The following is a 57671-nucleotide window of genomic DNA, read 5'->3' on the forward strand; positions in this document are numbered from 1 at the left end:
TGGAATCACTTTATTGAAACCAATAAGGTGAATTCCGATACTCACTCGTTGTTCAGTTTTCAAAGATCAACATTGTTGCGTTCGATCAATTTCTCATCACCAGCAACTCTTATAATATATCATATTCTCTGAATAATTGCAACATCTTTTTTAGAAAGATGTCAGCCATGTATTCAGTTTAATTCACCAGGCTATCCGAAATTTTTGTTTCGGCTGACTGGATTTATAATATATCACGGATTGTTCAAGCCTCACAACCCTTAAAATTTACCATTTTTACAGGACTTTTAGTTCACTCAATTTCTCGGGAGAAGCGTTTGATCGCGAATCAATGAGGGTCCGCCATGATCCGGTAGACCCTCATTGCTTTCAGGCTTTACAAGATTCTTTGGCCTGGATTAATTTGAAATCCATGGATTCTTGCTTTTTCTTGAAGTGCCCTGCTTGGCGTTCCGGCTGCTGCGCGCTTTGGCCGAAGAAGTCTTAACGAGCTTCTCACTGCTCTGGGCTGTTTTGGCCTTCGAAGCAGCTTTAGCCGATGCTATAGCGGTGCTGCCAGCTTTGACCTCTTCAGTAATTTCAGGCGCTGCCGCCACAGCGGACACGGGCGTTTCCTGCAATTGAATGTCCGGGTCCAGAATTGCCGGCACACGGTTATGCACGGCCAGATTCTCCATGCCCGGATAGGCTGGCGTAGCCGGAATGGAGGACAAAGGATTGATTGCAGCATTGGCGCCCATGTATGGCATCGCATTAGGTGCAGTCGCATATGGTGAGACCACTCCCGGCATCGCATTAGGTGCAGTCGTATACGGTGAGACCACCCCCGGCTGCGGCGGCATGTTAGCCGGATAGCCAAACATCGGCTGCTCATAAGAATAAGGCAGGATTGCCGGTTCTCCGCACCCGCAGGGAGGCCAAGGCAGGTTCACCGGTTGAGCGCCGAATTGCGGTACAGTATAAGGATTGTAATCCATAACGGGCGAAACTGCAGAACCGGCCGGCTCCCCGTAAACAGGCGCATTATATGAATACCAGGCTCCAGGATAATCCGGCGGGCATGGATAAACATTGGCCGGATAGGCATATGGTGAGACATACTCGGGAGCATAAGCGGCAGGCTGCATATAACCGGCATTGTTCACACCCATTACTGACATCGGATCATAGACGGGCGGGCAATCATAGGCATACGGATTCACGTTTAAGCCGGGATAGCCGGTAGATTTTTCACAAGGAGCAAGGTTCTCATCCTTCCAGGCCACCGGTTCAACCTTCGACTTCTCGGCTTCCTTCGGTTTCTCATAAACAACCGCTTCCTCTGCAGGAATGGAAATTTGCACGAACAAGCTTTGCGTTTCATGGACAATCTCCTGGACCGGAGCAACCTCAGGCGCTTTATTCGGCAAGCTGACATTGACCGGCGCGGGAACCGGCTCTGGCGAAGCAATGGGAGCAACCTGCTCTGTCTTCTTCTCAATAGGTGCGGTGGAAGCTTTTTCGATTGGAGCCGTCGGTGTTTTGGGTTCCTCAGCCGGCTTTTCAATCGGTCCTGTGTAGGTTTTGCCGCCAACCTGGGTTTTGTCGACTACTGTAGGCAGCGTTGCCTGCGGATTGGCGCCCGTATTTGCTGCAGCTGTGGCTTGAAATATGGGGAGATCCGTCTTTTTGGGAATATTCACGATTTCGCCGGTCAGGAGTGCGTTCGGATTCTTCAGCTGCGGATTGGCGTCGATCATTTCCTTGAGTGTAATTCCCCAAGCCTTGGACAGCTTCCAGAGGGTATCGCCTTGCTTGACTGTATGCTTGTAATATACATCACTGCTATCCGGAACCGTAACCGTCCCCGAGGGAATCTTCACCTTGTCGCCCACAGTCAGTACGTCCGGATTACTGATCTGCGGGTTTGCGTCGATGATTTTTTGCAGCGGCACTCCGTACTTTTGCGACAATGCATACAGCGTATCGCCTTCTTTGACCATGTGTATTTTCACGCCCGTATTACCTCCTAGAGATGTTTTGCGCATACGCTCAGCCTGCTCATGAGACCGGCAAAGAGCCTATGCCAAAGTGTTGTTAGCTGCCTGCAGTATCCTTTATGCGGTACAGCCGCCTCCTTCGCTACTACATCTTATGCAGCCCATAGGCGAATGACATCCCGGAATCAAAAAAAATCCTCCCATGCAGGCATGAGAGGATTGAACTTGATTATTGATGGATATAGGCTTAAGCGTGTTATTCCCATACTTTATAGCCGTCTTTGTCGACTACACTCCGGAATTCCTCCAGCAATTTCAGCGTAATCGGACCGGCATGTCCCGAACCAATGACCCGGCCGTCGATTTCGCGTGCGGCGATGACTTCGGCAGCTGTACCCGTGAAGAAGACTTCATCGGCAATATAAACATCGTGCATCGTGAACGGTTCTTCCTTCAGCGGCAGCCCCAGCTTCTCGCAGAGCTCGATGATTGCCGTGCGGGTGATGCCTTCCAGCGCCCCCAGATAGCAAGGCGGCGTGTAGACAACTCCTCTTTTAACGATAAAAATATTGTCTCCGGAGCCTTCGGTCACATAGCCCTGCGCATTCATCATGATCGCCTCGTCGGCTTCCGCCAGATTGGACTGGATCTTGACGAGAATATTATTCAGGTAGTTCAGCGACTTAATCTTCGGGTTCAGCGCATCCGGAAGGTTGCGGCGCTGAGATACAGACACGGCACGGAGGCCGTTCAGATACGCCTGCTCTGGATAAATGGCCAGCTGCTCCACAATGATGATTACGCTGGCCTTCGGACAGCGGCGCGGGTCTAGCCCCAGGTTGCCAACGCCGCGGGACACCACCAGACGGATGTAGCCGTCGCGCATATTGTTCAGACGGATGGTTTCGGCCATCGCTTCAAGCATCTCGTCATAGGTCAGCGGAATATCCAGCATAATCGACTTGGCCGAATCGTACAGCCTGTCCAGATGCTCTTTGCATTTAAAAATGTTGCCGTTATAAATACGGATGCCTTCGAAAATGCCGTCCCCGTATAAGAAGCCGTGGTCAAACACCGATACCTTTGCATTTTCTTTCGTTACATGTTGTCCATCCAGATAGATCCATTGCTCAGCCATGAACTTACTGCACCTCCGCTTTCTCTTCCTTATAGGTGTATGTGGGGTATGAGCCGAGAATCCGCACCTGGCATCCCAGAGCCTTGATTTCCTCAAGCGCCGCCGGAAGCAGGACCGATTCAATCGGCTCCAGCACATCGATATAGAAATAATAAGTGCCCAGCTTCTTCTTCGTCGGGCGGGATTCAATCCGCGACAGGTTCAGCCGCCGCCAGGCGAAGGCGGACAGCACCTGATGCAGCGCACCCGGAAAATCCTCCGGCAGCGTAACCAGAATGCTGGTCTTGTCCCCGCTGCTCTTGCGGGCAAGCTCCAGCTTTTGCGGGCCGACCAGTACGAAGCGGGTGTAATTGTTATTGTGGTCTGTGATCTGCCGGTCCACAACCTCCAGGCCATGCGTCGCAGCACCCAGCGCTGTACCAATTGCAGCCCAGCCCTTGCTTGGATTGTTCTTGACGATCTCCACCGCTTCCGAAGTACTGCCTACCGACTCCAGTTCCGCCCATGGGGCATGCTCGCGGACGAACTGCAGACACTGGGCCATCGCCACGGGGTGGGAAAGAATCTTAACCATCCGGCTGTAATCCTTATTGCCTTGCCCGTCCATGAATTCTTGCGGGTGGCTAATCAGGTTCTGAATCGACGGAAAAATCCACTCCGCCTGCATCGGCAGATTAACTTCATTGATCAGCCAGTCAATGTGCAGACTCACCGAGCCCTCAATGGTATTCTCAATCGGAATGACGCTGTATTCGGTCTCGCCGTTCGCCGTTGAGAGAAACACATCGGAGATCAGTTTATGATGCTTGATGCTGACAGCTTCATCGCCGAACAGATACAGCAGCGCCTCATGCGATACGGTGCCTTGCGGCAATGCCGCTATCGATTTCATATGCTTGTTTCTCCTTTTATCATATCCAAAAATGACTGGTTTTGCATCCCGTTTCTCGGGGCCAGCTCTGCACGGACGCCGGAGCTGCAGGGCTCCAGCCAGCGGGTGCGGGCAGTGATGCCGTGCTCCTGCATCGTCGCCAGCAGAAACTGCTCCAGCTCCGCCTTGCGGCTCTCCTCCCGGTCGACCATGCACAGCAGCGTCGGCCCGGCTCCGCTCAGCGCGATGCCCAGCGCCCCGTGTGCGGTCGCTTCGGCCAGCAGCTTCTCCATACCCGGCACCAGCGCCGCCCGGTACGGCTGATGCAGGCGGTCCTGCATCGCCCGGCCAATCATCTCCAGCCGCCCGGAGGCCAGAGCAGCCGTAAGCAGCGAAGTACGGCTGATGTTGTGCACCGCATCGCCTATGCCGATCTCAGTCGGCAGCACGCCGCGGGCTTTGGTGGTCGACAGCTCGAACTCCGGAATAACGACGAGCACTTCCAGATTCTCCGGCGGCTCAATCCGGATGTAATCAGCATGCGTACCATCCCAAACGGCGGTGATGATTCCCCCGAACAGCGAGGCTCCGACATTGTCGGGATGCTTCTCCAGAGCGGTCGCCAGATCGAACAGTCTGGCGTCCGAGAGCGGTGATCCTATCATAACATTCGCGGCGGCCAATGCGCCAACGATGGCCGAAGCGCTGCTGCCGAGGCCGCGGGTCAGCGGAATTTCCGAGTACATAGAAATGGATAGCTCGGGAACCTCCACGCCGGCTTCCGCAAATACCAGCTGCGCTACCTGGTAGAGCAGATTGCTCTTATCCTGCGGCAGACCGGCCATTTCGCCGCCGTACAAGTGAAAGACCGTCTCGCTTGCTTCCTCCATTTCGATCCAGGCATACAGCGGCAAGGCCATCCCCAGCGTGTCAAAGCCCGGCCCCAGATTGGCCGTGCTCGCAGGCACCTTTACTCTAGCCTTTTCATAGTTGCTTGTCATGTCGGGTCCTGTCTCCTTCTTCGTTAACCTTCTACGCGGTAATGGCTCTTGATCCGGTGAATCACCGGCAGCTCCTCCAGATGACGCAGCACCTTCTCGAAGCTGGCCTTGCTGGCATTGTGGGTGACGATAATAATCTCGGCATCGGGATTGTTCGGATTCGGCTGCTGCACTACGGAATCGAGACTGACCTCATATTCCGCAAAGACCTGCGTAATTTTGGCGAGCACTCCGGCCTTGTCGTCCACATGCAGATGCAGGAAATTCTTGAAGAAGATATCCTCGTCGCTCTTCAGCTTCTTCTGCTTATAAGGCACAATCTGCTTCAGGCCGTTCACGCCCAGCTTCAAATTCTTGATTACCGCCACCAGGTCGGCCACAATGGAAGTGGCTGTCGGCATGGCACCTGCTCCGGCGCCGTAGAACATCGTCTCGCCCACCGCTTGCCCGAAGACAAACACCGCATTGAAGACACCGTTCACCGAAGCAAGCGGATGGCTGGCACGGATCATCGTCGGCTGTACGCTGATGCTGAATTCCTCGTCCTGGCGCTCGGCAATGCCGAGCAGCTTCATCTCGTAGCCGAGTCTTTTGGCAAAAGCGATGTCCTCCTTGCTCACTCCGGACATTCCGCGGACGCTCACATCGCCCAGCTCAACGTTCGTACGGAAGCCGAGTGTACCTAGAATCGCCATTTTGCGCGCGGCATCTAGCCCTTCTACATCGGAGGTAGGATCGGCCTCGGCATAACCCAGCTCCTGCGCTTCTTTCAGCACATCGGCGTAAGAGGCGCCCTCCCGGCTCATCTTGCTCAGTATGTAATTGGTTGTCCCGTTGACAATCCCCATAATCTTCATAATCTTGTCCGAGGAGAACCCTTCGATTAGCGTACGGATAATCGGGATGCCGCCGGCGACACTCGCTTCATAAAAGACATCGCAGCCCTTCTCCTGCGCCTTGGCCAGAATCTCCGAGCCGTGCAGGGCCATCAAATCCTTGTTGGCTGTTACAATATGCTTGCCGCGTTCGAGGGCTTCCAGAATATATTCCTTCGTTCCCGCGATGCCGCCCATAACCTCAACAATGACGTCGATTTGCGGATCGCGGATGACCTCCCAGGGATCGGCGGTGATCTTGGCGGCGTCCACTTCGATATCGCGCAGCTTGCCCGGTGTTCTTACCGCAATACGCTCAATAAGAATGGGCGAGCCCACCTGGCTGCTCAGATCTTCCTGATTTCCTTCAAGGATGCGGACTACGCCCGCACCTACCGTGCCCAGACCGAGCAACCCAACTTTAACCGGCTTCATTTGAATCCTCCTAAAAGTTTTATGAAGCAATACTACTTTTGAATTTAATCATCGCAATAAAACTTGCTTCGGAAGCATACGCTCAGTTTTATGAAGCAATACTACTTTTGAATTTAATCATCGCAATAAAACTTGCTTCGGAAGCATAACTATCCCTGCCCGATAATCAGCGCACGCTTGACGCCGGAGATGGACTTCAGCCCCTCCATCATATCGCCCGGCTCCAGGTTCAGATGGGATATTTCTACAGAGATGACCACATTGGCCCGCCCCTGCAGCGGAATACTCTGGTTAATGGTCAGCACATTCGCCCCATGCTCGGCTACACAGCCCAGCACTTTGGATAGCATGCCCGACTCATGTTCCAGATCGATGGAAATGGTAATGATCCGCTCCCGTTCCAGCTGATGGATCAGGTGAATACCGTCCTTGTATTTATAAAAAGCGCTGCGGCTCAGCCCTACCAGCTCGACCCCTTCATGCACCGTCTTCGCATCTCCCGCTTCCAGCAGCTGCTTGACCTGCATTGTCTTCAGCACTGCGTCAGGCAGGATGTCCTCCCGGACTAAATAATAGCGTTCTTTCACGAACGTCCTCACCCCAAAGACTTTTGTGTTTACATAGTGGACATTATAAGTCATGCAGCTTGAAAAAAGCAACACATTTTCACGCCCCCTGGTCTTGGAGGCAACGGATACAGGGAGTGACAGGCAGTGCGGAGTTCACCTGTTCCTCCAGTAGATGCAGCACAGCCCCCGGCTGAACCGGGGGCTGTGCGGAAATATTCGGGCGGCTAACAGTACGGGATGGCTGTGCCGCAATAGTCGCAGCTCTTGGTTTGGACGGGCTGGACCAAATTCCGGGCGCCGCAGCCCGGACAGCGTATGGACTTCGGCAATGGCTTCGGAGAAGGCTGAGCCTCGGAAGCAGAATACCGCTGACCTCCGCCTGCCTCTTCACCGGCGGCGGCAGCCGCTGATTCAGGACCTTCGTCCGTCTGTGTCCCGGAGCCCAGCAGCCCGTACTTCCCCAGATAAAGCAAGTCCCTCCGGACATCCCTCTCACTCTGTCCGGTACGTTCAGCCAAATTGCCGGTATAACGGATTCCGTCTTCTGTGATAAGCGCTATATACTGCTTCGCCAGCCGGGCGAAATTGTATCTGGCCTGGGCCGCATACCTGGCAAATAATGAAGCCGGCAGCAAAAAGATCACCGCTAGAAAGCCCAGCATGAACAGCAAATCCCCTCTGCTGGCATCCAGCTCTCCATCCATCAGCTGGGCGCCGAAGGCAACCGTCAGTTCTACAAAGCCACCGACAAAAACATGATACAGCAGGCTGTGGTTCACCGCTTTGCGGTAATTCTTGTAGTGGGTCCCGAAAAACCGCACCAGGGCCAAAATCAACCCCAGCGGGGCAAAGAGATAAGCGAAGAGGATCACCGCATAATCAAACGGGGTCCGCTCATATTTGGGCAACAGGTCTACAAGCTCGCTTGTCCGGCCCGGCTTGAGGCCAAGATTACTTAACACATTCATTCAGCAGGTTCCTCCTATTTCAGCCCCGCCAGCTCCCGGTTGCGTCTGGCAAGCGTAACGGCAATTCTTTGCGTAATCTCAATACTTTCCGCTTCCCAGTCCTGCGGCGGTTCCGGCAAGGCAAGGAGCAGCTTTACATGGTCCTGCAGCAGGGAGATCTGCTGGTCCAAGAGCTCCTCGGTGGCATACAGGCCGGGAACAGATACAGGATCACTGTATTGGAAGGATTCCTGCAGGCCGGCTACAAGCTCCGTTAGCCTGCTCGCCTCCGGACGCTTCCATGTCCGGGCGGCCGCCGCAGCCTCTGCCAGCCCTTCCCGCTGCCGGAGATGAAGCCGTGAAGCATCGGCTGCTCCACCGTTCCGCGCAGCATTCCTGCCATATAGTCCGGCTGCTCCAAGGGCGGCAGCCCCGAGCATCAGCACCAGCAGCTGCCCGAGCGCGTACCACAAGGGAGGCAGCTTCAGCAGCCTGCCAAGCAGCAGAGCCGAAGCAAGAACAGCGATAGCATAGGTCCCCGCGATGAAAGCACCGCTGACCAGCACCGGCTTAAGAACACGGCCGGTGGCAGCAGAGCGCAGCCAGTACAGGCTATAGCCGTAAAGTACCCCTTCTGCTGTAAGCAGCGACAGCATGGTAATAATCAAGCGGGGGAGCGATTCCGTAAAACCTGTCGTAATCAAGGCAAGCACGGTCAGCGCAGCGGCCGCTGCAAAACATCCCGTCAGAACAATGAAGGAAGATTTCCGGCCAGAAATCACACTTCGGCTCATACGGCCTTCGTTCCGCATTCCGCACAAAACTTCTGTCCCGTATGCAATTCATGCCCGCAGCCGGAACATTTCACGCTCACAGCGGTCCCGCAGTGCGGACAGAATTTGGCACCTGGAATCAGCTCCTCCCCGCAGCTCCGGCAGGCGACGCCGCCGGCCGTCTCCGTTCCGGCCGGCGCTTGCTCAAGCTTCAGTCCGCAGCCGCTGCAGAACCGGGCTTCCGGCACATTCATCGTCCCGCAGTCCGAACACGGCTGGGAAGCAGCGCTCGCGGGCGAAGTCATGGTTCCCCCGTTAAACAGAAGGTTTCGCGTCATCCGGCCCATCAGCTCCGCCGCCGGTCCCGCAAAGCCAAGACCCATTCCCAGGCTCAGCCCCGTATTCAGCATGCCCGCCCCGGCGTTGCCGGAATTGTCCGCTGCGTCCTCGAGAATGTCAAAGCTGCGTTCCTGCTGGTAAGTAAAGCCCATAATATCCATCTCCGCTTTTTTGGCCAGAGCTTCCTTCAGCTTCACAGTGACCGGATCATCGTCTGGAATGCTGATGGAATTGATATAGAAATTGGTAAGCTGGATACCATTCTCCAGGAAGACCGGTGCCAGCCGTTCCTCAATATGCTTGGAGATTTCCGTGATATAAGCGTTGATTTCCAGAATCCCGATCTTCTTGTGGACCAGATAGGAAGAGATCAGTGTCGTAATGTTTGACATGAGCAACCCGCGGAAATAATTCAGCAGCGTGCTGTGATCGAACTGCGGCAATGTACCTACCAGCTTCAGCAGAAATTTACGCGGCTCTGCGATCATGACGCCAAATTGCCCGAACGATTGCACCTGCACAATGATCTTGTATTTCGGATCCTGGAGCTGCAGCGGTGAAGGCGTTCCCCATTTGACGTTCATTGAGTTCAGCTTGTTGATATACCATACCTCTGCGGTGAACGGAGACCGTCCCCCGAAAGGCAAATTCATAACGTTTGAAATCACCGGAATATTTGCCGTACTGAGCGTATGCCGCCCGGCCGTAAAGGAATCCAGCGCCTGCCCGCCTTTGAACAGGACCGCCTCCTGCGACTCATTCACAATCAGCTGCGTCCAGGTTCCCAGCTCTTGATTAGGATGCTTCCAGGCCAAGATATCCGGCGGCCCGTCGTATTTAACCACTTCAATAATAGCCATTGTCAGTTCCCTCTTCCTTGCGCATGTATGTAATATATATCGGCAAAATCTGGAGCTTAAGAAGCGGATTCAGCAAATGTTTCGGAAAAAATTGTGACTCTTCCGTCTATGCACGCCAAAAAAGCCGCATCTCCCCTCTCAGGAAAACACGGCCGGTATTTACAGTGCAGTGCTCTAACGCACAGCTGTTCATTAATAGTAGCTGCTGTTCTCGACAAACTCAAATTCAAAATCGCCGATCCGCACAATCGTCCCTTCTACTGCGCCGCGTTTGCGCAGCTCGGCATCCACGCCCATGTGCCGCAGCGTGCGGGCCAGCTTCAGGATTGCGTCATGCGTATGCATCTGCATCCGCTTCAGCATCCGTTCGATCCGTGCGCTGTGTACGATGAACATTTCGTTCTCACGCGAGATGGTGAACGAGTTGTCGTCCTCCGCTTCCAGCTTGTACACCTTGCGCTCTGCGGTCTCCGCCACCTCTTCGACTACCGGGGCTACAGGAATGCTGTCCAGCACATCCGCCGCCCGGTACATCAATTCCTGGACCCCTTTGCGGGTCAGCGAAGAGATGGGCAGGATTTCAATATCCGGCTGCAGTTCACGGACCTGTTCAGAAAAGGCGGCCAGGTTAGCCTCCGAATCCGGCATATCCATCTTGTTCGCCGCTACAATCTGCGGACGCTCCAGCAGGCTGGCATTATACTGTCCAAGCTCCCCGTTGATCAGCTTCCAATCCTCGAACGGATCGCGGCCCTCGGAGCCGGACATATCCACGACATGGACGATAACCCGGGTACGCTCGACATGACGCAGAAATTCATGCCCGAGGCCGACGCCCTCGCTGGCGCCTTCAATCAGCCCCGGCAGGTCCGCCAGCACAAAGCTGCGGCCGTCCCCGACATCAACTACGCCCAGATTCGGCGTAATGGTCGTGAAGTGATAGGCCCCGATCTTCGGCTGGGCCGCCGATACGACGGAGAGCAGTGTCGATTTGCCGACGCTTGGAAAACCGACGAGCCCCACATCCGCCATCACCTTCAATTCCATGGTGATATAACGCTCCTGGCCCTCTTCTCCGTGCTCCGCCAGTTCAGGTGCAGGATTGGCCGGAGTGGCAAACCGGGTATTCCCGCGCCCTCCCCGTCCGCCGCGCGCTACGACCACTTCCTGCCCGTGACGGGTCATGTCGGCGATGACTTCCCTGGTGTCATCGTCGATCAGCACCGTTCCCGGAGGAATACGCACGATCATGTGCTCCGCATTGGCGCCGTGCTGGCTCTTGTTGCGGCCTTTGATCCCGCGCTCGGCCTTGAAGTGCCGCTGATAGCGGAAATCCATCAGCGTCCGCAGTCCCTCGTCCACGCGGAAGATGACATCGCCTCCGCGTCCGCCGTCGCCGCCTGCTGGCCCTCCTTCAGGCACATATTTCTCGCGCCGGAATGCAACCAGACCGTCGCCGCCGTCGCCGCCTTTTACATATATCTTCGCTTTATCTACGAACATGGTTGTTCACCTTCCCTCTGTTGCTTGCCCTGCTTACATTTCGAGCGGCAGACGCAGCATAAATCGGGACCTGCCCGGACCCGGCTGCTCCGCCTTCATAATTTTCCCTTGGACGATATTATAAATTTGTCCCTGCAGCAATTCGGGATTTCCGTGATTGCCTTCGGTTTCGAAGGAGACCAGCACCTCGTCCCCCTCCTGTGCAAAGCCGAGCCGCAGTGTGCAGGTATCGCCCTGCTGAGCGTTCCCGCTGAATTGATAGGCTCTCACCGTCTGCATAATCACTGCGGTCAGCTCCTCGCCGCTGGCGGGACTCAGCTTATCCTGCAGCTGCAGACCTTCCTCCACCTGTACATCCAGCTCCAGATTGGTACGCAGGGTACGGTAAGACTGCAGATAGAACACCAATGACGGAATGCCCAGCTTGGAAATACGGCTGTCCAGCGCGATCCGTTCTTTTATTCTTTCCACAAACTCCAACGATTTATCAGGTTTGCCCAGCCGGATGTAGCCGTAAAGCACCTGCAGATCGTTCATCCAGTCATGCCGGTGATGGTTCAGTGTACGGTTGGCCGCCTGCTGCAGCGTTCTCTCCTGTACACGCAGTTCCTCTTCATAAAGACGCCGGTTGTAATAGAAGCTGAAGGCCAGCACTGCGGCAATCCATACTGCCAGCAGCAGACAAGTGGCAATAGAGGTATGCAGGTACACAAGACCTAAAGGAAGCAAAGCGGATAACATGGCCACCCAGAGAATGCTTTTCCAGGATTTCATTCTTTCTCCCCGTCCCTCAAGTTCGCACTGATGGGTGCGCATTCAAATAATCATCTCAAGTGTAAAGCGTATGCCATTTCCCAGTATAACACAGGCCTTGTACGCAATCACCAGCATTCCGGACCACAGCCGGCCCCCTGTCCATTCCCGGTCATCCTGCAGGCACTGGAAACATCTGCCGCACCCGTACTCCAAAAAAGCCCCCGGCACTCATGCCGGAGGCTTTCATCTGTTGATAGGTTATAAAAGCTTACGCTTCTACTGCCGCTGCTACCGGAGCGACCTCAACCGGGTATACGCTCACTTTCTTGCGATCGCGGCCCAGACGTTCAAACTTCACAACGCCATCGACAAGCGCGAACAGCGTATCATCTTTACCGATGCCTACGTTCGTACCCGGGTGAATTTTGGTTCCACGTTGACGAACCAGAATGTTGCCACCGACAACCGCCTGTCCGTCCGCACGCTTCACGCCAAGACGCTTCGCGTGGGAATCACGGCCGTTCTTTGTGGAACCTACACCTTTCTTCGAAGCGAAAAACTGAAGATCCAATTTCAACATATTGGTCAACCTCCTTCTTCAAATAATGACTTGCTGTATCTTAATATACTTCCCGTATGACTCTGCGATATCACCGAGCATCATGACCATGGATTCCAGCAGCAGCTGGACCTTGGCGGAAACTTCGGGGTCAGCCACCGGAACGAGGGTTCCGCTGAGAAAACCGTCATCGAGCGAAGTCTCCAGAATTACGCCGGTCAGCCTTTCAATCGAGTTCACCGTTCCGAACGTTACCGTCGAAACGCCTGCACATACGATGTCCCAGCCTTTCTTGGCGAATTCCGCATGCCCTTTCACCGTAAAGCCGACAATTGTACCTTGAGCGGAATTCCGCGTAACCCGTACGTTAATCATTAACGCACCTTCTTACGCTTGAATCTTCTCGATGGTTACTTTAGTGTACGGTTGACGATGACCTTGTTTCTTGTGGTAGTTCTTCTTAGGTTTGTATTTGTAAACTACAACCTTCTGGCCTTTACCGTGCTTCTCAACCTTGGCTGTTACAGTAGCGCCGCTAACCAGCGGAGTTCCTGCAGTCAAACCGCCTTCAGTGGAAACAGCCAGGACACGGTCAAACGTTACGCTTGCTCCGTCTTCGGCGTTCAGCTTCTCGATGAACAATACGTCGCCTTCTTGCACTTTGTATTGTTTACCGCCAGTTTCGATAATTGCATACATTGTCGTTGCACCTCCTCATGTCTCAGACTCGCCTAATGCAGGTGGCGAAACCCGGGGTTCCGCACTTGATCTACCCGATCGGAGCGGTTACAGCATGTGCAGGAACAGAAGAACCAAACACATACTTAAAGAGATTAACACATTAATGACCTATCGTCAATGCTTGCTTCAAAAACAAAGATTGCATGTACCGGATGCTATTCCAGCAGAATTCCGACTTTGCCGGTGCCTCCGCAGCATTGGCAGACCACCGGCACAGCCCCGGTCGAATCATGCCTGGCCTTCTTGCGTGTCATTTCCAGAAGGCCGAGCTGGGTCCAGCCGAGAATGTGCGTCTTGGTCCGGTCCCGGCTGACCACGCCGCTGAGACGCTCTGTTACCAGCTTGCGGTGCGCTTCCTGCTCCATGTCAATAAAATCGACAATGATGATGCCCCCGGTATCGCGCAGCCGGATCAGACGGCCGATTTCTTCTGCAGCCAGCAGATTGGTGCGGGTTACCGTCTCTTCCAGTGTAGCCCCGCCGGTGTACTGCGCAGTGTTGACGTCAATCACTGTCAATGCTTCCGTCTCGTCCCAAATCAGCGTCGCCCCGCCTTCCAGCGTGACCTTGCGGTTAAAGCTCCGCTGCAATTGCTCATTTACACCGTAAGCGCTGAAGATCGGTTCTGCGCCCTGGTACAAAATCACGGGCTTGTGACCCTCCGGAGCCATATCGCGCAAAAAGGTCTCCGCCTGTGCAGCCGCTGCGGCCGAGTCGATCAGCAGCTCATCCCGCTGCGGGTTGAAGGCGTCACGGATGAAGCGCTGGACAATGCTGAGGTCGCTGTGCAGAAGAGCAGGGGCTTCCGCCTCCGCTGCCCGCCGCAGAATCATTTCCCACTGGGCCCGCAAAAAAGCGAGGTCCCCTTCCACGGCCTCCAGCGGCTCATCCTCGGACACCGTCCGCATGATGACACCCTCCTCGCTCCGGCGCAATCGCTCGCCGATGCCTTTGAGCCGGTTGCGCTCGGATTCGCGGCCGATCTTCTTGGAGACCCCGACATATTCGGCATAAGGCATGTAGACCACCCAGCGGCCCGGTAGCGTATAATGGGTCGTGACACGGGCGCCTTTGCCGCCTCGCGGTTCCTTGCGTACCTGTACAATTAATTCTTGCCCCGGCGAAAGCAGCGTCTCGATGGACGGTTTCACCGCCGGCTGCTTCTCCAAATGGGGATGAAGCACGTCGTCCACATATAAAAAGGCGTTCTTCTTCTGCCCAATATCGACAAAAGCAGCCTGCATTCCCGGCAAAACGTTCATAACCCGGCCTTTATAATAGCTGCCGACAAGCCCCTGCTCCTGGTCGCGCTCAGCCGCGTATTCTACAAGCCTTCCATGCTCCAGAAGGGCCATCCGGGTAACATGCTGCGTGCAGTGAACGATCATTTGTTTCATGGCTTCACCTCTGGTCTGATTCATCGATTGCCATGCCGCGCCGCATCATCTGCTTGCGGCAGCGGCCTACATTCCGAAGTACGAGGCAATCAGTCGCTGTTCCGGAACAACGGCAACTACATCTTTATTATCGTTCATAACATAAATAAAGTGGTACTGATGTCGTTTAAATAGACGCAATATATCATCCAAAGGTTTCGCGGAAAAAGCGACAATCGGTCTGGCCGGGCTTCCCGACTGCAGATAGCGCTCGTAAGCCCCCTCCCGGTTCATCAGAAAGGCCATGAAACGGTAAAGTAAATTGCGCTGGTCCGTAATATTGGAATACAGCAGAAATGCACCGATCATCAGCAGGTTCAGACGAAGTCCGCCGCCCGTCCCAAGAGGCAGCAGCGCATAGAGGATGACCAGCCCGCTGGCCGCAATACTCACCCTTCCGCACCACAGCAGTGTGAAGTAATAAGGAGCCGCTAGGCTTAGAACTGCCTGTACAATTTTACCGCCGTCCAGAGGCAGAATCGGCAGCAGGTTGAACATGGCAATAATCAGATTGGCCTGAATCAGGTATTCGGGGTATTCTCCGCCGAGGATACCCGCCTGCTGCAGACCGGCCACAAACAGAATCATCATAATATTCTGCAGCGGTCCCGCCAGCGCAATTCCGATCTCCTGCCCGGCGGTCAGCTTGCCGTGATCTTCAATGACGGCCACCCCGCCAAACGGGAGCAGCTGCACCGACTTGACGGTGGCTCCGGCCCACAGCGCCGCACAGACATGTCCCATTTCATGGACGAAGACAATGGCGAACAAGGTGAGCAGCTCAAGGAATTGCCCGGTCAGTACGGAGAGCAGCATAATCAGAACAAACAGCGGGTGCAGCGACAGCTGAATGCCGAATATCCTACTCAAAAGAGACCACTTCGGCGGGATCGACATAGACCTTGTCTTTCATGACGGCAAAAAAGAACAGCGGCAAACTGAGGCCATCACTCTGCTTCAGCCAGCCGACGGCGTCCCCGCTCTCCACCCAGTCGTCCGCCGCCAGCCGGGTCCCGCTTAGGTGGCCGTATTCCGCCGTCAAGGCTCCGCCGTGGCGGATCGTGACGCGGACGCCCCCCTGCGGCTCCTTGGTGACAGACAATACACGCCCTACATCTACACTCTTCACCGTAACATTTTCGTTTGAATCCGCGAGCGGCATAACTTCCACACCCTGGCGGGAATCACCGAACGGACGGACTATGGTTCCGGATAACGGTGTTTCCAGCTCATGTACCGCACTGACCTTCTCCGCCGGCACGCCTTCCTCGTCAAACATAGGGATGAAGGAAGGCGCCCCGTTGAAATGCTCCTCATACCAGACCTGCACCGCTGCAAAATCCATGTCCCGGCTGAGCATATCCGTCACAAACGCCTGGGCCGACAGCGCCCAGGGCTCCCGCAGCGTAAATATTCCCCCTACAGCCGCAAAGACCACGGCACTGGCGATGATCCGCCGCAGGAGGCCTGCCGTGAACCGCGGCCGGTCACCGCCGCCTTCCTGCTCCCATTCCTGACGGCGCTGCTTCCACAACGCCTCGGGATCCGGTTCCGGCGGGGAGTCTGGTCCGGCTCCCCACTCCCGGAAGCTTGCCGGCGGCTCCGGCAGTGCAAACAGCGGCGGCTTCTCCTCCGGCGGCTCCTCATTATGCGTCAGCAGGCTGCGTATCCGTTCTTCACGGCGGCCTTTAATGCCAGACTTCAGTTCCATGTGCATCCCTCCGGCGGGCTTGTTTTACTGCCAGTTTATGAGCCGGGATGTGCACTTTAGAACAAGCCCTGGCGCCTTGTGGCCGCAAGAAAGGCGCGTCCCGTCCGGAACATACGCCGGAAGCAAAATAACCCCACACTGTGAGGCTGACAGGGCCGCCATTTCAAGTGCTTGGCGGACAGTAGAAAGGTGGATTAAAAAAGTTCCGCTGCGGACTCTCCGCCGGCGGAACTTCAGGACCACAGCTCGGGCAATGAACCCGAATCTCAGCCCATGCCGAAAAATTTCTTAAACTTCTGGAATGCACCCGTCTTGCGGTCAAGCTGCATCAGCGGCACGGCATCGCCCAGGATGCGGCGGGCGATATTGCGGTAAGCGATCGCAGCCGAGGAGTCGGGGTTCATCACCGTCGGCTCGCCGTTGTTCGCTGCTTTGATAACAAGCTCATCGTCGGGAACAATGCCGATCAGATCAATGTTAAGCACCTGCAAAATATCTTCAATATCAAGCATGTCGCCGGCCTTCACGAGCCCGGGGCGGATACGGTTGACTACCAGCTTCGGCGATTCGACATGCGACTGTTCCAGGAGTCCGATAATCCGGTCCGCATCGCGCACCGCCGCATGCTCCGGCGTAGTGACGACAATCGCCTTGTCCGCACCGGCGATAGCGTTGCGGAAGCCGTGCTCGATGCCGGCCGGGCAGTCGATCAGAATATATTCGAATTCCTTCTTCAGCTCCAGCACAATATCCTTGACCTGCTCCGGGGTTACCGAGGTCTTGTCCTTGGTCTGGGCCGCCGGCAGCATGTACAGCTCATCGAAGCGCTTGTCCTTGACCAGCGCCTGGTTCAGGCGGCAGCGGCCCTCAGCGACATCCACCAGATCATAAATGATACGGTTCTCCAGCCCCATCACGACATCCAGATTACGCAGTCCGATGTCGGTATCGACCAGACATACTTTTTTGCCCTGCAGGGCAAGCGCGGTGCCAATATTGGCCGTTGTAGTCGTCTTGCCGACTCCGCCTTTGCCTGAGGTTACGACAATCGCTTCTCCCATGGAGGCTACACCCCTTTAAACACATTTAAACCTTGACGCATCTTCACTATATTATGGATTTTGTCGATTTGCATGGCGCCTTCCGTCAGATAGGCGAATTCCATGCTGCTCTCCCGCTTCTCCCATTCGTCGGGCGGCCGGCTGATAACATCGGCGATCCGCAGCTGGGTCGGAGCCAGCAGGGAAGCGGCAATAATCGCCTCCTGATTGCCTCCTGTGCCGGCATGGGCCATCCCTCTGAGCGCACCGAGAATATAAATATCCCCTGAGCAGGTGATCGTTCCACCGGGATTGACATCGCCCATAAACAGCAGATTCCCTTCATGATGCAGCACTTGGCCCGAGCGGACCATTCCGCCCAGCAGCGCAAACGGTGATTTATCCTCCGGCTCCGGCTCCTCCAGCGCTTCAAGCGAACGGATCAGGAGGTTCCCCTGGCCCTTGAGAATATCGAGTACAGCGTCCTTCTGTTCTTCGGTTACCGTGCGGCTGCCCAGTTTAACATCCACATGCACAATGGGGCCGGTCAATATATTCTGGTGGCTGTGCTCCAGCTTATAGCGCAGCTCGCCTAGCAGCTCTTCAAAAGCGCACTTATCGTCCAGCAGGAATACCAGGCCGTCCTTGATGCCCTTAATCCTTACATGATTGGATTTCACTGTCATTTGCCTGTCCCCCCATTCTCTTTCTTTCGTGTTCGCGGCAGAAAAATCCTTCTTTCGCGCGAAAGAAATCCCTCAGGGGAGCTTATGCGTTCTCTTCTTTGCGCGTCTCCTTCTTCAAGAGCTCCAACTGACGCCGAACCGGAATGTACAGGATGAGTCCAATGGCGAAATGGAACAGCATGGTTGGAAGCATATGGTTAAGCAGCGCCCAGTTATAGGGTACCTGTGTCAGGTTGAATACACTGTAAATGGCAAACAGGATGCTGTCCTGCAGCAGGCTTCCGAGCAGCACCACCGACATCATCAGCGGCAGCGGGGCACGCGGAAGCTGAAAGATCAGGCCGATCAAATAAGCGGACAGGCCCATCGCGAACGAATGGGCCCCGAGGATCCGGCCGTAAAAAATGATGTCATGCAGCATGCCGAAGGCAAGCCCCAATACCAGCGCGGTATGCCGGTGATGATAGACGGTGACAAATAAGAGAACTATAAAGACGAGGTTAGGAATAATCCGCATTTGCCAGCTGTCCGGCATAAGCCAGGGAAGGATCGTCCCTTGGAGAATAAATAAAAGAAATAGTACCAGCACCAGAACCGATCTGCGCATCCTCACTACTCTACACGCTCCTCGGTAAAGACAACGAACAGTTCCTTCCAGTCTTGAAAATCTGCCAAAGGATCAATCGTGGCCGTAGAGGTGTACCCGTAATCTCCCACCTTGACATCCACGACTTTCCCGATGGTCAGCCCGCGCGGATACATGCCGCCGATTCCGGACGAGATCACGGTGTCGCCTACGGCGATGGGATCGCCAACCGGAATCTTGTTCATCTGCAGCATTCCGGTCTGTGCATCGTAGCTCTCAATCATTCCGAAACTGTTGTCTTCCTTGTCTTGAACCGTAGCCGCAATGGCCGGCTGCGAGTTAGGGTCCTTCACATCCATCATCGTCATCAGCTTGACGGTGGACGTGAAATTGCTGACCTGGCTGATGACACCGACCAGGCCTTCGGTCGAGATGACGGACATGTTCGGCTTAATCCCATCCTTAGACCCCAGATCTAAGACAATAGAATTGTTGCTCGGCTCCGTCGTCAGGCTGATGACCTGGGCGATATGCAGCTCGAAGTCATATAAGTTTTTCTGGGCTTCCCGGAAATTGAGATCTTTTTGTAGGCTCTCATTCTGGCTTTTAATAAAATTGTATTGCGCCTTCTCTCGGGTATATTGGGCGACCATGAGTTTAAGCCGTTCGTTCTCCTCGGCCAGATCATGCAGATTGGCGATATCTTGGAACAAGCCCGCTACATATCCAGCGGGCTTGTAGAACAGGCTTTGCACAAAGCCGGTGGTGTCGCGGAGAAAGTTCTCCGGCCAGGTCAAGGACTTTCTTGACCCCAGACTGAACCCCATCAGCACGATAAACATCACCAGCGTAATCAGCAGTATAAACAGACGCTTATTGTTAAACAGCTTAAACAAGTTTCAACACCCTTTACCAAGACGTATTTCTCCCATATCGGGGTTGACGTTCGCCGGGCCTCACACATCCTCTATCTCTTGGAACGGCTGCCGGAGCTGCTGCGGCTCTTGAACAGATCGAGCGTTTCCAGCGCTTTGCCCGTTCCGATAACGACGCAATCCAGCGGATTCTCGGCCACAATGACCGGCATTCCCGTCTCACGGGCCAGCAGCTTATCGAGGTTGCGCATCAGTGCGCCGCCTCCGGTCAGCACGATTCCGCGGTCCATAATATCAGCCGCCAGCTCCGGCGGGCATTTCTCAAGCGTGACCTTGACGGCGTCGACAATAGCACTGACTGTATCGCCAAGAGCGTCGCAGATTTCATCCGAAGTAATCGTCAGCGTCTTCGGCAGACCTGTAACGAGGTCGCGGCCGCGGATTTCCATCGTTTCAGCCTTCTCAAGAGGCAGGGCGGAGCCGATGTCCATCTTGAGCTGCTCGGCGGTACGCTCGCCGATCATCAGGTTATACTGGCGCTTGATGTACTGGATGATCGCTTCATCCGCTTCATCGCCAGCCACCCGGACCGAACGGCTGGTCACGATTCCGCCGAGGGAAATAACCGCAACCTCGGTGGTACCGCCGCCGATGTCGACGACCATGCTGCCCGTCGGTTCCCATACCGGGAGATCGGCGCCGATCGCGGCAGCGAATGGCTCCTCAATGATATACGGCTCACGGGCTCCAGCCTGTCTTGTCGCATCTTCCACGGCGCGCTGCTCCACGGCCGTAATGCCGGAAGGCACGCAGACAATGACATTCGGATGGCGCTGGAACAAGCCGCGCTGTTTCTGGGCCTGACGGATGAAATATTTGATCATCGTCGCCGTGGTATCGAAATCGGCGATTACGCCATCCTTCATTGGACGGATTGCACGGATATTTCCCGGCGTGCGGCCGATCATTTTTTTGGCGGATTCGCCTACGGCTTCAATGGCTTTCGTATCGGTATTAATCGCCACGACGGATGGCTCTCTCACTACAATCCCTTTGCCCCGGACGTAAACCAGCGTATTCGCCGTTCCCAGGTCTATGCCTAAATCTTTCGTAAAACCACCCAACATGTTTCTATTCTCCTTTTCCTAGTAAATCTCGAAATAAGTTTACATGTAGCCTTTTTCCTTCAGACTGACAAATGTACTGTCACCGATAATCAGATGATCCAGCACATCAATTCCGACAATCTCGCCGGCCTGAATGAGCCGTGAAGTGATTGCGATATCCTCCGGGCTGGGTGTAGGGTCCCCGCTCGGATGATTATGTGCGCATATGATAGCTGCGCTGCTGCATTTCATCGCCGCCCGGAACACCTCTCGCGGATGCACGATTGAGGCGTTAAGACTGCCGATGGACAATGTCTCCTGCGCAATTACATGATTTTTTGTATTGAGGAACAAGCAGATAAAATGCTCCTTCTGCAAGTAACGCAGCTGCTCGGTGACAATCTCCGCGGCGTCATGGGGACTGCGGATAATGACCGGCAGCGTTAGCCGGGAATTCGCCATGCGTCTTCCAAGCTCAATGCCTGCTTTCAGTTGCACCGCCTTGGCGGGGCCGATGCCCTTAATATTCGTCAGTTCTTCAATGGTGAGATCGGCAAGGCCGCGGATGCCGCCCGCCTCGCCTAATAACCGCTGAGCCACAACAATTGCCGACTCCCGGCGGGTGCCGGTCCGCAGCAGTATAGCCAACAGCTCCGCTTGACTTAAAGCTTCCGCCCCATAATGCATCATGCGCTCTCGTGGTCGTTCTTCATGGGGGAGGTCCCGCAGCATCATCGTTTGCGATTCCATCCCTGATCCCTCTCTCCTCTACATGCCTTGCCGTTTCAGTACATGAATGCCGAATTCGGATAACATGCCGCTGAGCAGCGACAGCGGCAATCCGACCACGTTATAGTAACAGCCGTCAATCCGGTCCACCAGCGTTGCGCCCAACCCCTGAATGCCATAAGAACCGGCTTTGTCCGCTGGTTCTCCGGTTGCTATGTAGGCAGAGATTTCACTGTCGCTTAACGAGCGCATGGTTACCGAGGTGATGCGGTGATCCACGGCGACCTTACCGTCCGGCAGTCCGATACAGGCTACCCCGGTATACACCTGGTGGGTCCGGCCCTGCAGGAGGGCAAGCGTTGCTCTGCTGTCAGCTTCATCCGCCGGCTTGCCCAGCACCCTGCCGTCCAGGACGACAATGGTATCACTGCCGACGATTACGGCATCTTCGCCCGCAGCAGCGGGCAGTACCGCTTCCGCTTTGCGCAGAGCGAGTGTGCGTACGATCATCTCCGGGGTATACCCCTCCGGCGTGCTTTCATCGGCATCGCTGGACAACACCCGGAATGGAACATCAAGAATGGCCAGCAGCTCCCGTCTGCGGGGGGAACCCGAGGCCAGGATGATGGGCCGTGAGTATTCAGTCTCCAATTAAATAACGTCCCTTCTTGAACAAGCGCGGGGATTACAGCCGGCGGTACAGCCAGGCAGCGGCGATGATGCCGGCGAGGCTAAGCAAACACAATTTCAATTGAATGGTAATGTCGTAGGTAATGATGTCCAAATCGGCCTGCGGCGACCACTGGATCATGGTTGAAGCCGTAAGAAAAGACAACGCTTCGACAGGCGCAAGGAGTTTGGCGATCCACGCTCCGGCCAGCCAGCCCAGAATAAGAAATAACAGCAGTGTTCCTACATTTTTCTTCTTCATCAAGGTCTTCCCTCGCCATTTTTTGACACCCTAATTATTATACGGTGAAACGTTGCCCAATACAAACGCTAAATCCCGTTCGGAAATGATTACCACGGGAGCAGCTCCGGGCAAGCGCTTTACTCGTCCGACCGGAAACCGGCAATGCTCCAGCCGCAGCAAAAAGCCCCTGCCCGGATGTCCGGACAAGGACTATATATGGCTTCAGGATAGAGCGGAGATCAGCTGCCGCTGTCCGCCCAGGAAGCTCATCATCGATTCCTGCACTTCCCAGAGCAGGGCCTGGGCTGCATTCTTGTCGTATTCGCTCAAGGCGGCAACTCCCTGGTTCACCGCTTTCTCCAGTGCGGCGCACAAGCCTTGCTCCTGCGGGCCAAGCCCCGCGGCCAGCGCCTTGACGGCTTCGCTCCAGCGCATATGCAGATCGCCGACGGAGGACAGGTCGGCTGGCGTGCCCGCTGCACCCAGCAGGCCGGCCGATACGCCGCTCAACTCGCTCAGCAGCTCTCCGCTCGCGGCGAAATACTCACTCACCGTCTCCGCCTCTCCGGCAAAAGCCGCCTGCTGCACGGAGGGCAGCGCCACTTCCCTTACATACAATTCGATTCCCTGATTCTTTAGTCCGCTGCTCAGCAGCTTGGCCTCCTCCCGGTCCGGGGACAGCCCCGCATAAACGCGATTTCCGCCCTCTGGATCGGTTCCGGCGGCCAGTCCGGCCGCGGCCAGCTCCTGCATCGCCTGCTCAGCGCCCTGCGCCGTGCTGAATACGCCGTATTGCAGCAGATAATAGCTCTGTGCCGGCACATCCACCCGGATCCGGTCCGCCCCCGACTCTTCCGTACCTGCAGGGAGAAGGTTCGTCCCCGCCGTACCAGACTGCTCGGCATTGGCAGTGCTGCTTCTCTCGACCGCAGGATCTGCCGCCCGGATACTTCCGTCTGTGCCGCCGCCGAAGAAGGAGAGCGCCGCATACCCCAGCAGCAGGCCTGTCCCTAAGGCGCCGGCAACGGATAACGCAAACTTCCACCAGTAGGGCGGACGCCGGGAATGATAGGCTCCGCTGTACATCCCCGGTGCCCGGGCAATTCCCCCGCCGCCGGCCGAATCTTCGCCCCAGTCGCCCATGTATTCCCGGTCCTCAAATTCCCCGGCCTCGTAGGAATGCATCCTGTCCTGCCAAAATTCACTATCCTCCGGCGTACCATAAGCTCTTCCGGAAGTTCCGTCCAACACCTGCAGCCTGTCCTCATCAACAATGCGCTGCGGCGCCGGATTGGCGCCGTTCACCGCACGTTCCGGCCCGCCGAAAGGCGACCCCGCCGGCTCAGGTGCCGGCACCGCCTGATCCGGTTCGAACCGGAATGTCATTCTCCCGCTCTTGCTCAAGGAATGTCCACCTCACTGTCATCTTCTCTTGTTAAGAGAGTATATGATAGACAAGAGGACAATATGTCACAGCAGCAGGATTCATGGCGCTATATCAAGCTCAATACTTTGGTTCTGATCTGGTCCGCCTCATAGTGGTTCAGCAGGGTCCGGTAAGCCTGATCGGCAATGATTGACCCCAGTTCAGGCATCTCAAGGAGCTTCACGACATGCTCGGCAATCTCCCCGGTGGTGCCCGCCAGCAGAATATTCCGGCCCGGCTCGCAGTGCAGCGCCTCGGAGCCTTTGCGGCTCGTGATGACCGGGGTCCTGAGCGCCCAGGCCTCCAGAATCTCCGACTGTCCGGCTATTCCCTCCCGCAACAAGGCGATCACCGCCCTCGCCCTGCGTATGTAATGGTCCGCCTCCCGTTTGGACCCGAATACCGCCACCGAGGAATCGTCCTTGACCAATGCCGCCACCTCCGGATGCATCCCGTCGCCAAGAAGATAGCAGCGGCAAGCCGGCACCTTCTCCTTGATTGCCGGATAGATTTTGCGGAAAAACACCAGTGCGGCGTTCTTGCCTTCAACAGAGCGCATATTCCAGTTCAGGACGATAGACTCCTCTTTGACGACGGCCTCGCCGCAGTCATATTCCTCCAAATCGATATATGCCGGAACGGCGTGAACCTTGCCTGCATCCGCAAACGACAGCGACTTTAGATACAGTGCATCCCATTCGGATGACGTAAGCAGCAGGCTGGCCTTGTTCACCAGCTTGCGGGCTTCCCGCCGGTTCAGCGCAGCCTGCAGCGCCTGGTAATGCTTTGTAATTCCCCGGGGGCCGACGCTTCTGCCGGCGGAGGCTTCATTCTTCAGCCGGTATGCATCGGTAACAATGGCCGCATCCGGCAAGAGCGCCGACACCATATCCAGACACTTCCATAACAGCGTATGTGTAATAAACACCCGTTTATAATTGTGTATACGGCCAAGGCCGGCGATTTCCGCACGCAGGTTCTTGTCCGTATCCGCGGCAGAGGCGTTCCCCCGCAGCTTGTTCAGGGGGGCAAACAGCGGGTTGCGGCGGCTGCGGGCCTGACCCAGCGGATGCAGCATCAGCGATGGCCGCGTCTTGAACGGCAGCTCCCGGGGGGCCTGCGAGTATTCCAGCAGATCGATATCATATTTCTCCAGCAATATATCGAGAAAACGCTCTGTCCTCTTGTCTCCCTCAGGGTCCTCGGTATTGTGGGCGGACAAAAACAGCAATCTCTCTCTCATGGCTACTGACTCCTCAATTTCATAAATAAGTTCACAAACAGCATATTCAAGCAGGCCGAACGGGCCTGAAGACCATCCCTCATCTTGCGGAATGAAGCTGCAGATATAGATCAATAGTAGCGCATCTATGAAAATATAACTGTCGATTTATGGGGAAAATGATTTTTTATTTTGGAATTTTGCTGAAATTCAGACCAGACTCAGCAGCTTGCCGCTGACGCTTTCCGACTCGTAATTGGCCAGAAGCGTCTGATACGCCTGCTCCGCCAGCCGTTCGCACTCAACAGGGTGCTCAAGAAGCTGCACGACAACCCGCGCAAATTCCTCCGGCGCGTCAGCAATCATCAGGTTGAAGGAATGCTCGTACTTGAGGCCCTCCGCCCCTTTGGAGGTGGAGACTACCGGGGTCTTGAGCGCCCAGGCTTCGAGGATTTTCAGTCTCGTCCCGCTGCCCTCCAAGAGAGGCGCAATCACCACCCGGGCTTTGCGGATATACTCAGCAACACTGTCGACATACCCGGTAATTACAACCGAAGAATCCTGCTCCGTCAGCGCGGACACATCCGGATGCACATCCCTGCCGACAATGTACCATTTGACGTCCGGTATCCGGGCCTTGATCAGGGGATAGATTTCACGGTAGAAATAAAGTGCGGCGTTCACATTGGGAAAATAGTTCATATTGCCCGGCAGAATGATCCATTTTTCTTTGGAGGGCACGGTTCTGGAGAAGTAGTCGCTGATGCGGATGAAATTGGGAATCACATGGACTTTATGGGCATGGGCTTGCGATAAGGCCTCAAACGACTGCCGGTCCTGCTCAGAGGTTGTCAGCAGCAGGCTGGTCTTCTTCAGCAGCCCGAGTTCATCCCTGCGTGTCCACAGCACATTCAGGGAATAAAACAACTTGGACAGGCCGTTCTTCTTGTGTGCCAGCTGAGCCGACAGGCCGCTTTCAAAATTGTGGGCATCCGTGACGATCACGGCGTCCGGCAGCTGCCCGCGCACGATATTCACGCAGCTGCCTAGCAGGCTATGCGAGATCAGCACCTGATTATAGCCATTCTCTGCACAGAGCCGCTCAATACTAGCACGCATATCCAGATCGACATGACTCATGTATGAGCAGTTCCGCCAGGTGTATAAGGAACGGAGCATCGCCTTGCGGTAAGTGACCGAGCGCTCCACTTCATGCAGGGTCAGCCCCGGGAGAGAGGATTCCGCCGGTTCCTTGCCGCGGTATGTCAGCAGGTCAACGTCATACTTGCCCAGCAGAATGCCCAGGATATTGCCTGTGCGCAACTTGCCCCCGCTGTCCTGCGGAAACGGATTCTCCGCAGAGATGAACAGCATCTTTTCTTTCATGGTTACACTCACTCCATTCCCCGTATTTATCTCTTAGATTCCACATATATTACCCCAAAATAAGCAATAGTGTCTCCGATTTTCCACCAATTTCAAAATTTTGTTTTTTAATTGAATCCATTTGGCTTTCACGCTTCTGCGTACAAAGAGCAAACAGCGCCCCTCCCTTTACAAGGGGGAGCGCTGTGCGGTTCATTCTTACACCTGGGTATTATCTCCGGGAGGAGGAACCTCCCCCCTGACCACACAATTGCGTCCCAAATGCTTGGCCTGATACAAGGCGGCATCGCTTAGCTTATATAGCTCATTCAGAGGAAGCCGCAAGCCGGGAGTCACCGTTACTACACCAATACTCATGGTATAGGAGAGCGGAACGCCCTCAATCTGTGCATTCAGCACACAGCGGCGCAGCCGCTCGGCCATCCTGCCGCTGGCAGCCTCATCGGCCCGGTGCAGCAGAACGGCAAATTCCTCGCCGCCGAAGCGGCTGAACAGGTCTCCGTTGCCGAGCTGCTCGCCGATTCGGCGGGCGAAATCGCGCAGCACCTTATCGCCGGTGTCGTGCCCGTACGTATCGTTCACTTCTTTAAAATGATCCACATCCAGCAGCATAAACGAGTAAGGCTGACTTTCCTTGACTGAGGCGGCAATCAGCGGACGGGCCCGCAGGTTGAAAGCGCGGCGGTTCAGAATCCCTGTCAGTTCGTCGTAAGTGGCCACACGCTCCAGCTCAGCGTAGGATTGTTCGCGGGAGAGCAGCATAACGCCCGCAGTGCCGAGGAACATCAGCAGATAGACGCCAAGATAGCTCAGATCCCGCAATAGCCCTGCGGATTCTTCCGGCAATGGCAAGCCCAGCGCCTCAGGCACCCTTGCCAGCAGCAGCAGCACAACAGCGCCATAAAGAAGACCCATCACTTTTTGCAGCGGCGTTCCCCTGACTCTGATCCCGAGCGCATACCCCGGAACAATCTGCAGCAGCGCTGCAGCGAATGCAGCGTAGGCGATATAAAGCGGACTTAACGGATAAAGCAGCGCCAAGGGCAATAAGATTGCCGCAGCGGTGCCTGCCAAACCGTAATACAATTTCTTCATCCGCTCAGCAAAGATGCCGAGCAATTTCATGATGGCAAACGACTCGGCTGTCATTCCCGCCAGACCCATCAGCGTAATCAGCGGAAGGGTGTAACGGATCGCCACCGCCTCATGAAGCAGCAGCAGAAGTGATATCAGCAGCTGCAGCACTTTGCCCGCAGCAAGCAGTTCGGAGCTTCCATCGCTCGTTACCCTCGTCCGGTAAGCCAGAAGCAGCGCCAGCGTAAACAGATTGCCGAAGAACAGGCACATCACCAGCGTAAGCACATCCAGATTAATGAAACACACCTCCTGCCCCGCTCCGGCAAAATAAATATATACGTGCAGTCGAAATTTGCGTAGTTAATCATCAGGCTGAGCGGACCACGCGGTTTCTGCCGTTCTGTTTGGCCTGATAAAGCGCCCGGTCGCATAGCTTGTACAGCATACTTAAAGAGGTCCATTGGTCCGGCATCACCGTAATAATACCGATGCTGACCGTATATTCACAAGGCGGATTGATCTGCGAGGCGGCCACAACCGCTTCACGCAGCTGCTCTGCCTTAAGCGTACTCGCCTCTTCATCCAACCCGTAAAGCATAACGGCAAACTCTTCACCGCCCACCCTGCCGAACAAATCGCCGTTGCCCAGAATGGCTTCTACGGTCAGCGCAAATCCCTGCAGCACCTTATCGCCCTGATCATGTCCGTAAGTATCGTTCACGTTCTTGAAGTGATCGATATCCATCAGCAGCAGCGTATAGGGTTCGCCCTTCTGTACAGCCAAGGCCAGCTTCACCTCCGCTTCCATAAAAAAAGCTCTGCGGCTTAAGATGGCAGTGAGCGTGTCATAGGTAGCCATCCGCTTCAGTCTTTCATAGGAATGCTCATTGGAGAGCAGCACAAAGGCCGCCGTTCCCATCACCATCATAAAAAACATCCCGATAAGATACGGATACTGCGCAGTATCCGGCGACAGCGCAGCCATATCCGGCTCAAGGAATAGCGCAGCTACAGCCCGGCCCAGCATCGCGGCGGCAATGAGATAGAATACCGTTCCCAGCAGCTTTTGCAGCGGCGAGCCTTCCCGGCGCCGGGTTAACCGGAACGCCGGGTAAATGACAAACAGCATGGCCCAGAACGATGCGGTGGCCACCCGGAAATTCGGCTGGTTAAAGAATACGGCTACAATCAGGTAGCAGAGAATGCTTCCCGCTGCAATGCACAGGAAATACAGCTTATCCTTGCGTCCGAGCATGCCCATCATCAGCAGGAGAGCGGCAATCTCCAGACCGTAGCTGATCAGGACCAAACCGTTGCTGAACGGGATCGCAATCCAACGCGGCAAGACATCCCACAGCAGCATTGAGCACCAATAGGCAACCTGCAGCCATTTGGCGGCGATGAAGGTTCCCGAGGCGATATCTTTTGTAAAATGGTAGCGGTAGAAAGTAATCAGTAAGGCAATAAACAGGTTCCCAAAGATGAACAGGTATAACAGTGTAGGAATGTCTAGCTGAAAATCCATGTATACACCACCATTACCAGCGGAAATCAACCGATCTACTTGTTACTATACTCGTAATACCCGCTTCTCCGAAAGATAAATTATGTAAGTTGAATCATTAGCCCAGAAAAAAATACAACCTGTAAAATCAGCGAATGATTTTACAGGTTGTATTGCAGTTGGCCCGGTCTGTCCGGCTAGCCTTTTAGCCGTTCAGCAAGCGCATATCCCACTTTATAGATATCTCCGGCGCCCATGGTCAGTACCAGATCGCCGGGGGCGATACGGTCCTGCAGATCGGCGAGCACGGCTTCTTTGGTCGGCAGATGCCTTGCACTCGCGTTGCTGTTGCTCCTGATCAGCTCCACCAGCTTCGCGGAGGTTACGCCCTCGATCTGCTTCTCGCCGGCCGGAGAGTAAATGTCGGTAATAATGACCTCATCCGCTTCGCTGAACGCCCGGCTGAACGCATCCAGCAGGAAGAAGGTACGCGTGTAGCGCTGCGGCTGGAACACGGCGATGATGCGTTTGCCGGTCGCTTTGGCCGCGCTGATGGTCGCCTGGATTTCCGTTGGATGATGGGCGTAGTCGTCAATGACCAGAATATCATCACTTTCCCCAAGCACCTGGAAACGCCGTTTGGCCCCGTGGAACTTCACAATCGATACCGCAATGTCCGCAAACGGTATGCCCGCCTTCAGACAGGCGATTACCGCCGCCATGGAATTGTATAAATTGTATTTGCCGGGAATGGACAGCTCAATGGTTCCCAGCGTCTCGCTGCCCTGGTTCATCGTGTAGGAGACCAGACGGTCGCCAAGCACAATGTCCGTAGCTGTGTAATCGGCATACGCCGCATGAATGCCATAAGTGATAATATGACCTTTAACTTCCGGCAGAAGCGAGCGGGCCGTCTCGTCATCGGCGCAGACGATGGCCGTGCCGTCTTCCCGCATCTGATTCATAAATTGGACGTAAGCCGCCTTCAGCTTGCCGAAGTCGCCTCCGTAATTCTCCAGATGGTCCGCTTCAATATTCGTCACGATGCCCAGCCACGGATGGTACTGCAGGAAGGAGCCATCGCTTTCATCCGCTTCGGCCACGACATACTCGCCTTGTCCGGCCTTTGCATTCGTGCCGACGTTCATGATCTCCCCGCCGATAATATAAGTCGGGTCTACGCCGCACTCTTCCATAATCAGTGCGATCATGGAAGAGGTCGTCGTTTTGCCGTGCGCTCCGGCAACCGCCACGCCTTTGCGCTCGTTCAGGAGCCGCGCCAGCATCTGCGAGCGGTGCAGCACCGGAATGTTCAGGCGCTCCGCTTCCTTCCATTCCACATTGTCGCTTGTCAGCGCTGTAGAGTAGACTACGAGGTCCGCTCCTTTAACCTGCTCGGCGGTATGGCCGATGTAGACCTTGGCGCCTTTGGCAATCAGTTTCTCTGTCAGTTCCTGGGCTGCCACATCGGAGCCCGTAACCGTATATCCCATTTCCAGCATGACCCGGGCAATCGCGCTCATTCCGTAGCCGCCGATCCCGATAAAATGCACACGTTCAGTAGTATCCAACAGTTAGTCACCAGCCTTTTTCAGAATCGGGTTGCCGCAAAAGCGTGCTGCGCACGTCGGAAATCAGATACAGCGTACCCGACACGACCGCGAGGTCGTCCTCCGACGTCATGGACTGCAGCAGCTGCAGCGCCTTGCCCCAATTGTGTTCCACGATGATTTGCAAATCTGGTTTGCCGTAGGTCTCCCGCAAGCTTTCCGCAATCGCCCGCAGTTCGTCCGCGTCCATTTTCTTCCGGAAATCCGGTTCGGTCAGAATGAGCGTATCCACTATAGGCAGTATATGCTTGAAGTAGGACTCGTGATGCTTGTTCGAGAGCATTCCCATCAGCAAATTTAATTTATGGTACCGGTAAAAGCGCGGCAGGCTCTTCGCCAGGCTTTCGGCGCCTTCCGGGTTATGGGCTCCGTCCAGCACGATGCGCGGAGAAGTATGGACCTCCTCCAGACGTCCGGCCCAGAACGTGCTACGGAAGCCCGCAAGCACATCCTCATCCTCCAGCATGAAAGCCATATACTGGCGCAGCACTTCCAGCGCCATCATCGCACCGGCCGCATTGCTGACCTGATGCTCGCCTTTCATGGCAATGTCGATGCCGATGGAGCGGAACGGCCCCTTGAAGGTAAAGCTTTGCAGCCCGTCCTTGATCGCACCAGCCTCATAAGTGAAGTCCTCACCCGCCAGATACAGCGTAGAGCGGCTCTCTGCGGCCTTGGCTTTCAGCACCGCTATAGCCTCCGGCTGGCTGACACAGCTGACCGCGGGTACGCCCGGTTTGATGATGCCGGCCTTCTCAAAGGCTATGGCTTGGGTGGTGTCGCCGAGCACATCCGTATGGTCTTGCCCGACATTGGTAATGAGCGAGACGACCGGTGTGACAATATTCGTCACATCCAGCCTTCCCCCCAGACCTGTCTCCCATACGACCACATCGGGGAAGCAGACTTCCGCATAATACAGGATCGCCAGCGCGGTCGAGACCTCGAACATCGTCGGTGAACCCAGTTCTCCCGCGGCAAGCTCGGCGACGAGCGGATGCAGCCGGTTCGCCAGCGCCGTGAGCGTCTCTTCAGGAATATCTTCACCGTTATATTGGAACCGGTTGGTGAATTTCGTGATATAGGGAGAAGTGTAGGTTCCGACACTGTACCCGCTCTTCAGCAGCACACTGGTCAGAAAAGCGCAGGTCGAACCTTTGCCGTTCGTACCTGCGACATGAATGAATTTCAGCCTGCGGTGCGGATGGCCCAGGCGCTGCATCATGGCTTCGATCCGTTCGAGTCCCGGACGGATACCGAAGGGAATCAGCCCGTTGATCCAGTCCACCGCTTCTGTGTATGAACGTAGGGGAGCGGCCGCGCCGCCCCCGAGTCTCTCTTCCATAGTCTTTATCCTCTCAGCTCTGCGATACGGGCCAGCACCTTCTCGCGCTTTGCGGAATAATCCGCCTGCTTCGCCCGTTCCTCTTCGATGACTTTCGCCGGCGCTTTAGCGACAAAACCTTCATTGCTGAGCTTCTTCGCCACGCGTTCCACTTCGCTGTTCAGCGTCTGCACCTCTTTCTCGAGGCGGAGGATTTCCTGCTCGATATCGATCAGCCCTGACAGCGGCAGCAGCAGTTCGGCTCCCGTAACTACGGCGGACATTACCTTGTCCGGCGTCTGCGGATCAAGCCCCGCCTCGAACGCCGAGGTATTGCAGAACCGTGCAATGTAATTGCCGTTGCGTTCGATGATGCGCAGCGTTTCCTCGTCGCTTGCCTTAACAATCAGTTCCACCTTCTTGCTCATCGGCACATTCACTTCGGCGCGGATATTGCGCACCGCGCGGATGGTATCCATCAGAAGGTTCATTTCCTTCACTGCCTGCGGATTCTCCAGCGCCGCATCGTACTTCGGCCATTCCGCCAGCATAATCGTCTTGCCTTCATGCGGCAGATGCTGCCAGATCTCTTCGGTGATGAACGGCATGAACGGATGGATCAGGCGCAGGGTACGGTCCAGCACATAAGCCAGAACGGATTGCGTCTTGGCCTTTGCGGACGCATTTTCGCCGTACAGGGACAGCTTGGCAAATTCGATATACCAGTCGCACAGATCATCCCAAATGAAGTTGTACAGCAGGCGTCCGGTTTCGCCGTACTCGTACGCGTCAATTAGACGCGTAATATCGCGGGAAGTTTCGTTCAGGCGGTGCAGAATCCAGCGGTCGGCTGTACTGAGCTCGCCGGAAATGTCAATATCTGCAAAGCTCACGCCCTCCAGATTCATCAGCGCGAAGCGGGAAGCGTTCCAGATCTTGTTGGCGAAATTGCGCGCCTGCTCGACCTTCTCCAGGCGGAAACGCAGGTCCTGGCCGGCTGTGCTGCCGGTGGAAATCATAAAGCGCATCGCGTCGGCTCCGTAGTTGTCGATGATCTCCAGAGGATCAATGCCGTTGCCGAGCGATTTGGACATTTTGCGTCCTTCCGCATCGCGGACAAGACCGTGCATCAGCACATCGGAGAACGGCTTCTGTCCCGTAAATTCAACCGAAGAGAAGATCATCCGGGCAACCCAGAAGTAAATGATATCGTAACCCGTTACAAGCACATTGTTCGGGAAGTACCGCTGGTAATCGCTGCTGGATTCGTCCGGCCAGCCGAGCGTTGCGAACGGCCACAGGTTCGAGCTGAACCAGGTATCCAGCACGTCCTCGTCCTGCCTCAGATCGTCAAGACCACTGATGCGGCGCGCTTCTTCCTCGTCGCGGGCCACGAATACTTCGCCTGTGGACTCGGAATACCAGGCCGGAATGCGGTGGCCCCACCAGAGCTGGCGGGAAATACACCAGTCGCGGACATTCTCGATCCAGTTCAGATAGGTGCGCTCAAAGCGCTCCGGCACGAAATTGATGCCGTTGCCTTCCTTCTGGGCGCCGATGGCCGCTTCGGCCAGCGGCTGCATCTTAACGAACCACTGTGTGGACAGATAAGGCTCAATCACGGCTCCCGAGCGCTCGCTGTGCCCCACCTGATGCACATGGTCCTCGATGGATACGAGCACCCCTTGTTCCTTCAGGTCGGCGACAATCCGCTTCCGGCACTCGCTCCGGTCCTGCCCTTGGTAAGGACCGGCTTCCTCATTCATCGTGCCGCTCTCGTCCATCACGCTGATCTGCGGCAGGTTGTGGCGCAGCCCAACCTCGAAGTCGTTCGGATCATGCGCCGGCGTAATCTTGACGGCGCCGCTGCCGAATTCCTTCTCGACATATTCGTCGGCGATCACCGGAATTTCGCGGCCGATAATCGGCAGCACCAACGTCTTGCCGATCATGCCGCTGTAACGCTCGTCCCCGGGATGTACCGCAACCGCCGTATCGCCGAGCATCGTTTCCGGACGCGTGGTGGCTACCGTAATATAGCCGCTTCCATCCTTCAGCGGATAGCGCAGGTGGTACAGATGTCCGTTTACTTCTTTATACTCAACCTCGATATCCGACAGCGCCGTTTTGGCGGCCGGATCCCAGTTAATGATCCGTTTGCCGCGGTAGATCAGACCTTTATTGTACAGGCTGACAAAGACTTCGCGGACAGCGCTGGACATGCCCTCATCCAGCGTGAAGCGTTCGCGGGAATAGTCGAGCGACAGGCCCATTTTGGCCCATTGGTCATGGATGGTTTCGGCGTACTGGTCCTTCCAGGCCCATACCTGCTCCAGGAACTTCTCGCGTCCCAGATCATGCCGGGAGATGCCCTGCTGGCGCAGCTTCTGCTCCACCTTCGTCTGGGTGGCGATCCCTGCATGGTCCGTGCCCGGCAGCCAGAGCGTGTCATACCCCTGCATCCGCTTCACGCGAATCAGAATGTCCTGGAGTGTGAAGTCGAGCGCATGCCCGATATGCAGCATCCCCGTTACGTTCGGCGGCGGAATCACGATGGAGTAGGCTTCGGCCTCCGGCCGTACGCCCGCCTTGAAGAATTCATTTTCCAGCCAGTATTGGTACCACTTCTGTTCCGCAGCCTTCGGATCATATGTCGTCGGCATGCCGCTTTGTTTAGACTCAGCTCCGGTCGCCTCTGCGGCGTCCTGCGGCGTCTCTTGCGCCAGGTTGTTCTGGTGTTCAGCCATGTTCATAAACCTCCATTATCATGTGACAGATTAGATGTGACAATCATGCTTAAACAAACAAAAAGGCCTCTCGTCCTCAAAGGACGAAAGACCATTCTTTCGCGGTACCACCTTTGTTTCGCGATAAAGCAAATTTCTGCCAGTCTCCGGAACCTGCTTCCGTCCAGAGGATTGTCGCGACACTCATGCAGATAACGGCTGCTTCCGGCACCAACCTACTCCCGGTGTACAGATAACCGGCTCGGAAGGGCGACTCCGGGGCGACTTCGGGGGCTGCATCCTGCGGAAAATCACAGCAACAACAATTCCGCTCTCTGAAGGGCTGACCGCCTACTCTTCCCGTTCCCAGTCTTTAGCTAATGATTGCATAATCCCATAATACATTCAGAGTTATCCCTAGTCAACCAGCATACGCATAATGGGCCCGTCTTATACCGCTGCCCGGCAGAGAATGGGTTAAACCTTATATACTGCCCTTCATTTACGCAAAAAGCGGCCCCCGGCCATAAACTGGCCCAGAGACCGCCTCCGGCTCTGCATCCCGGTCATTCCCCGGCCGGATGCTTCCATAACCACGCCGCTCCGCTGCATTTCCCCGCACTCAGGGAATATAAAGCACTTGCCCTTCCTCCACATTCTGTCCGGACAACCGGTTATAGCTGGACAGCTCGCGGACACTGAGGTGGTATTTCTCCGCAATTGTATCCAGGGTATCCTCACGCTGGACAATACAGAGCCGGACCTTGCGGAACAGCTCCGCTCCGCCTGCACTGCTGATAAAACGGCTCTTCCAGTCATTGTCGCTTCCCGGCCCTGCAGCGGCCGGCTGGATCGCCTGCGGCGCTTCCTCTGCGGCAGGCGCTTCATAATCCTTGCGGGTACGGCTTGTGCCAAGCAGCGAAGAGAAGGTCAGCGACTCTTTGCTGCCCTGTCCCGCATCCTTCTTGGTGCCTAAAGCGATCTTGAGGTCAGGCTTCTCCTCAGGCAGCTGCGGCTCTTCCGGTATGGAGGCAGGCCCGGCATTCCCGGCTGTATCCTCCGCTGCCGGGACACCGTAATCCGGCGACTGCGTCTCTGCCACCGCTTCCTCTGCTGCGATGACCGCGACCTCCTCAGGGACAGCATCATTCTCTGCAGGATACTGGGCCTGCTCCGGCTGAAGCGTGCCCGCAACCTCATCAGTATGCCCCGGAGCTCCCTCTGGCGCACCGGCTCCGTCCCCCTTGCCGCTGTCGCGGATTCCGGCCGTCTGCCAAGGCGGGCTGTCCAGGCTGTGCGTGCGTATCTTCTTCTCACTGTCCTTCTGCTGAAGAGCGGTAAATGCCGCCGGCTGCGTATAGGCCGGAGCGCTTTCCAGGTGCGGTGCGTCTGCTCCAGCTTCCTGCGCAGAGCCGGCAAAGTCCTTCTCTTCAAGCGCCGTTTCCGCCGTTCCCTCACCGAAGGTCCACACCGAATTCTCATACAGCGCATCCTGATCCGCTTCGCGGGAACCGGCCCCAGCCTGCGCTTCATCGGCAGGCGAATAAGCTACCGTATATTCCTCCTGCTGCCAGGCCGGTTGGCTGTCTCCGGTGCCGATGCCGCGCAGCGAGAGGATGCCCGTAATATTGACCGTGCGCATGGTCAGCAGGTCAATGTCGAAATTCTCGATCTCGACACCGATCTCTTCAAGCGAGCGGACGCGTGTCAGCGGAACAGTAATTTCCACGGGGATGGCATGCTCCAGACGCTCCGTACGGTCATTCTCTCCCCTGTAAAGTCCGGTAAGCAGCAGCTGGCCGTACAGCTCAGCGCGGTCCTCCCGCTGAATTACCTGAATATCCGGAATCAGCTCCACCTCTTCGAGTTCAGCAATTCCGGGCAGCTCCTCCGAAAGGTGAATGCGTTCATAAATATCAAACCGCAAACCGTGGGACGGGTCAAACACGGAAATATCCTCCTTCTTGGCATAATCTAACCCTGAGACAAGCCCAGAGCGTAAGCCCAAAATGTGTCTCCCCTCATGTATATGCCATTTTCAAGGAGGCATGACAACTTTGGTACGGCGGAGGGACGGGCTGCTAGTTCTCTGCTATAGAGGCAATCCGTCCATCCGGTATGGCATAATTCACCGGTAGGCTGCGGTACAGCAGCGGTGCAAGCGGGTCTGCAGGATTCAGGGCATTCAGCAGACCGGCCGGGTGAAAAGCATCCGCAAGCCGCTTCCTGCCTTCCGCGGCACCGCTGACCGCATTTGCCGCACCTTCTGCGTGATAACGCATAGCGTGCGTCCCAAGTGTACGGCGGTACACATTCAGCGTGCTTTCCGTCATCAAGGCCAGGGAGCGGGTATGCAGCGCCCAGACTCTCGCCGCCTGCCCTGTCTTCGCCCGCAGCCCGTCGTCTCCGAGCAGCTGCAGCAGCAGGCCGGCCAAGGCCCCGCTATCCTCCGGAGGCACAATCCAGCCGGTGTTGCCATGCTCCACCATTTCCGGCATGCCCGCCGTTCCGCTCACAATGGGCGCAATGCCGGCCAGTTGGGCTTCCGTCACGGAGTAAGGCTGGGTATCCTGCAGGCTTGGCTGTACATAAATGTCGGCGCCGCTGAGCGCAGCCGGAATATTGTCCACTTTCCCGGCGAACACCACTTGTTCTCCGATCCCGAGCTCGCGGGCCTGGGCCTGCAGCTCTTCCCCCAGGCTGCCCACTCCGGCGATGATGCAGATCCAGTCCCGGCGGCTGCGGAATACTTCGCCCAGAGCGCCAAGCAGGACATGGACGCCCTTAATGTATTCCAGACGGCCGGCGTACATGATCACCTTGGTTCCGCCGGGCGGCCGGAACGGCGAAGGCTGTGCCGCCTTGACATCGTAGTCCCCCAGATTAAGGCCATAGGGTACCGTGTGGATCCGCTCCTCCCGGACGCCGGCGCCGCGCACCAGTTTGCCGATCCACCGTGAGGAGACCAGGATGCTGTCCGCGGCCAGCGCGCCAAGCTCCTCCATCCGCCGGAAATATCTGCAGATCGGCCGCTGCTCATACGCTTCCCAGGTCAGTCCGGGCTCCAGCCCTTTATACTCATAGAACGCCTCTCGGCTTAATGCCCCGTGAATACTAGTTACCAGCGGTACCGGGGCGGTCATAATACGCCGGATGGCATACGACGAGATCGGATCCTGCGCATGGATAATATCATAATTATGCAATCCCAGGACCGCAGCCCCGCCTTCAAATGCATACCGTCCCAGCTCAAAGCTGAAAATGCCGTGCTCCAGATGCAGGTGCGGAAATCTGCCGGGATCCAGATAGGGCAGTAATGCGTTATAATACGCTTTTTTATCAAAGGATTCCGTACGTCCCAGCAAATACAGCTTATTCTCCTCTGCATGGCTTCCCATCAGTGTAACCGAGTGCCCCTGCCTGACAAGCTGGTCCGACAGCTGTTTCATATACGTCCAGATGCCGCCCATATTGGTCAGTCCCCAGTAAGTGACCAGCAGTATTCTCATGAACTCCTCTCCCCCGGCTAGAATTCGGTGCATACTTTCGCAGTTTGGCTGCGTAATAACAAAGTATTATATGAATGCCGGGTGGGAGCGGCGTGGGTAGGTGCATTTTTTCTAGTAAGTTAGTCCTGCCGCCCTGCTAGAAAGCTGTGTAAACAATCAAAAAATCCATTCTATCCCTTTCCATTTTTTCGGGTATAATCGGTATAACTCATGAAAGGATATGTAACGCCTATGTCAAAAGCCCGAATCTTTGACCTGTCGCTGTTCGCCGCTGCCGCAGCCCTCGCCCTGGCATCGCCCCGTGTAATTGAACTGGATTCTACCTATTGGACGGCCCTGCTGGTGTACTGGGCATTCTCGAGTTTCTATTTTCAATTGCGCATCGTTACACGCAGCGGAAATTCAACCATAGATTATGCAATCAGCTATACTTCCTCCTTCGGGGTGTTCGCCGGACCTCTGGGGACTTTTTTGTTTGAGGGGATCTACCGTTTTACCGTATTTCTTTACAAAAAGAAGACCAAAACAGAGGACCCCGGAGAGTTTCTGGATACCTTATACAATATCGGCTCTTTCACTCTGGGCGGGACAGCGGCTTATTATTTGTACACGCTGCTATACCCGTATGCCGCACAGATCCCGCTGGGGTACTGGCTGCTGTTCTGTCTGATTACCGTAGTTATCATGCTGCTGACTTCCGGCTTCCTGGTCATCACCTTTGCGCTGTCCGGCGATATCAAGACCCGCAAGGAGGCGCTGAACCTGCTGCTGCGCAGCCGAAATCTGCTGGATTTCACCAAGGTGATGCTGACCAACGGCCTGCTGCTGCAGCTGCTGCAAATGCGGGAATGGGAAATGCTGCTCGCACTCTTCCTGCTGAATTACGTGGTCAGCCTCTCGTTTTACTCAAAGTCGCAAAGCGCCCAGCACAAATTCGAGCGGGACAAGTTCGAGCAGATGGCCTACCGGGATTTTCTGACCGGGACCTACAACCGCGCCCACATGGATAAAATGATGCAGGAGCTTAACCTTGGCGGGGAAGTCATCGGCATTGCCGTAGCGGACATCGACCGCTTCAAAAAAATCAACGACAGCTACAACCATGCCGTAGGCGACAGGGTAATCGTCCATTTCGCCGATACACTGGCCGCCCACATGCAGGCTGACGATATTCTGTTCCGCAGCGGCGGCGAGGAATTCACCATGTTCCTCCGGCACAAGACCTTCGAGGACTGCCTGGCGCAAATTCAGCGCATTCTGGACAGCGTCAAAGAAAACAGCGTCACTGCAGAATACGAAGAGCAGGATATTACCGTATCGTACTCTGCATCCTTCGGGCTGTACTATTACAAGACCGGCGCCGGACGCAAGATGTCCATGGAACAAGGTTACATATACGCCGACCAGCTGCTTCTCGATTCCAAGAAGCTGGGCCGCAATCGTCTGTCGCACCGCAACGAGCTGGCAGCTGTGCCAGAGACATAACCTTCGGCTGCCCCGGCAGAGAACCGGTCGGACGGTAATTGCCGCAGCAAATGCTGCGTAGTGGTCATATCCGCCGGCAATTAAAAGCACCGCTTCTGCCCGGAAACCGGGGAAGCGGTGCTTTTGGGTGTGCCTGCCCTGGTTAGCCGGCGATGGACTGCGGGTTCTGGGCCCGAGTCGGCGAGGCTCGGCGCTCAGGCCCGAGTCGGCGAGGCTCGGCGCTTCGGCCCGAGCCGGCGAGGCTCGGCGCTCAGGCCCGAGCCGGCGAAGCTCGGCGTTTCGGCCCGAGCCGGCGAGGCTCGGCGCTTCGGCCCGAGTCGGCGAGGCTCGGCGCTCAGGCCCGAGTCGGCGATGCTCGGCGCTTCGGCCCGAGTCGGCGAGGCTCGGCGCTCAGGCCCGAGTCGGCGAGGCTCGGCGCTTCGGCCCGAGTCGGCGTTCCTTGACCGCCTGATCGTTGCGGCATAGCGCCGTTTCATTGGCGGAAAAAGGCGCCTGGAGACGACTACACCTGTGAGAAGTCCCCAGGTGCGCGGCTGGACTGTAGCACTAGATGGATTTTCACCACTTCATTTGCTCATTTGCGAGGGTTATTGTGGATTAGTTCGATAATTGCCACTTAAACGTAGCGAAAGTGATGACCGGAGCTTATTTTCAATCAAATAGATGGCGAAAATCCAACTAGAGCAGGAAAATGGCTTGGTACGCTGAAAATAAGTGGCGGAAATCCAATTAGCAACTTGACTGTGCTCGACCGTGTAAGGCCGGTTGCTGTATAGACCAAACTTTCAGCCCTCCCGCTCACAATTGGGCCGCACTAAACGTATCTCCACCCTCGATGGTGCCGGAGTCAAAGCCTTTATAGAACCAGCGCTTCCGCTGCTCCGAGGTGCCGTGCGTGAAGCTGTCCGGCACGGCATAGCCCTGTGCCTGCTTCTGGATCGTATCGTCGCCGACGGCGCTCGCCGCGGTCAACGCTTCCTCCAGATCGCCCTCCTCCAGCAGGTTCTCGCCCTGCACGTGGTGGGCCCACACACCGGCCAGATAATCGGCCTGCAGCTCAAAGCGCACCGAATATCCGTTATATTCAGTGGCGCTGACGCTACGGCGCAGCTCATCCAGCTTCGCGGTGGTGCCAAGCAGCGTCTGCACATGGTGGCCGACCTCATGGGCGATGACATAGGCCATCGCGAAATCGCCCGGCGCCTGGAAGCGCTGCTGCAGCTCGTCGTAGAAGCTCAAGTCAATATACAGCTTGGCGTCGCCCGGGCAATAGAACGGCCCTACGGCTGAAGTCGCCGTACCGCAGGCGGAGTTCACGCTTCCGCTGTACAGAACCAGCGTCGGGTCCGTGTAAGTCATCCCCCGCTCCGCAAACAGCTCCCCCCACACCTCCTCAGTGTCTGCCAGCACGACCGAAACAAATTGCGTCAGCTCCTCTTCCTGCGCCGAGGGCTGATAAGCGCCGTTGGTGCTGGATGTGCTGGTTGTCGAGGTCGAGCTTAAATTTCCTAAGATGTCTCCTACATTCCCGCCGCTCAGCAGTGTAACAATGACTACAAGGATAATGCCGCCGATACCCCCGCCGACCATTTTCCCGCCGCTGAGCCCTCTGCGGTCTTCTACATTACTGCTGCCTCTTCTGCCCTGCCAACGCATGGCTTCAGCTCCTTCCTGTATGCTAATCGGACCGCCCGGCACTGATGTCGCCACCCGGTCCCGTCAGTTCTATAAGAGATATACCCAAAAATCACGGAGGCGTTCGCGGGACCTCTGTTCTAGATACCGGAAATTAGTGGGAGGCAGATCAGAGTAGTCCAAAGCGATAGGCGCTAACAGCGGTATCGGCCCGGCAAGTTCTCCTGCTGATTGCCACGGCAAGGAATGTAGGTAATGTCGGTAACCCAAACGGTATTGGGAGTAGCTACTTTAAATTTTTGGTTCAGTGTGTTGGGGGCAATGGGATCGCTATGGTTGGAATCGGTGGTCTGTACACGATAGGGCTTGGACACAACAGAGCGCAGCTTCATTTCCCGCATGTAAATGCTCACAGTGCGTTCAGTAACAGTATAGCCTTCCTGATGTAACAGGCGAGTGATTTTCGGACTCCCATAACGCCTTTTATGGTCAAAGAAATGGTATTGAATCCGTTCCATGATCTCAGCCTTGCGGAGTTTTTGTGCACTGGTTTTTGCTGCCCGCCATTTGTAGTAACCGCTCCGTGACACCTGCAAGACCTCGCACATCTTCTCCAAGCGAAACTCGGAGCGATGGTTCTCCATGAACTGGAATCTTAGTTCCTTGGTTTGCTGAAGATGTGCACTGCTTTTTTTTACGATAGCCAATTCCTCTTCGGTATCGGTGAGCTTATGTTCCTTCTCCTGAAGCAGACGACGCAATTCTTTGATCTCTGCTTCAAGATCCCGCACCCGGTCTATGCTGGCTGCCGGTTCGTTCTTGAGCTCACGATATTGGCCCATCCACTGGTGCAGGGTGCTCTTCGGGATGCCCAGCTCCTCCGCCAGTTCCCCCAATGTTTTCAATCTGTTCTTGAATGAACTTTACCGTCTGTCTTTTAAATTCTTCGTTATACCGTTGTCGTTGTTCTCCCATGGGAACACACCTCCGTTGGTCTTATTCGCTTGTCCGTTAACGGGGGGACACTTTAAACTCTACCAACACTGGGTCCTTTAGGCTCTGAAAGCCCAGGGTCATCCCCACAAGGGTGCTCATTGATCGGGCGATAACTTGAGTTCATCTCGAGCACAAACTAAATAGGGGAGGGGCCACATGGCCCCTCCCTTATTTGACATATCTATAGCGCCGCGGCCCTTAGGCCCGGCCCAATACCCGGATGCTGCAGCTCATGGGCGCAGCTCCATTTCTAGCGGGCCGCCCAAGGGCTGCTCAGCTGCTCCCGCAGCGCCAGCATATCCTCCGGCCACGGATCGCTCACTTCGATCAGCTCCCGTGTCCAGGGATGGCTGAAGGCCAGCGACTCGCCGTGCAGCGCCTGGCGGACGTGACCGCCGCCTGAGCCCATGCCGGCGGCACCGGCCTGTCCCGGAGCTGCCAGGCCGCCCGGAGCCGGCCACGGCGGTCCGCCGTACAGCCCGTCGCCGAACAGCGGATGCCCCGCGTGGCTGAGGTGCACGCGGATCTGGTGCGTGCGGCCGGTCTCCAGCCGCAGCTTGACCACGCTGCCGCCCGGCAGCGCTTCGCGCGCGGTCACGTGCGTCACCGCCGCCTGCCCGCCGGGCGAGACCCGGCGGCGCGCGGCATGGTGACGGTCGCGGCCGATCGGCGCGTCGATCCGCTGCAAGGCGGGCGGCACGCTGCCCTGCACGATCGCGGCGTACTGCCGCGAGACGGCTTTGCTGCGCAGCGCCTCATCCAGCACGAGCTGCGCATATTCGTTCTTGGCATACAGCACCGGCCCGGTCGTGTCCTTGTCCAGCCGGTGCACATGCCGGACGGCGACGCCGCCGCCGGCAGCGGCATAATGCGCCGCCACGACATGGTCGAGCGTCACGCCCTGGCCGCTGCCGTCGGGATGGACCGCCATGCCGGCGGGCTTATGGACGACGAGGCAGAAGTCGTCCTCGAACAGCACTTCCGCTGCCTGCCTGACCGGCCCGATTCCGGCCTCACGCGGCGGGAACAGCCGCAGGCGCAGGCGGTCGCCCCGCCACTGGATCTCACCCTCGCGGCGCATCCGGGCGTGCAGCTTCTCCGGCATGCCTGCCGTTCCGAGCAGCCAGCGGTCGACCGCAGCCTCCCTGTCGGCCTCCCGGGTGATGCTGCGCCCGGGCATGGCTTCGAGCCATTCCCCGCGGCGGGTCCAGGCCCCGCCGCCGGAAGGGTGCCCCCCGTGCTCCGCTGTCACAGTGCTTTCAGGGCATTGTAATGCCCCTCAATCGTAGCATCGATATCCGCCTCGCTGTGCACGGCGGACACGAACATGCCTTCGAACTGCGACGGCGGCACGCTGATGCCCTGATCCAGCATCTTGCCGAAATAACGGCGGAACAGGTCCAGGTTGCTGGTCTTGGCCGTTTCAAAGTTGATGACCGGCCCTTCCGTGAAGAACGGGCACACCATTGAACCGACTCGGTTAATGGTCAGCGGGATACCCAGCTCCTCGCTGTTCTTCCTCAGTCCCGCTTCGAGACGCGCGCCGAGATTTTCCAGCCGGTCGTAGACCTCCGGCGTCAGCAGCTTCAATGTGCTGTAGCCCGCTGTCATTGCCAGCGGATTGCCGCTGAGCGTTCCCGCCTGATAGATCGGACCGGAGGGAGCGATTTGCTCCATGATCTCTCTTTTGCCGCCGTAGGCTCCGACCGGAAGACCGCCGCCGATCACCTTGCCGAAGCAGGTCAGATCGGGCTCGATGCCGAATCTGCCCTGCGCGCAGCTGTAGCCCACGCGGAAGCCTGTCATCACTTCGTCAAAAATCAGCAGCGCCCCGTACCCCGTCGTCACCTTCCGCAGTCCCTCCAGGAAGCCCGGCTGCGGCGGCACCACGCCCATGTTGCCGGCCACCGGCTCAACAATGACTGCGGCAATATCATTGCCGTAACGTTCAAAAGCAACCTTCGCGCTCTCCAGATCGTTGTACGGCACAGTGATCGTATTGGAGGCTACGCCCTCAGGCACGCCCGGGCTGTCGGGCAGCCCCAGGGTAGCGACACCGGAGCCGGCCTTGATCAGCAGGCTGTCAGCATGGCCGTGGTAGGAGCCTTCGAACTTGAGGATTTTGCTGCGTCCGGTATAGCCGCGGGCCAGCCGGATGGCGCTCATCGTCGCTTCTGTACCGGAGTTCACCATCCGTACGATATCCACCGAAGGGACCCGCTCCACGACCGTCTTGGCCATCTCCGTCTCCAGCAGCGTCGGCGCCCCGAAGCTTGTTCCTTTAACCGCCGCATCCTGCAGCGCCTTAACGACCTCCGGATGGGCATGTCCCATAATGAGCGGTCCCCAGGAGCAGACATAATCGATAAAGCTGTTGCCGTCGATATCGTAGATCCGCGGGCCGCTGCCGTGGTCCACATATACCGGGGTCAAGCCCACGGATTTGAACGCCCGCACCGGGCTGTTCACCCCGCCGGGAATATACTGCTTGGCTTCGTCAAAAGCCTTCCGGGAAGCCTCTTCCCGGCGCGATAAAGGCACATTGCCCATAACTGAATTCACTCCTGTCCTAATGTTGGCAAAGCTCCGCTTAGCCCTGCAGCCAGCGGGCCGCATCCTTGGCAAAATAAGTGATGATAATGTCCGCGCCGGCCCGCTTCATGCCGGTCAGCATTTCCAGTACCACCGCTTTTTCATCGATCCAGCCCTGCTGCGCCGCAGCCTTGACCATCGAATATTCTCCGCTGACATTGTAGGCAACGAGCGGCAGATCGAACTGGTCGCGGATGGTGCGGATAACGTCCAGATACGCCAGCGCCGGCTTCACCATCAGCATGTCCGCACCCTCCAGGACGTCGGAATCCGCTTCACGGATCGCTTCCCGCAGATTGGCAGGGTCCATCTGGTAGGTTTTGCGGTCGCCGAACTGCGGCGCCGAATCGGCAGCCTCGCGGAACGGGCCGTAGAAGGCCGACGCATATTTTACCGAGTAGGACATAATCGGAATATGCTCAAAGCCGTTCTCGTCCAGCCCCGTACGGATCGCCTGCACGAAGCCGTCCATCATGTTGGAGGGGGCAATGATATCCGCACCGGCCTGCGCCTGGGATACCGCCGTCTTCACCAGCAGCTCCAGCGAAGCGTCGTTGATGACATCCCCGTGCACCTTGCCGTCTAACACATGGGTATGTACCATGCCGCAGTGGCCGTGGTCAGTAAACTCACACAGACAGGTGTCGGCAACCACCAGCAGATCAGGATACCATTCCTTGATCAGCCGAGTCGCTTCCTGCACAATGCCGTCTTCGGCAAAAGCCGAGGAACCCACAGCATCCTTCGTCTCCGGAATCCCGAAGAGCAGCACGGCCGGGATCCCCAGCGCCGCAATCTCGTCGACCTCCGCCTTCAGCGTGTCGAGCGAGAAGTGATACACGCCCGGCATGGAGCCGATCTCATTTTTCACCCCTGTTCCGTAAGTCACAAATATCGGCTGGATGAAATCCAGCTTGTTCAGCACCGTCTCGCGCACCATGCCGCGGATGCCGGCCGTACCGCGCAGACGGCGGTGCCGTATGATAGGAAAACCCATGTTGTATATCCTCCCTAAAGTTGTCTGCAGACAGCTGTTTGGCGTTACATAACGCCTTGCCTGCTTCATATTTGATTGCTTACCGCAAGGGTCAAGCCATAACTGTATTTAGTACAACTAAATCCCTGTAAAAGCCCGCCAACCCCCGCATAGCTGCATTTCATACAACTAATATGAGAGCACAATCCGCCATTTCTCTTCCACCCGGACAAATAACTGTACAAAATACATCTATCGCCCAATATCCTGCCTGCAAGCTCAAAATAGCTGTACCACTTGCAGTTATCTTCAGTAACCGTCAGCTTACTTCAGGCGCGTCGCGGCGTTCCAGTTACACAGCTCCTGCACCAATCCTTCGATCGTCGCTTCTCCGGCAAGCAATCCAGGTGCAAAACCCGCCTCTACTGCCGTCTGTTCAGTCACCGGGCCGATGCAGGCAATCTTGATGTCCCGCAGCAACTCCAGCGGATTCTCCGGCCCCATGCGCTTTAGGATCTCCATAAAATTGCGTACCGTCGAGGAACTGGTAAAAGTAATGGCATGAATCCGCTTCTCCTCGAGCAGCCGCAGCAGCTCTATATCATCCTCGCCGGTAACCACCGTCTCGTAGGTATCGATCTCCGTGACCTCAAGCCCGAGCTCCCGGAGCTTGTCCGGCAGCCATTCGCGCGCCAGATCGCCGCGCGGCAGCAGCACCTTCTGCCCCGGCTGCAGCTCGCTGCCGAAGGTCTCGAGCAGCCCTTCCGCCTGGAAGCGGGCGGGCAGCTCGCCTGCCACCAGCCCGCGCTCCGCCAGCGCCTCGGCTGTGGCCGGGCCCACCGCGCCGATGCGCGCGCGGTGCAGGGACCGGATGTCCACCTTCTGCTCCGCCAGGTGGCGCCAGAAGAACTCCACGCCGTTCACGCTCGTAAAGAACACCCAATCGAAGTCGTGCAGCGCACCGAGCGCTTCGGCAATGGCGGCTTTCTTCCCGGCGTCCTCCGGCATGACCGTCTCGATCACCGGGAACTCGTAAGGCTCCCCGCCGAGCTCCTCGATCAGCTCCACCAGCTCGCTGGCCTGGCTGCGCGCCCGGGTCACCACGATCCGTTTGCCGAACAGCGGCAGCGCCTCCGCCCACATCAACAACTCACGCTGACGCACCACCTCGCCGACCACAATGACGGCAGGCGGCTGGAAATCCGCCGCTTTAACCTTCTCCTCAATATCGGACAACGTACCCGTCAGCGTCTCCTGATCGGCGCGTGTGCCCCAGCGAACCAGCGCCACCGGCGTTTCCGGCGGCCGCCCGTGCTTCATCAGCTGCTCGCTGATGTAACCGATTTTGGCGACGCCCATCAAGAACACCAGTGTGCCTGTCGCATTGGTCACTTTATCCCAATGGATCGAATGATCCAGCTTATCCGGACTTTCATGTCCTGTAATAATCGACAAGGAAGAGGCCAGGTCCCGGTGGGTGACCGGAATGCCGGCATAAGCCGGAACACTGATCGCCGAAGTAATGCCCGGAACAATCTCATATGGGATGCCATGCCGCCGGAGCAGCTCCGCCTCTTCGCCGACACGGCCGAAGATCGTCGGGTCTCCTCCTTTAAGCCGCACCACCGTCTTGCCCTCCAGCGCCAGATCCGCCAGCAGCTGATTGATCTCCTCTTGCTTCATCGTATGGCGGTCGGTCGTTTTGCCGACGTAGATCTTTTGCCCGCCGGGCTTCATCCATTTCAGCAGCCGCGGACTGGCCAGCCGGTCGTAGACCAGCACATCGGCCTTGCGGATGCACTCCATCCCCTTAATAGTAATCAGCTTCGCATCGCCCGGACCTGCACCTACCAGGTATACCTTCCCCTTCATCCCACTCATCCCCTTACATCTGCCAAAATCTTCTCTGCACCCCTGGCAATCAGCTTGCCGGCGACCTCTTGACCGAGCCGCACAGGGTCCCCACCCGTGCAGGTCTCCTTAAGAATCAGCGAGCCGTCAGGCATGCCGACCATGCCGGTCAACGTGATATGTTGAGCCCCGGCATCCCCGTCAGCGTCTCCCTCCAGCACGGCGAACGCACCGATCGGCACCTGGCAGCCGCCGTTCAGCGTGCCCAGGAACGAGCGCTCCGCTGCAACGGTCAGCGCGGTCTGCTCGTCATTGTAGAGCTGCAGCAGCTTGCGCAGCTCGGTATCATCCCCGCGGCATTCAATGCCCAGCGCCCCCTGGCCGACGGCCGGGATGCAGCTCTCCTGCGGCAGATAGGCCGTGATCTTATCCTGCCAGCCCATGCGGGACAGTCCCGCCGCCGCGAGCAGGATGGCGTCGTATTCGCCGTCCTCCAGCTTCCGCAGGCGCGAGTCGATATTCCCGCGCACGGGGCGGATGACAAAATCCGGCCGCAGCGCGGCCAGCTGGCTGGAGCGGCGCAGGCTGCTGGTGCCCACAACGGCACCCTGCGGCAGCTCATCCAGCGGAACGCCGCCGCGGGAGATGAGGCAATCGCGCGGATCCACGCGCTTCGGCACCGCGCCGTTGACCAGCCCCTCGGGAAGCTCGGACGGCATATCCTTCATGCTGTGCACCGCCATGTCGATCTCCTCCGCGAGCATCGCCTGTTCGATCTCCTTGACGAACAGCCCTTTGCCGCCGACCTTGGACAAGGTCACGTCCAGAATGCGGTCGCCTTTGGTGATGATTTTTTGCACCTCGAAGCTAAACCCGAATCCGTGCTCAGCGCTCAGACGCTCCAGATCGGCTATCACCTGCCCGGTCTGGGTAAGGGCCAAGGCACTTTGCCTGCTGCCAACAATAATTTTACGCATGATTATCTCTTCCTCCCGTAACTGCATCTGGTAACGCCATCCGCTCCGCTGACTACCAGCGTAAGCTGTGCCGCCATCTGCGTGGCCCGTCTTATTATGTACATCCTTATTGACGATCGTGCGTGCAACTATAGAGAATACCGCAACTGTCGGCAAGCATATACAACAGCTGCCAGCAAGCATATACAACCTGTTGCGTATATCTTTTGCTTAAGTTTCAGTTTTTGCTCAGTTTCAGTTTAGCTTTAGTTTCAGCTTCAATTTAGCTCAGACTCGCACCCTCGCTCGTACATTGCCTCTTCTAATATTACCCGGTTCTTCCGTTGTCCCACTCCTTATGGTCCAACGTTCCCGGTTCGCATCAATCGAGGCCGCAAACGTCCTCACGGATCGCGGCTCATAACAATCCATGCTGTTAACCCATTGCGGTTCGCGGATCTTGATTCATGGCTCACAATTCATAGCAATCCATGCTGTAATCTCCACACGAATCGTGGATCGCAGCTCACGGTTCACGGTTCGCAGCAATCCATGCTGTAATTTCGGCATCGCTCCACCGGGTAAAGGTACCCTGCCGCATCTCTTCCAGCACATCCAGCCCCGCGAGCCTGCGCAGCAGCTGCCCGCGATGCTCGGGCGAGGGCTCGCGCCGCTTGATCTCGCAGCGCAGCTCATGCAGGAAATCGAGGTAGGGCTCGTATTCCTCGCCCAGCACTCCGGCCAGCCGCTCGGTAATCCTCACGGCGGCTGCCGGTCCCGCGCCGGACGTGGACACGGCGACGGTCAGCCGCCCGCGGCGCAGCACCGCGGGCGTGATAAAGCTGCCCGCGTCCGCGCCGCTGGCCACGTTCACCGGGATGCCACGCTCGCGCGCCTCGCGGGCCACCGCCGCATTGACCGCCGCATCGCTGCTCGCGGCGTACACCAGGGCCGCTCCCTGGATGTCTCCGGGAGCATACCCCCGGCTGACCCAGGCCACGGCGCCGTCTCCGGCCAGCCGTGTGAGCCGCCCCGTCAGCCCGGGGCTGACAACCACCAGCGATGCTCCGCTCTCCAGCAGCCCGTCAACCTTGCGCTCTGCCACCGTCCCGCCGCCGACGACCACAACCCGGCAATGCTCGAGATCGAGCATCACCGGCACTAACTTTTTCATCCGGCTTCACTCCGCTTCAACCGCTAATTACACCTTACTCCTGACGCCGGCAGTGCTGCAAACCTTCGTAGGCCTCGTTGTGCCATTTGCCTGGTACTCGCTACTTCATTCTCTCCCAGTAAACCTTTATGCTCTCAAGCGCCATATTACCAAGTCCCTCATGTTCCTCAAGTTCCCAAGTACCTCATCTTCCCAAGTACTTCAGTCCCACAAGCAACTCTACTCAGCTGCAAAAACCTTTATGCAGCAGGTAGGCGCGGCAAATTAGAGGCAAAAACTACCACTAACTCCTGTTCTCCCCCGGACTCACAGGAATAGAGATAAAAACTGCCTCTAATTTCCCGAAAAAGTCCGTTTTCGGTGAATCCCATCAAATTAGTGGTAGAAAATACCACTAATTCACCGAAATCAGGCCACTGGCTGAAATTAGAGGCAGAAAATGCCTCTATTCCAGCATCAGCCTGTTCCGGTGTTCTTCAGCATAGCATGGAGCAAACAGAAGCACCTATGCATATCTAAGATACACGCTGATGCTGGCATAACGCCTAACGCGATAAATCTCCCCCTCATCCCCAGCCATGGAAGTCCGAGAACGAGTTGAGCAGGAAATTAAGGATCAGGAAGGCGTAGCCCGAGATCGCCCAGCGGGCCATAGCGCTACCGCCGTACCTTCCGAGACGCCTGAGCACCATATAGGTTATGTAGATCCCGAGCGCCACAAGCGTCGTAATAACTTTGGTATCCTGAAAGAGCGGTGTACGTCCTTCCGAGATAATGGAGATACCGGCCAGGACAAGGGAAACAATCAGCAGCGGAACCCCGGTATATACAGCCGTACGCGAATATTTGTCCATCGTCTCCAGACTGGGCAGACGGCGCATCCGGTCATCCCATTTCTTAATCTTCAGCCTGCGGTGCAGGAATAAATACATTATCGCAAATACCGTGGCCAGTGTCAGTGCGCCAAAGCTCAGATTGGCCAAAATCACATGCAGCGCCAGCCAGCCATGCACCGCATTCCAGCTCTGCAGCGTATGATCCTCCGCTGTCAGCCACACCCGGTTCAGAAGAAATACGCTGAAGCCGGCCACACTCAGCAGCAGCAGCGTAAATTCCCCGCCCCGGGTGAACGACAGCGCCAGTGAGGTCAGCACGATAATAAAAGCAAACCAGAACAGAAAATCATACGGCGTAAAGATCGGCAATCCGCCTTCCTGCGCGAAACGGATGGCCAGCCCGGAGATCTGCAGCAGTCCCACAACAGCAAGAAGCCCTGTGCCCAGCCGCTTACCGCCCGGATTGCGCTTCAGGCAATCCGAGAAAACAAACAGCAGGCTCAGGGCATATAGCAACAGAGCGGCATCATATATTCCGTCCAGCAGCCGCATCCCCGGTCACCCGCCGAGCACGCCTGCAGGAGCAAACACCGTCTTGGGCACGGTGAACTCACTGACGGCAGAACGTTCCTGGACGGCAGGCTGCACAGGGGAAGGGCTTCCGCCTTCCGGCCCGGAATCCACCCGCTCCTGGAGCGCAAAGATTTGCGTAAAATAATCCAGTGCCTCATTGCCGTGCTTGCCGCCGGACAGCTCCTTGATCACATTGATCGGATCATGGAGCATCTGGTTCACCACACTCTTCATTAGGCGGCTGATCACCTTGCGCTGGTGCTCATCAAGCTCAGGCAGCTTCTTGAACAGGCTGTCGAGCGTGTCCTCATAGATTCCGTTCGATTTATCCTGCAGGGCGCGGATCACCGGCCGTACGCCGAGCGTCTTCAGCCACAGCTGGAATTCGTCCATTTCGGCATCGATCATCACTTCGATCTTGGCCGCTTCGCTGCGGCGCATCTCCAGATTGCTCTCCACGATCCCTTCCAGGTCGTCGATGTCGTACAAGAACACGCCCTGTACCTGGGCTGCCGCCGGGTCGATATTGCGCGGCACGGCAATGTCGATCATGAAGAGTGGGCGCGAAGGCCGGCGCTTCATGCTGGCCGTTACCTGCTCCGCCGTCAGCAGGTAGCCGTTCGACCCGGCCGAGCTGATGACGATATCCACCTCTTCGAGGTGCTTCAGCGCATCCTCCAGCGTACTCGGCGTACCCGAGAACTTCTCGGCCAGCTCCGCCGCCCGCGACAGCGTACGGTTGGCGACGATGACCTCCGCCGCACCGCTCGTGTACAGATGCTTGACGGTAAGCTCGCTCATTTTGCCGGCGCCGAGGATCAGCACTTTTTTGCCGGTAAACGCCCCGAAGATCCGCTTGCCCAGCTCCACCGCCGCATAGCTGACCGAAACCGCACTTTCGCCGATCGAGGTCTCACTATGCGCGCGTTTGCCGAGCGTTACCGCCTGCTTGAACAGCCGGTTGAACCAGGTTCCAGTCACGCCCTCCTCCTGGGCGGTCAGGAACGCATTGCGCACCTGCCCCAAAATCTGCGTCTCCCCGATCACCATGGAATCCAGGCCGCAGGTTACGCGGAAGAGGTGGGCAATCGCCTGTTCATCCTCATATATATACATATGTTGTGTGAATTGATCACTTTTTACATGAAACCACTGCTCCATAAAGCTGCGGATAAAGTATCCGCACATATGCAGCCGGTCCACGACCACGTAAATTTCCGTCCGGTTGCAGGTGGCGACGAGGACCCCTTCAAGCACGCTCTTGGTCTTCATTAGTTGGTGGAGCGCAGCGGGCAGATCCTGTTCCGCAAAAGCAAACTGCTCTCTCACTTCCACGGGAGCCGTACGGTAATTCAGGCCAACGACGACGATATGCATCGCTAGTTCACCATCCTAATCTCTAATCGTTGCTGCAGATATTTCTACTATTAAAAATATATCCTAAACATAAATTCCCCATTTACTGTGTTAAGTATATCACATGAAAATGGAGCTTCTTACGAAACCTTTGAACTCTTTTTGACATCTAGATAAGAATTATTATAAATAATAACGGACAAAAGTGCTACGGTTTATCTTAGGTAATTTTTAAAATATTTATGAATTCGCCGTCCGGCTGCTGCGGCTTCCGCAAGCGGCTCCGGGATAAGATTCCCCCTTCCTATCCATAATATAAGGAATTGAACAAGGGAGGAATCGACATGAACAAGCCTGAGAGCCGGCTGTGGATTGCCGCTTTGGGCGGCGTATACGAAATCGGCAAGAACATGTATTTTGTGCAGTATGCCGATGATATTGTTGTCATTGATTGCGGCTCCAAATTCCCCGACGAAAGCCTGCTCGGCATCGATCTGATCATTCCCGACGTGGCCTATCTGCAGAACAACCTGGACAAGGTGCGGGCGCTGATCGTGACCCACGGGCATGAGGACCATATCGGCGGCATCCCCTATCTGCTCAAACAGCTCAACCTGCCGATCTACGCTTCCCGGCTGACGCTCGGTCTGATTGAAACGAAGCTGAAGGAGCACGGGCTGCTGCGGCAGACGAGCCTGCATGCCATTCACGGCGATTCGGAGCTTGCCTTCGGCGGGATTAACGTTTCTTTTTTTAACACTAATCATAGTATTCCGGATTGCTTGGGCGTGGTGTTCGATACTCCGGAGGGAACGGTCGTGCATACGGGCGACTTCAAATTCGATATGACCCCGGTCAACCGCCAATACCCGGATATTCATAAGATGGCCGAGATTGGCAAAAAGGGCGTGAGATTTCTGCTCTCCGAGAGCACCAATGCCGAGCGCCCCGGCTTCACCCCCTCCGAGCGGCTGGTCGGCGAGCATATGGAGGAAGCTTTTCAAAAAGCGGACCGGCGGATCTTCGTCTCCACCTTCGCCTCCAATGTACACCGGCTGCAGCAGATCGTCGATGCCGCCGGTCACACCGGCCGCAAGCTGGCGCTGCTTGGCCGCAGCATGGTGAACGTGGTCGGCGTCGCCCAGGAGCTCGGCTATCTGCGCATCCCCGAAGGGATGCTGATCGAGCCACAGGAAGCGGCCAAGCTGCCGCCGGAGAAGGTCGCCGTGCTCTGCACCGGCAGCCAGGGCGAGCCGATGGCCGCACTCTCCCGGCTCTCCACCTCCAGCAACCGGCAGATGGAGGTCGGCGCCGGCGACACCGTGCTCATCGCCGCCAACCCGATTCCCGGCAACGAGCGTAACGTCTCGCGTGTCGTCGACAACCTCTATCTGCTCGGCGCCAGAGTCATCTACGGCTCGCGCAGCGAGCTGCATGTCTCCGGGCACGGCAGCCAGGAGGAGCTGAAGCTGATGCTGACCCTGATGAAGCCCGAATACTTCATCCCGATCCACGGGGAGTACCGGATGCTGCATCACCACAGCCTGCTGGCCGAGGCGGTCGGGGTGAACCCGGACAACATCTTCATTCTCAAGAATGGAGATGTTGTTGAATCCGCCAGCGGCAAAGTCCGCCAGGCGGGGCGGGTTCCCGCCGGGCAGATCCTGGTGGACGGCCTCGGCATCGGTGACATCGGCAACGTCGTGCTGCGCGACCGCCGCCAGCTGTCGGCCGACGGCATCCTGATCACCGTCGTCACGCTCAGCCAAACTGACGGCCGGCTGCTGAACGAGCCGGACACCATCTCCAGAGGCTTCGTGTTCGTACGCAATTCCGACACCCTGGTCAGCGAGATCAACCAGCTCGTCACGCAGACGCTAACGCAGATGAGCGAGGCCGACCTCGGCCAATGGAGCATCATCAAGCAGACGATCAAGGACGTGCTGGGCAAATTCCTCTACGACCGCACCAAGCGCCGGCCGATGATTTTGCCGATTATTATTGAGGTGTAGGCGGGCTGGTTTGCGGGTAATCTTAACCATATTTCAATACGACGCCCCCAGCCGGACTGAGGTAGATTGGAATTGAACTTTCTTTTTTGGGCGTCCGAAATCAAAAACGATAAGAATGAAAAAGAGCGCACAAGATATTCTCGTGAGCTCTTTTTCAATCCTTTCATAATTCTAACTATTTTAAATAAAACCCAGACTAATTATTACACCATTTATAATCCCTTTACTCTTGGTGAACCAGAATCCATATTCAGAGATTTGCTGGGTTGTTCCATCTTCGATCCCAATTATGTTATGTAGTATGGTGGTATAGCTTTTAGCTTTTTAGCTTTCTAATACTAAGCGATAACAATACACCTATTACAACTCCGGCACTGTCGATGAGAATATCGTAAATTCTTCCATCACGTCCAAAATACAATTGCATAAACTCGGTTAAAGCGGCGTAACTAACAGCAAGAATAAAACTATTTTTCAAACTCTTAATGTTCCAATAAATCAGCATAGTGAAAGTTGTAAATCCAAAACAATGACCGATCTTACGAATGATAAATTGAGAGGTTGCCATCACATCGATAACTGTCATTTTACGAAAGTCTGGATAAGGTGTCCATTGAAAATAAGGGATTTCTGGAACTGACCAAAAGCTTGAATCAGCGGCACAAGTAAAAACAAATAACAACGCGCCCCATACTAATGCAAATACAAATTTCATTTCCGATCCTCTACAACATATTTATTATCATGCGATGAATAGTATAATATTAAACTAGTTTACCGAATTACAAATTTGGTCTGAAAGAGAGTTTCCCGTAACAATTTGGCCAGAGTACACTTGTCCGCCAGCAGCAATTCCTTGATATTTGATACATCAGCACTATCCATTCCTCCGCGTCTTTTTATCTATACTGTGTACAAAAAAAGACTCGCTCATCAGAAGCACCTAAATTAGGAGCAATAGCTTCTTAAACTGTCAGCGACCCTTATAGTGCACAGATAGTCCTTTTATACCCAGTACTATAGTTTTATACTATATAGTTTCTGAATGCATCATTTTTTTACGTATAACAAACCTTAATGATTTGTAAAGGTTTATTATACATAAAATAAAAGCCAGAGCTATAAAAGTGTATGCAAGACACCATAATATTGAGTTTTTTGTACTCTCAAAATTGATTTGAAATCCGTATACAAATACACCTTTAGTAAACTTTAAAGCCAATACTTGAAATCCGAAAATGATTAACGAAAATCTCCCAATAAACTCTAGTATTCCAAACGATTTAATCCACTGCGAAATTATTATACAACCTCCTATCCCTGCAAAAGCGGATAGTACGAATAGAAAGTAATTAGAGTAAATCATCCAATTGATATCATTCATTCCCATGTTTATATTAGTGATATAACTAACTAGCACGCAAGAGACAAAGACAAGTAATTGAGTTCTTAAATTAAGCATAGCAAGTATATCTTTCAAAAGAAATCCGGCCCCATAAAATACTACTGCTACCAAAGCAGCGTCAAACCCCCACGGTAAACGGAAAGGCATATAAAGTTGATCCAAGAAACCCAGTAAACAAAACAGCACTAAATACATACTTATATATGCATTTTTTCTTGAAAGTAATAGTACACAAGAAAATATGATCTCAACTGTAAACAAACATGGTAAAAACCATAAAGGTGCATTAAAAATCATCCAGGGATCAAAACCATTTCCGTAAAAAATTCCAATAAATGGTTTTACAGGATCAACATTTAGGATATCTAGATCAAACCTTCTTATAAACAGCCAGAAAATGAAAGTTATAAACGCAATGGTAAAGTATGGCACTAATAAAGATTTAATTTTTTTCAAGAAAAATTCCTTAAAACCAGTAATATGCTTATGTGAAGTTAAACCTGATAAGAAAAAAAATAATGGAACATGAAATGAAAAAAGAAACTCACGAAATCCCGTGGGTAAATTATTATGACTTAGGACAATTAACACGATCCCTATACCTTTAGCTACATCAATCCACTTGATTCTTTCCACACTAACTCTCCATTCAATATCATATAATTTATTCAGGTTAGACGACGTTGCTTTGACCATTTTTGATTTACACTGCGCAAAGCAATAGGTTCGTACTAAACAATAGTAATATGATCCCATGACATCGAAGTCGCAATGTTAAAGTAAAGATCAAAAGCGAACTAGGTAAACTAAACATTAAATCAAATCGAAAATACATTCAGTAATTTATTCTAAATTTTTGGAAGAAATCATTTACAAAAAAATATGTGTGATACGTTAGAAACTCAACTTACCCATAGTAGTGGAAATACAAGAACCTAATAGTATACATACAAGATCCTAGCCTGTGACAAAGCCCGAATTAAAATATAGCTTACACTCGTTAAATGCACTCGCTCATATCCCACATCATCTCCTCGCCGGAAATTTCTTTTCGATGCCATGTTACTCATTATAGCCAATGTCGGGAACTAGGCCCGTACCTTTCATCCATCGTTCCTTCAGACACGACGCTTGTCATAGACCGGGCTACGATGTTTACAAAGGATGGGAGTATGGAACCAAGAGTATATTTGCTTCGTCATTTGTTTTAGGGATCGGGTATTTACATGAATGCTAGAGGAGTATGCGGTTCTTTAGTGTAATAATAAATTATGATGGCTGCTGACTCGACGAAATCAATTCTACCGCATCCTGGTAAAACTTATATTTAAACACAAGTCTCTCTCTGTTTCCAAAACACAACAATTACAACAGAGCAAACGCAACACCTATTAGTTGTGTTTCCTTATGGATGGATATCATCTAAGGAAATGATAATAATAGCAAGTGATCATTACTTAATCTTGAACCTCCAGCACCCTTTCAAATTTAACAATAATAAAGGTATAGTAGCATGATTTGCTTTTTTATTCCATAGCCTTTACTATTAGTCAGCGAGAAACGCAATGTCCAATGACAATCAGGAAAGCAGTGATCCATCTATACTTCCCCG

General features: G+C 55.5%; 49 protein-coding genes and 1 other annotated feature. Of the genes, 2 read left to right on the forward strand and 47 right to left on the reverse strand.

Annotated elements, in window-relative coordinates:
- Nucleotides 1-398: 398 nt before the first annotated feature.
- The 35 genes from F1381_RS19270 to F1381_RS19440 all read right to left on the reverse strand — a co-directional run bounded on the left by F1381_RS19270 (nucleotide 399) and on the right by F1381_RS19440 (nucleotide 38212).
- Complete coding sequence (locus F1381_RS19270) at nucleotides 399-1994, reverse strand: LysM peptidoglycan-binding domain-containing protein (protein ID WP_151736483.1); 1596 nt, start codon at nucleotides 1992-1994, stop codon at nucleotides 399-401.
- 241 nt (nucleotides 1995-2235) lie between these two features.
- Nucleotides 2236-3117 (reverse strand): branched-chain-amino-acid transaminase, encoded by an 882-nt coding sequence (gene ilvE / locus F1381_RS19275; RefSeq protein ID WP_151736484.1) that lies wholly within the window; start codon nucleotides 3115-3117, stop codon nucleotides 2236-2238.
- A 4-nt stretch (nucleotides 3118-3121) separates the two neighbouring features.
- A complete protein-coding gene (gene pheA / locus F1381_RS19280) occupies nucleotides 3122-4009 on the reverse strand; it encodes a prephenate dehydratase (RefSeq protein WP_151736485.1) in 888 nt (295 codons plus the stop codon).
- Nucleotides 4006-4989 carry a homoserine kinase gene (gene thrB, locus F1381_RS19285; RefSeq protein ID WP_151736486.1) on the reverse strand — a complete coding sequence of 328 codons (984 nt, stop codon included), beginning with the start codon at nucleotides 4987-4989 and terminating at the stop codon, nucleotides 4006-4008. Before thrB ends, pheA begins: the two co-directional genes overlap by 4 nt.
- Before the next feature lie 23 nt (nucleotides 4990-5012).
- Complete coding sequence (locus F1381_RS19290; protein ID WP_151736487.1) at nucleotides 5013-6299, reverse strand: homoserine dehydrogenase; 1287 nt, start codon at nucleotides 6297-6299, stop codon at nucleotides 5013-5015.
- Between the two features lie 149 nt (nucleotides 6300-6448).
- Nucleotides 6449-6886, reverse strand: coding sequence for an ACT domain-containing protein (locus F1381_RS19295; protein WP_151736488.1), 438 nt, complete (start codon nucleotides 6884-6886; stop codon nucleotides 6449-6451).
- Between the two features lie 206 nt (nucleotides 6887-7092).
- Nucleotides 7093-7836, reverse strand: a complete 744-nt coding sequence (locus F1381_RS19300; RefSeq protein WP_151736489.1) for a polysaccharide biosynthesis protein — start codon at nucleotides 7834-7836, stop codon at nucleotides 7093-7095.
- A 14-nt stretch (nucleotides 7837-7850) separates the two neighbouring features.
- Nucleotides 7851-8609, reverse strand: a complete 759-nt coding sequence (locus F1381_RS19305) for a hypothetical protein (RefSeq protein WP_151736490.1) — start codon at nucleotides 8607-8609, stop codon at nucleotides 7851-7853.
- A complete protein-coding gene (locus F1381_RS19310; RefSeq protein ID WP_151736491.1) occupies nucleotides 8606-9787 on the reverse strand; it encodes an SPFH domain-containing protein in 1182 nt (393 codons plus the stop codon). Before F1381_RS19310 ends, F1381_RS19305 begins: the two co-directional genes overlap by 4 nt.
- 192 nt (nucleotides 9788-9979) lie before the next feature.
- The gene (gene obgE / locus F1381_RS19315; RefSeq protein ID WP_151736492.1) at nucleotides 9980-11290 is read right to left on the reverse strand and encodes a GTPase ObgE; all 1311 of its coding nucleotides are present in this window, start codon (nucleotides 11288-11290) and stop codon (nucleotides 9980-9982) included.
- A gap of 33 nt (nucleotides 11291-11323) precedes the next feature.
- Complete coding sequence (locus tag F1381_RS19320; RefSeq protein ID WP_151736493.1) at nucleotides 11324-12064, reverse strand: Spo0B domain-containing protein; 741 nt, start codon at nucleotides 12062-12064, stop codon at nucleotides 11324-11326.
- 250 nt (nucleotides 12065-12314) lie between these two features.
- On the reverse strand, nucleotides 12315-12626 hold the full coding sequence (gene rpmA, locus F1381_RS19325) for a 50S ribosomal protein L27 (RefSeq protein WP_151736494.1): 312 nt from the start codon (nucleotides 12624-12626) through the stop codon (nucleotides 12315-12317).
- Between the two features lie 18 nt (nucleotides 12627-12644).
- Nucleotides 12645-12980: a ribosomal-processing cysteine protease Prp gene (locus F1381_RS19330; protein ID WP_151736495.1), complete on the reverse strand. Its 336-nt coding sequence runs from the start codon at nucleotides 12978-12980 to the stop codon at nucleotides 12645-12647.
- A gap of 12 nt (nucleotides 12981-12992) precedes the next feature.
- Entirely contained in the window at nucleotides 12993-13304 is a 312-nt protein-coding gene (rplU, locus tag F1381_RS19335) for a 50S ribosomal protein L21 (RefSeq protein ID WP_150269346.1), read from the reverse strand.
- Nucleotides 13305-13318: 14 nt separating this feature from the next.
- Nucleotides 13319-13403 (reverse strand) — a sequence feature (ribosomal protein L21 leader region).
- A gap of 98 nt (nucleotides 13404-13501) precedes the next feature.
- A complete protein-coding gene (locus F1381_RS19340; RefSeq protein ID WP_151736496.1) occupies nucleotides 13502-14743 on the reverse strand; it encodes an Rne/Rng family ribonuclease in 1242 nt (413 codons plus the stop codon).
- Nucleotides 14744-14809: 66 nt separating this feature from the next.
- Nucleotides 14810-15652 (reverse strand): M50 family metallopeptidase, encoded by an 843-nt coding sequence (locus tag F1381_RS19345; RefSeq protein WP_187355457.1) that lies wholly within the window; start codon nucleotides 15650-15652, stop codon nucleotides 14810-14812.
- On the reverse strand, nucleotides 15645-16493 hold the full coding sequence (locus tag F1381_RS19350) for a peptidoglycan DD-metalloendopeptidase family protein (protein ID WP_187355458.1): 849 nt from the start codon (nucleotides 16491-16493) through the stop codon (nucleotides 15645-15647). Before F1381_RS19350 ends, F1381_RS19345 begins: the two co-directional genes overlap by 8 nt.
- A gap of 266 nt (nucleotides 16494-16759) precedes the next feature.
- Nucleotides 16760-17554 carry a septum site-determining protein MinD gene (gene minD, locus F1381_RS19355; RefSeq protein WP_151736499.1) on the reverse strand — a complete coding sequence of 265 codons (795 nt, stop codon included), beginning with the start codon at nucleotides 17552-17554 and terminating at the stop codon, nucleotides 16760-16762.
- A 5-nt stretch (nucleotides 17555-17559) separates the two neighbouring features.
- The gene (locus tag F1381_RS19360; RefSeq protein ID WP_151736500.1) at nucleotides 17560-18219 is read right to left on the reverse strand and encodes a septum site-determining protein MinC; all 660 of its coding nucleotides are present in this window, start codon (nucleotides 18217-18219) and stop codon (nucleotides 17560-17562) included.
- A gap of 82 nt (nucleotides 18220-18301) precedes the next feature.
- A complete protein-coding gene (mreD, locus tag F1381_RS19365) occupies nucleotides 18302-18832 on the reverse strand; it encodes a rod shape-determining protein MreD (RefSeq protein WP_151736501.1) in 531 nt (176 codons plus the stop codon).
- Nucleotides 18832-19701 carry a rod shape-determining protein MreC gene (mreC, locus tag F1381_RS19370; RefSeq protein WP_281349934.1) on the reverse strand — a complete coding sequence of 290 codons (870 nt, stop codon included), beginning with the start codon at nucleotides 19699-19701 and terminating at the stop codon, nucleotides 18832-18834. The genes mreD and mreC overlap by 1 nt, the downstream gene beginning before the upstream one ends.
- A 71-nt stretch (nucleotides 19702-19772) precedes the next feature.
- Nucleotides 19773-20807 carry a rod shape-determining protein gene (locus F1381_RS19375; RefSeq protein WP_151736502.1) on the reverse strand — a complete coding sequence of 345 codons (1035 nt, stop codon included), beginning with the start codon at nucleotides 20805-20807 and terminating at the stop codon, nucleotides 19773-19775.
- 39 nt (nucleotides 20808-20846) lie between these two features.
- Nucleotides 20847-21536 (reverse strand): RadC family protein, encoded by a 690-nt coding sequence (radC, locus tag F1381_RS19380; protein WP_151736503.1) that lies wholly within the window; start codon nucleotides 21534-21536, stop codon nucleotides 20847-20849.
- A gap of 18 nt (nucleotides 21537-21554) precedes the next feature.
- The gene (locus F1381_RS19385; RefSeq protein WP_151736504.1) at nucleotides 21555-22166 is read right to left on the reverse strand and encodes a Maf family protein; all 612 of its coding nucleotides are present in this window, start codon (nucleotides 22164-22166) and stop codon (nucleotides 21555-21557) included.
- A gap of 34 nt (nucleotides 22167-22200) precedes the next feature.
- Entirely contained in the window at nucleotides 22201-22446 is a 246-nt protein-coding gene (locus F1381_RS19390; protein ID WP_151736505.1) for a DUF4321 domain-containing protein, read from the reverse strand.
- A gap of 204 nt (nucleotides 22447-22650) precedes the next feature.
- Nucleotides 22651-23832: an SPOR domain-containing protein gene (locus F1381_RS19395; protein WP_151736506.1), complete on the reverse strand. Its 1182-nt coding sequence runs from the start codon at nucleotides 23830-23832 to the stop codon at nucleotides 22651-22653.
- Between the two features lie 89 nt (nucleotides 23833-23921).
- Nucleotides 23922-25097, reverse strand: coding sequence for a glycosyltransferase family 4 protein (locus F1381_RS19400; RefSeq protein ID WP_151736507.1), 1176 nt, complete (start codon nucleotides 25095-25097; stop codon nucleotides 23922-23924).
- 189 nt (nucleotides 25098-25286) lie between these two features.
- Complete coding sequence (locus tag F1381_RS19405; RefSeq protein WP_151736508.1) at nucleotides 25287-26462, reverse strand: glycosyltransferase family 4 protein; 1176 nt, start codon at nucleotides 26460-26462, stop codon at nucleotides 25287-25289.
- Nucleotides 26463-26660: 198 nt separating this feature from the next.
- Nucleotides 26661-27845, reverse strand: coding sequence for a GGDEF domain-containing protein (locus tag F1381_RS19410; protein WP_151736509.1), 1185 nt, complete (start codon nucleotides 27843-27845; stop codon nucleotides 26661-26663).
- Nucleotides 27846-27906: 61 nt separating this feature from the next.
- Nucleotides 27907-29064 carry a GGDEF domain-containing protein gene (locus F1381_RS19415; protein ID WP_151736510.1) on the reverse strand — a complete coding sequence of 386 codons (1158 nt, stop codon included), beginning with the start codon at nucleotides 29062-29064 and terminating at the stop codon, nucleotides 27907-27909.
- Nucleotides 29065-29240: 176 nt separating this feature from the next.
- The gene (gene murC, locus F1381_RS19420) at nucleotides 29241-30614 is read right to left on the reverse strand and encodes a UDP-N-acetylmuramate--L-alanine ligase (RefSeq protein WP_151736511.1); all 1374 of its coding nucleotides are present in this window, start codon (nucleotides 30612-30614) and stop codon (nucleotides 29241-29243) included.
- A gap of 7 nt (nucleotides 30615-30621) precedes the next feature.
- On the reverse strand, nucleotides 30622-31998 hold the full coding sequence (locus tag F1381_RS19425) for a bifunctional folylpolyglutamate synthase/dihydrofolate synthase (RefSeq protein ID WP_151736512.1): 1377 nt from the start codon (nucleotides 31996-31998) through the stop codon (nucleotides 30622-30624).
- A gap of 5 nt (nucleotides 31999-32003) precedes the next feature.
- Nucleotides 32004-34640, reverse strand: a complete 2637-nt coding sequence (locus F1381_RS19430) for a valine--tRNA ligase (protein ID WP_151736665.1) — start codon at nucleotides 34638-34640, stop codon at nucleotides 32004-32006.
- Between the two features lie 685 nt (nucleotides 34641-35325).
- Complete coding sequence (locus F1381_RS19435; protein ID WP_151736513.1) at nucleotides 35326-36651, reverse strand: LysM peptidoglycan-binding domain-containing protein; 1326 nt, start codon at nucleotides 36649-36651, stop codon at nucleotides 35326-35328.
- 133 nt (nucleotides 36652-36784) lie between these two features.
- Nucleotides 36785-38212 (reverse strand): glycosyltransferase family 4 protein, encoded by a 1428-nt coding sequence (locus F1381_RS19440; RefSeq protein ID WP_187355460.1) that lies wholly within the window; start codon nucleotides 38210-38212, stop codon nucleotides 36785-36787.
- 231 nt (nucleotides 38213-38443) lie between these two features.
- Here F1381_RS19440 and F1381_RS19445 point away from each other — a divergent pair, with 231 nt between their 5' ends.
- Nucleotides 38444-39697 (forward strand): GGDEF domain-containing protein, encoded by a 1254-nt coding sequence (locus F1381_RS19445; RefSeq protein ID WP_151736515.1) that lies wholly within the window; start codon nucleotides 38444-38446, stop codon nucleotides 39695-39697.
- A gap of 798 nt (nucleotides 39698-40495) precedes the next feature.
- Here F1381_RS19445 and ypfJ read toward each other — a convergent pair.
- From ypfJ to hemA, 10 genes are all read right to left on the reverse strand, one after another.
- Entirely contained in the window at nucleotides 40496-41353 is an 858-nt protein-coding gene (gene ypfJ, locus F1381_RS19450; RefSeq protein ID WP_151736516.1) for a KPN_02809 family neutral zinc metallopeptidase, read from the reverse strand.
- A gap of 173 nt (nucleotides 41354-41526) precedes the next feature.
- Nucleotides 41527-42228, reverse strand: coding sequence for an IS3 family transposase (locus tag F1381_RS28930; protein ID WP_246188109.1), 702 nt, complete (start codon nucleotides 42226-42228; stop codon nucleotides 41527-41529).
- Between the two features lie 350 nt (nucleotides 42229-42578).
- Entirely contained in the window at nucleotides 42579-43508 is a 930-nt protein-coding gene (locus F1381_RS19465) for an RluA family pseudouridine synthase (protein ID WP_151736518.1), read from the reverse strand.
- Nucleotides 43509-43576: 68 nt separating this feature from the next.
- Entirely contained in the window at nucleotides 43577-44878 is a 1302-nt protein-coding gene (gene hemL / locus F1381_RS19470; protein ID WP_151736519.1) for a glutamate-1-semialdehyde 2,1-aminomutase, read from the reverse strand.
- Between the two features lie 40 nt (nucleotides 44879-44918).
- Nucleotides 44919-45917, reverse strand: coding sequence for a porphobilinogen synthase (hemB, locus tag F1381_RS19475; RefSeq protein WP_151736520.1), 999 nt, complete (start codon nucleotides 45915-45917; stop codon nucleotides 44919-44921).
- A 303-nt stretch (nucleotides 45918-46220) separates the two neighbouring features.
- A complete protein-coding gene (gene cobA, locus F1381_RS19480; RefSeq protein WP_151736521.1) occupies nucleotides 46221-47768 on the reverse strand; it encodes a uroporphyrinogen-III C-methyltransferase in 1548 nt (515 codons plus the stop codon).
- Between the two features lie 5 nt (nucleotides 47769-47773).
- Complete coding sequence (gene hemC, locus F1381_RS19485; protein WP_151736522.1) at nucleotides 47774-48724, reverse strand: hydroxymethylbilane synthase; 951 nt, start codon at nucleotides 48722-48724, stop codon at nucleotides 47774-47776.
- A gap of 505 nt (nucleotides 48725-49229) precedes the next feature.
- The gene (locus F1381_RS19490) at nucleotides 49230-49877 is read right to left on the reverse strand and encodes a precorrin-2 dehydrogenase/sirohydrochlorin ferrochelatase family protein (protein WP_151736523.1); all 648 of its coding nucleotides are present in this window, start codon (nucleotides 49875-49877) and stop codon (nucleotides 49230-49232) included.
- Between the two features lie 566 nt (nucleotides 49878-50443).
- Nucleotides 50444-51265, reverse strand: coding sequence for a cytochrome c biogenesis protein CcsA (ccsA, locus tag F1381_RS19495; RefSeq protein ID WP_151736524.1), 822 nt, complete (start codon nucleotides 51263-51265; stop codon nucleotides 50444-50446).
- 6 nt (nucleotides 51266-51271) lie between these two features.
- Nucleotides 51272-52663 (reverse strand): glutamyl-tRNA reductase, encoded by a 1392-nt coding sequence (gene hemA / locus F1381_RS19500; protein WP_151736525.1) that lies wholly within the window; start codon nucleotides 52661-52663, stop codon nucleotides 51272-51274.
- Between the two features lie 323 nt (nucleotides 52664-52986).
- On the opposite strand from hemA, the gene F1381_RS19505 reads away from it, so the two are divergent.
- The gene (locus F1381_RS19505; protein WP_151736526.1) at nucleotides 52987-54654 is read left to right on the forward strand and encodes a ribonuclease J; all 1668 of its coding nucleotides are present in this window, start codon (nucleotides 52987-52989) and stop codon (nucleotides 54652-54654) included.
- A gap of 316 nt (nucleotides 54655-54970) precedes the next feature.
- Here F1381_RS19505 and F1381_RS19510 read toward each other — a convergent pair whose 3' ends face one another.
- Nucleotides 54971-55369 (reverse strand): VanZ family protein, encoded by a 399-nt coding sequence (locus tag F1381_RS19510; protein ID WP_151736527.1) that lies wholly within the window; start codon nucleotides 55367-55369, stop codon nucleotides 54971-54973.
- A gap of 315 nt (nucleotides 55370-55684) precedes the next feature.
- The gene (locus tag F1381_RS19515; RefSeq protein ID WP_187355461.1) at nucleotides 55685-56695 is read right to left on the reverse strand and encodes an acyltransferase family protein; all 1011 of its coding nucleotides are present in this window, start codon (nucleotides 56693-56695) and stop codon (nucleotides 55685-55687) included.
- Nucleotides 56696-57671: the final 976 nt, after the last annotated feature.

Origin of the sequence: Paenibacillus tengchongensis (assembly GCF_008973665.1) — a bacterium.
Lineage (GTDB): Bacteria > Bacillota > Bacilli > Paenibacillales > Paenibacillaceae > Paenibacillus_AQ > Paenibacillus_AQ tengchongensis.

Bases quoted from the DNA above. Each gene is read 5' to 3' on its own strand.
- ilvE (WP_151736484.1), bottom strand. From the start codon at position 3,117: ATGGCTGAGCAATGGATCTATCTGGATGGACAACATGTAACGAAAGAA.
- pheA (WP_151736485.1), bottom strand. From the start codon at position 4,009: ATGAAATCGATAGCGGCATTGCCGCAAGGCACCGTATCGCATGAGGCG.
- thrB (WP_151736486.1), bottom strand. From the start codon at position 4,989: ATGACAAGCAACTATGAAAAGGCTAGAGTAAAGGTGCCTGCGAGCACG.
- F1381_RS19290 (WP_151736487.1), bottom strand. From the start codon at position 6,299: ATGAAGCCGGTTAAAGTTGGGTTGCTCGGTCTGGGCACGGTAGGTGCG.
- F1381_RS19300 (WP_151736489.1), bottom strand. From the start codon at position 7,836: ATGAATGTGTTAAGTAATCTTGGCCTCAAGCCGGGCCGGACAAGCGAG.
- F1381_RS19305 (WP_151736490.1), bottom strand. From the start codon at position 8,609: ATGAGCCGAAGTGTGATTTCTGGCCGGAAATCTTCCTTCATTGTTCTG.
- F1381_RS19310 (WP_151736491.1), bottom strand. From the start codon at position 9,787: ATGGCTATTATTGAAGTGGTTAAATACGACGGGCCGCCGGATATCTTG.
- obgE (WP_151736492.1), bottom strand. From the start codon at position 11,290: ATGTTCGTAGATAAAGCGAAGATATATGTAAAAGGCGGCGACGGCGGC.
- F1381_RS19320 (WP_151736493.1), bottom strand. From the start codon at position 12,064: ATGAAATCCTGGAAAAGCATTCTCTGGGTGGCCATGTTATCCGCTTTG.
- rpmA (WP_151736494.1), bottom strand. From the start codon at position 12,626: ATGTTGAAATTGGATCTTCAGTTTTTCGCTTCGAAGAAAGGTGTAGGT.
- F1381_RS19330 (WP_151736495.1), bottom strand. From the start codon at position 12,980: ATGATTAACGTACGGGTTACGCGGAATTCCGCTCAAGGTACAATTGTC.
- rplU (WP_150269346.1), bottom strand. From the start codon at position 13,304: ATGTATGCAATTATCGAAACTGGCGGTAAACAATACAAAGTGCAAGAA.
- F1381_RS19340 (WP_151736496.1), bottom strand. From the start codon at position 14,743: ATGAAACAAATGATCGTTCACTGCACGCAGCATGTTACCCGGATGGCC.
- F1381_RS19350 (WP_187355458.1), bottom strand. From the start codon at position 16,493: ATGGAACTGAAGTCTGGCATTAAAGGCCGCCGTGAAGAACGGATACGC.
- minD (WP_151736499.1), bottom strand. From the start codon at position 17,554: ATGGGAGAAGCGATTGTCGTAACCTCAGGCAAAGGCGGAGTCGGCAAG.
- F1381_RS19360 (WP_151736500.1), bottom strand. From the start codon at position 18,219: ATGACAGTGAAATCCAATCATGTAAGGATTAAGGGCATCAAGGACGGC.
- F1381_RS19375 (WP_151736502.1), bottom strand. From the start codon at position 20,807: ATGTTGGGTGGTTTTACGAAAGATTTAGGCATAGACCTGGGAACGGCG.
- radC (WP_151736503.1), bottom strand. From the start codon at position 21,536: ATGGAATCGCAAACGATGATGCTGCGGGACCTCCCCCATGAAGAACGA.
- F1381_RS19390 (WP_151736505.1), bottom strand. From the start codon at position 22,446: ATGAAGAAGAAAAATGTAGGAACACTGCTGTTATTTCTTATTCTGGGC.
- F1381_RS19400 (WP_151736507.1), bottom strand. From the start codon at position 25,097: ATGAGAGAGAGATTGCTGTTTTTGTCCGCCCACAATACCGAGGACCCT.
- F1381_RS19405 (WP_151736508.1), bottom strand. From the start codon at position 26,462: ATGAAAGAAAAGATGCTGTTCATCTCTGCGGAGAATCCGTTTCCGCAG.
- F1381_RS19415 (WP_151736510.1), bottom strand. From the start codon at position 29,064: ATGGATTTTCAGCTAGACATTCCTACACTGTTATACCTGTTCATCTTT.
- F1381_RS19425 (WP_151736512.1), bottom strand. From the start codon at position 31,998: ATGGAAGAGAGACTCGGGGGCGGCGCGGCCGCTCCCCTACGTTCATAC.
- F1381_RS19430 (WP_151736665.1), bottom strand. From the start codon at position 34,640: ATGCCGACGACATATGATCCGAAGGCTGCGGAACAGAAGTGGTACCAA.
- F1381_RS19440 (WP_187355460.1), bottom strand. From the start codon at position 38,212: ATGAGAATACTGCTGGTCACTTACTGGGGACTGACCAATATGGGCGGC.
- F1381_RS19445 (WP_151736515.1), top strand. From the start codon at position 38,444: ATGTCAAAAGCCCGAATCTTTGACCTGTCGCTGTTCGCCGCTGCCGCA.
- ypfJ (WP_151736516.1), bottom strand. From the start codon at position 41,353: ATGCGTTGGCAGGGCAGAAGAGGCAGCAGTAATGTAGAAGACCGCAGA.
- F1381_RS19465 (WP_151736518.1), bottom strand. From the start codon at position 43,508: ATGCCCGGGCGCAGCATCACCCGGGAGGCCGACAGGGAGGCTGCGGTC.
- hemL (WP_151736519.1), bottom strand. From the start codon at position 44,878: ATGGGCAATGTGCCTTTATCGCGCCGGGAAGAGGCTTCCCGGAAGGCT.
- hemB (WP_151736520.1), bottom strand. From the start codon at position 45,917: ATGGGTTTTCCTATCATACGGCACCGCCGTCTGCGCGGTACGGCCGGC.
- cobA (WP_151736521.1), bottom strand. From the start codon at position 47,768: ATGAAGGGGAAGGTATACCTGGTAGGTGCAGGTCCGGGCGATGCGAAG.
- hemC (WP_151736522.1), bottom strand. From the start codon at position 48,724: ATGCGTAAAATTATTGTTGGCAGCAGGCAAAGTGCCTTGGCCCTTACC.
- F1381_RS19490 (WP_151736523.1), bottom strand. From the start codon at position 49,877: ATGAAAAAGTTAGTGCCGGTGATGCTCGATCTCGAGCATTGCCGGGTT.
- ccsA (WP_151736524.1), bottom strand. From the start codon at position 51,265: ATGCGGCTGCTGGACGGAATATATGATGCCGCTCTGTTGCTATATGCC.
- hemA (WP_151736525.1), bottom strand. From the start codon at position 52,663: ATGCATATCGTCGTCGTTGGCCTGAATTACCGTACGGCTCCCGTGGAA.
- F1381_RS19505 (WP_151736526.1), top strand. From the start codon at position 52,987: ATGAACAAGCCTGAGAGCCGGCTGTGGATTGCCGCTTTGGGCGGCGTA.
- F1381_RS19510 (WP_151736527.1), bottom strand. From the start codon at position 55,369: ATGAAATTTGTATTTGCATTAGTATGGGGCGCGTTGTTATTTGTTTTT.